A 56,716-nucleotide genomic window follows, 5' to 3' on the forward strand; every position below is an offset into this window, starting at 1 on the left:
TCGCGTGGTGTCTCATCGGCGTCGACCCGGGGCCGAAGCGCTGGCCGCCGTCGCTGCGGCTCGTGCTGCTCTTCCTTGCGATGAGCGTGCACGCCTTCTTCGGTCTCGCGCTCGTGCAGAGCAAGACGCTGCTCGCCGAGCCGTTCTTCGGCGCGCTGCGGCTGCCGTACGTGCCCGACCTCCTCGCCGACCAGGTCAGGGGCGGGCTGTTCACGTGGGGCATCGGCGAACTGCCCATGCTCGGCCTCGCCATGGCCGTGGCCCTCGTGTGGATGCGCGCCGACGAGGCGGAGGCCCGCCGGGGCGACCGGCGCGCCGACCGGGACGACGACGCCGAGCTCGCCGCCTACAACGCCGAGCTCGCCCGTCGGGCCGAGGCGACGCGGCGCGCCGAGGGTCGCTGAGCCGGCTCAGGCGCCGCCGGCCGCGTGCCGGGCGAACGTCTCGCGCGCTCGCGCCCACACCGGGCCGTCCGGCAGCGTGAGCAGGACGGGCAGGAGCTGGGCCGAGTACGACGCGCTCGCCTCGGCCGGCAGCATCGTCGGGAGGTTGTCGATGGCGATGAGCGACACCGCGCCCGCGCCGCTGCGCAGGGAGGTGACCGGCCGCTCCCACGTGGTCACGGCGTCGTAGACGGGCAGCACGTTGAGGTCGGAGGTGACGTCGCAGGTGACGTCGCTGATCATCGTGAGTCGGCGGCCCGCGCGGTCGAGGTCGGCGTCCGTGAGGAACGGCGGCACCGGGCGGTCGACCATCACCGTGTTGACGAGGATGTCGTGGGCCAGCAGGGCGTCCATGTCGAGCGTCGCGGTCTCGGCCGCGTCCCATCGCGTGGGTTCGATGCCGGCGGCCGCGAACGCGTCGCACGCCCCCGTCCCCGAGCGGCCCAGGGCGCCGATGACGAGCGCGCGGGTGTCCGGGCCGGCCCCGGCACCGGCGGCGAGCGCCGCGTCGAGGGTCGCGCGGTCGGTGGGGACCAGGGGTCGGGGGAGCTCGTCGCGGAAGGCGAGCACCGCGAGCGCGGCGCCGACGTACCCCGCCCAGTAGCCGAACGCGGCGACCCGCCGCCCGTCGTCACCCACGAGGTACTCGAGGTCGAGCAACGTCCCGCCGCCGGCCGCGAACCGTCGCAGCAGCCCTTGCGCGCCGTCCTGGCCCTTGTAGGCGTGCCCGAAGTAGATGTGGTCGCGCAGCGGGGTGTCGGCCTCCGGCAGCTCCTTGAGACCGATGACGATCGCGCCCTCCGGCGCGTCGGCCCACGTGCCTCCGGGCGCGGTGCGCGCCCCCGCCTCGACGTACGCCTCGATGGGGAAGCAGCGCGCGTGCGACTGCTCGACGACGACGTCGAAGCCGTGCTCGACCAGCGTGCGGGCGTCGGCGGGGGAGATGGGGGCGCGGCCCTCGCCCGGGCGGGACTCGTGTCGCATCCACAGCAGGGGGCGGTCGGTCATGCCGGGCTCCGTTCGCGCGTGAGGGGTCCCGGGGCGATCGACCGCGCCCGGGAGAACGGAGGGGCGGGTGAGCCACGTCACGTTCGCGCCCGAGCATGCCACGCCGGCCGCGGGCCCGCGCCCCGCGTGGTCACCGGGCCCGGACGCCCCCACCGTGGTGGGCGGGGCGCGCGGCGGCTCAGGCGGCCGAGGCGGCGCCGGTCAGGCCCCAGGCCTGGGCGAACAGCTCGTACGAGCGCGCCCGCATCGCCGGGTCCCACGTGTAGGTCGTCGTGATGACCTCGTCGAGCTCGTAGGTGTCGACGAACCGCTGCACGGCGTCGGCGGTCTCGTCGGGGGTGCCGACGGCCCGCACGGCCTGCATCGAGTCGGTGACGGCGATGACGCGGGGGTCGAGCCCGGTGACGATGTCGTTCGACGGCGGAACGAGCGGGCCGGTCCGGCCGGAGCGGATCGACGCGCCCATGGCGATCGCCGACGTGCGCAGGAACTCGGCCTCGTCCCGCGTGGGGGCGGTGAGGACGTTGATGCCGGCCATGACGTACGGGCGGTCGATCTGGGCGGTGGGCGCCGAGGGGTCGAAGTGGGCCCGGTAGTACTCGAGCGCCTGGCTCAGCTGGTCGGGCGCGAAGTGGGACGCGAAGACGAACGGCAGGCCGAGCGCGGCGGCGACGCTCGCGCCGCCGAGCGAGGAACCGAGCATCCACAGCGGCACGTTCGTGCCCTCGCCGGGCAGGGCGCGGATCCGCGGACCCGAGCCGTCCTCCGGCCGGGGAGCGAGCCATTCCTGCAGGTCGGCGACGTCGCGCGCGAACGAGTCGAGCTGTCCGGTGCCGCGGCGCAGCGCGGCGGCCGTCATCGGGTCCGTGCCGGGTGCGCGCCCGAGACCCAGGTCGACGCGGTCGCCGTACAGGGTCGCGAGGGTGCCGTACTGCTCGGCCACCATGAGCGGCGCGTGGTTGGGGAGCATGACCCCGCCGGACCCGACGCGGATGTGGTCGGTGTGCGCGGCGATGTGCGCGAGCAGCACCGAGGTCGCCGAGCTGGCGAACGTCTCGCTGCCGTGGTGCTCGGCCATCCACCACCGGTGGTAGCCCCAGGCCTCCGCGTCCTGGGCGAGCTTCGTCGAGTCGCGCAGGGCCTGCGCGGCGTCGGAGCCCGCCGAGACGGGGGCGAGGTCGAGGATCGAGACGGGGACGCGGTCGGAGGTGGGCATGTCGCGGACAACGCCGACCGCCCCCGATCCATTTCGCCGGGCGCGTCGAAGGGGTGCCGCGTCGGGCCGGGCACCTCCGGTCCCGAGCCCCGGGCCCTCCTCGGCTCGCGTCGCTCGGTCCGGCCTCGGGGCGGCCCCTCTCCGGCGGGTCCGGTGGTCGCGGCCCGGGGGGTGGGAGCGGAACTCGTCGGGCCGAATCGCCTCAGGTCCCAGGGCGACCGGCCGATCGGGACACGACGTCCGCAACAGGAGGCAACAGTGTCGATCGGTCTGGGTATCTTCCTCATCGCCCTCGGGGCGGTCCTGAGCTTCGCCGTCCGGGACAGCCTGGCCGGCGTCGATCTCGTCACGGTCGGCTTCATCATGATGGCCGCCGGCCTGGCCTGCGTCCTCCTCTCGTTCATCCTCGACAGCCAGCGCCGACGCCGCGCCACGGTCGTCGAGCGCCACGTCGAGCGGCCCCTGCCGCCGACCGACCCGTACGGGCGCTGACCTCCGCACCCCGCCGACACCCGATCCACCCGCAGGGCCCGGCCCCGGCGGGTGGATCGCGTTGTGCGCGCGGCGTTGTGACAGCATTCGGTCGTGCGACGTGACGGGGCGGACGTGTACCTCGTCGGGCTGCGGCTGACGGGGCGGGCGGTCGTGGTCGTCGGCGGGGGACGGGTGCTCGCCCGCCGGCTCGAGACGCTCCTGCGCTCCGGGGCCGACGTCGTCGTCGTCGCCCCCGCGCTGCATCCCGTCGTCGCCCGGGCGGCGCAGGAGGGGCGCATCCGCTGGGAGCCCCGCGCCTACGCGCCGGGGGACCTCGCCGAGGCCTGGTACGCGATGGCGTCGACCGACTCCCCGGAGGTGAACGCGGCCGTCGTCGCCGAGGCCGAGACCCGCCGCATCTTCTGCGTGCGCGCCGACGACGGGTCGGCCGGCCAGGCCGTGACCCCCGCGACCGGTCGGCGGGGCGAGGTCCAGGTCGGGGTGCTCACGGGCGGCGACTACCGCGCCTCCCGCCGCCTGCGCGACGAGTTCGTGAAGCAGCTGACGCGGGACGGGTACTCCTAGTCCGGCCGAGCACGAGAGCGGCGCCTCGCGGTCGCCGTCCGCGGTCGGGCCCCCGTCCCGACAAATAAGACCGGAATATGAGCAACACAACGTCGCGTTATGGTTGGCGGCGGCGCGAACCCCACCCCGATCCCGTGCAGGAGCCATCCCGGCGCGGGGGCCCGTGAGGTCTCGCGACTCCCGTCAGCCCGTGTCAGCTCCGTCGTGAGGACCCATCGCGCATGTCAACGATCACCTCCGCCGAGCGGTCGAATCGCTCCGGTCGCAAGGCTCGCCCGGAGGGCCAGTGGGCCCTCGGCCAGCGTGAACCCCTCAACCACAACGAGGAGTTCAAGCGCGAGGACAACCCCCTCAACGTGCGCGATCGCATCGTCGACACGTACGCCAAGGAGGGGTTCGACTCCATCCCCAGCGACGACCTGCGCGGTCGGTTCCGCTGGATGGGTCTGTACACCCAGCGCAAGCCCGGCATCGACGGCGGCCGCACGGCCCAGCTCGAGCCGCACGAGCTCGACGACACGCACTTCATGATGCGCGTCCGGCTCGACGGCGGTCGCATGTCCGTCGCCCAGCTCGAGGCGATCGCCGACATCTCGACGACGTACGCCCGCGACACCGCCGACATCACCGACCGGCAGAACATCCAGCTGCACTGGGTGCGCATCGAGGACGTCCCGGCGATCTGGGACCGGCTCGCCGCGGTGGGCCTCGACACGACCGAGGCGTGCGGCGACTGCCCCCGCGTCATCCTCGGCTCCCCCGTCGCGGGCGTCTCGCGCGACGAGGTCATCGACCCGACGTCGGCCATCGACGAGATCAAGGCCCGCTGGATCGGCGACCCCACGCTGTCCAACCTGCCGCGCAAGTACAAGACGAGCGTGAGCTGGCAGTGGGACTGCGTGCCGGAGATCAACGACATCTCGTTCGTCGGGGTCGTGCACCCCGAGCACGGGCCGGGCTTCGACGTCCTCGTCGGCGGCGGGCTGTCGACGAGCGCGCACCTCGCGCAGCGCCTGGGCGCGTGGGTGTCGCTCGAGGACGTCCCCGAGATGTGGGAGGCCATGACCGGGTTCTTCCGCGACTACGGGTACCGCCGGCTGCGCAACAAGGCCCGCCTGAAGTACCTCGTCGCCGACCTGGGGGCGCAGCGGGTGCGCGAGATCCTCGAGACCGAGTACCTGAAGCGCCCGCTCATCGACGGTCCCGCCGCCCAGGCCCCCGTCGCGCCGATCGACCACGTCGGCGTCCACGAGCAGAACGACGGGCTGCGCTACGTCGGTTTCTCGGCCGTCGCCGGCCGCGTCAGCGGCTCGGTGCTGACCCAGGTCGCGCAGGCGGCCCGCGCCGCCGGGTCCGACCGCGTGCGGCTCACGCCCCTGCAGAAGCTCGTCGTGCTCGACGTCCCGGAGGACAAGGTCGAGCCGCTCATCGAGGCGCTCGATCCGGTCGGGCTGCAGGCCCGTCCGTCGATCTGGCGCCGCAGCGTGCTCGCCTGCACCGGGCTCGAGTTCTGCAAGCTCGCCATCGTCGAGACGAAGGCCCGCGCGGCGACCCTCGTCGAGCAGCTCGAGGAGCGTCTCGGCGCGATCGGCCTCGACGAGCCCGTCACCGTCGGCCTGAACGGCTGCCCCAACAGCTGCGCCCGCATCCAGACGGCCGACATCGGCCTCAAGGGGCAGATCGTCACCGACGACGACGGCAACCAGGTCGAGGGCTTCCAGGTCCACCTCGGCGGCGGGCTCGACGCCGACCCCGCGTGGGGCCGCAAGGTCCGCGGGCACAAGGTCACCTCCGCCGAGCTGGGCGACTACATCGAGCGGGTCGTGCGCAACTACGTCGAGCAGCGCGCCGACGGCGAGCGGTTCACGCAGTGGGCGCGCCGGGCCGACGAGGAGGCGCTGGTATGAGCGGCGACGAAGCGGCGAGCTTGCGAGTCCGAGGAGCGCGACAGGACGGTATGACGGACCAGACGACCACCACCCCCACGCGCCGGTCGGAGGAGGAGCTGCGGGCGCTCGTCGAGAGCGGCCGCGCGGAGCTCGGGATCACGGCCGACCACGACGCCGACGCCCGCGACGTCATCGCGTGGGCGGCCCGGACGTTCGGCGCCCGGTTCGCGATCACGGCCTCGATGCAGGACACGGTGCTCGCGCACCTCGTCAGCGAGGTGGCCCCGGGCACGGACGCGCTCTTCCTCGAGACCGAGTACCACTTCCCCGAGACGCTGGCGACGCGCGACGCGGTCCGTGAGCGGTACCGCATCAACGCGCGCGACCTGCGCGCCGACCAGAGCCCGGCGGAGCAGGACGAGACGTACGGCAAGGACCTGTTCTCCTCCAACCCCGACCTGTGCTGCCTCCTGCGCAAGGAGACGCCGCTCGACGAGGCGATGGAGGACTACGAGGCGTGGGCCACGGGCGTGCGTCGCGCCGAGGCCGTGACGCGCCGCGCGACGCGGCAGATCGCGTTCGACGAGCGCCGCGCCCGCGTCCGGATCGCGCCGCTCGCGGCGTGGACCGACGAGGAGGTCGAGGCGTACGCGGTCGAGCACGACGTCATCCGCAATCCGCTGCTCGACCAGGGCTACCCGTCGATCGGGTGCGCCCCGTGCACGCGCAAGGTCCTCCCCGGCGAGGACGCCCGGGCCGGCCGCTGGTCGGGAACCGAGAAGATCGAATGCGGGATCAACGTATGAACGAGACGCTGACGCACGAGTCGGACACGGCGGCCGCGCAGCCGGTCGCCGCCGGCGGCACCCTGTGGCTCACGGGCCTCTCGGGGTCGGGCAAGTCGACGATCGCGACGGCGCTGGCGCGCCTGCTCTCGACGCGCGGCCGCGCGGTCGAGGTCCTCGACGGCGACGACCTGCGCGAGAACCTCTCGCCGAACCTCGGGTTCTCGCGGGAGGACCGCGACGCCCACGTCACGCGGGTGGGCTACCTCGCCCGCACGTTGTCCCGGCACGGGGTGTTGTCGATCGTGCCGGTCATCGCGCCGTACCGCGACACCCGCGCCGCCGTGCGGGCGGCCCACGAGGCCGCCGGCCTGCCCTACGTGGAGGTGCACGTGTCGACGCCGGTCGCCGAGTGCGCCCGCCGCGACGTCAAGGGCCTGTACGCCGGTCACGCCGCCGGCACGGTGAGCCACCTCACCGGGGTCGACGACCCGTACGAGGCCCCCACCGACCCCGATCTGCGCATCGACACGTCCGGCACGCAGTTGGCCGACGACGTCGAGGCCGTGCTCACCCTCCTCGACGCGAAAGGACTGTTGTGACTCTCACCGTTGACACCGACCGCGGCGCCACCGCCGGCGCGGCGGGCCGCGCCCCCCGACCGGCCATGGACGCGAGCCTGCGGGCCCTCGAGGCCGAGGCCATCCAGGTCATCCGCGAAGTGGTCGCCGAGTTCGACCGTCCCGCGCTGCTGTTCAGCGGTGGCAAGGACTCCGCCGTGCTCCTGCACGTGGCCCGCAAGGCCACGGCGCCGGCGCCGCTGCCGATCGCGCTGCTGCACGTCGACACCGGGCACAACCTGCCCGAGGTCCTCGAGTTCCGCGACCACGTCGTCGCGCAGGGCAACCACGAGCTCGTCGTGGCCGCGGTCGAGGAGTGGATCGCCGACGGCCGGGTCACCGAGCGTCCCGACGGCGTCCGGAACCCCCTGCAGACGGTCCCGCTGCTCGACACCATCAACGAGCGCCGGTTCGACGCCGTCCTCGGCGGCGCCCGTCGCGACGAGGACCGGGCCCGCGCCAAGGAGCGGATCTTCTCGATCCGCGACGCCTTCGGCGGCTGGGACCCCCGCACCCAGCGCCCCGAGCTGTGGAACCTGTACAACGGCCGCCACGCCCCCGGCGAGCACACCCGCGTGTTCCCGCTGAGCAACTGGACCGAGCTCGACATCTGGCGCTACATCGCGGCCGAGAACGTCGAGCTCCCGAGCATCTACTACGCCCACGAGCGCCCGGTCTGGCGCCGCGACGGCATGTGGATGACCCCGGGGCCCTGGGGCGAGCCCGGCGAGGGCGAGACGCTGGAGACCCGGCTCGTCCGGTACCGCACGGTGGGCGACGGCTCGTCCACCGGCGCGGTCGACTCGACCGCTACGACGGTGGCCGACGTCATCGCCGAGATCTCGGTGTCCCGGCTCACCGAGCGCGGCGCCACCCGCGCCGACGACCGCCTCTCCGAGGCCGCCATGGAGGACCGCAAGCGAGAGGGCTACTTCTGATGACGACGACCACCGGGACGGGCGTGGACGAGACGACCGAGGCGGAACGCGAGGCCGCGGCCGAGGTGCTCGCCGCGGCCCGCAGCGAGCTGCGGCTCGTCGTGGCCGGGAGCGTCGACGACGGCAAGTCGACGCTCGTCGGGCGCCTCCTGTTCGACACCAAGTCGATCCTCGCCGACACGTACGAGTCGATCACCGACGCCAGCCGCCGCCGCGGGTCCGAGGACGTCGACCTCGCGCTCCTCACCGACGGCCTGCGCGCCGAGCGTGAGCAGGGCATCACCATCGACGTCGCGTACCGGTACTTCTCGACGCCGCGGCGGTCCTTCGTGCTCGCCGACACTCCCGGGCACACGCAGTACACCCGCAACACCGTCACGGGTGCGTCCACGGCGCAGGCCGCGGTCGTCCTCGTCGACGTGCGCCACGGCGTGTCCGTGCAGACCCGGCGTCACCTCGCGGTGATGGCGCTGCTGCGCGTGCCGTCGGTCATCGTGGCCGTCAACAAGATGGACGCGCAGGCGTGGTCCCGGGCCCGCTTCGACGAGGTCGCCGCCGACGTCCGCGCGGTGGCCCGCAACGTGGGTCTGCCCGAGATCGATGTTGTCCCCGTCAGCGCGCTGACCGGCCAGAACGTCGTCGACGGCGGCGGTGAGCGGCACGACGCCGCGGGGGACTGGTACTCGGGCGCGACGCTCCTCGAGCTCCTCGAGGGCATCGACGTCACCTCCCGGGCGGCGCACGAGCCGTTCCGGATGCCGGTGCAGCTCGTCATCCGGCCGCGCACCCCCGAGCACCCGGACTACCGGGGGCTGGCCGGACGCATCGCCGCCGGCACGCTGCGGGTGGGCGACGTCGTCCGGGCGCTCCCCGGCGGCACGACGTCGACGGTGACGGGTCTCGACACCCCCGCCGGTCCCGCGCAGGAGGCGGCGGCGGGCGAGTCGGTGACCGTGCTGCTGTCCGACGAGGTCGACGTGGGGCGCGGTCAGGTGCTCGTCCACGCCGACGGCGAGCGTCAGCCCCGCGTCCTCGACTCCCTCGACGGCGTCGTGTGCTGGCTGTCCGAGAAGCCGTCGACCCCGAACCAGCGGGTGCTCGTCAAGGCCGGCACGAAGGTCGTCCGCGCCATGCTCACGACGTCCGGTCAGGCCTGGGACGTCGACGCCCAGGACTGGGTGGCCAGTGACGAGCAGGCGCAGCTCAACGACATCGTGCGCGTCGGGGTGCGGCTCGCCGAGTCCGTCGCCGTCGACGAGTACACCGACGACCGGCACACCGGCGGGTTCCTCGTCATCGACGCCGCCGGCGGGGCCACCCTCGCCGCCGGCATGGTGGGCAACCCGCTGACGGGTCGTTTCGACCCCAGCATCTGATGGGCCCCACCCCGGCACCGGCCGACGCCGCGTCGGCCGGTCCGGCGGCCCCCGGCCTGCGGGGGGCATCGCTGCTGCTCGTCGGGCACGGCAGTCGCGACCCGCGTTCGCCCGCGGGCCTGCGCGTGCTCACGGACGCGGTCGCGGTGGCCGCGGCGGAGGTCGATTCGGCCGGGGCCGATGCCGCGATCGGCGTCGAGGGCAGGGCCGGCATCGACGCGGGTCTTGCCGTCGAGCTGGCGTTCCTCGAGTTGTCCGATCCCCTCCTCGAGGACGTCCTCGCCCGCCTGACGGGCGAGGTCGTCGTCGTCCCGCTGCTCCTCGCGTCGGCGTTCCACGCGCGTTCCGACCTCCCGGAGCGGCTGGGCGCGGTCGCCGATTCGCGCGACGACGTGACGTTTCGCAGGGCCGACGTCCTCGGTCCCGCCCCCGAGCTCGACGCGGCCGTCGCCCACCGCGGGCGCGGCCTGCTCGACGCGGGGTGCGACGCGCTCGTCCTCCTCGGCACGGGGTCGTCGCACGAGGCGGCCAACGCCGAGGTCGACGCCGTCGCCGAGCGCGTCGCGGCCGACCTCGGCGCCGACGTCCGGGCCGCGTTCGTCACCCGCGGCCGCGAGCTCGCCGTCGCCGTGGCCGAGCTGCGCGCCGGGGGCGCGGCGCGCGTCGGCCTCGTGCCGTGGTTCCTCGCCCCCGGGCTGCTCCTGGACTCCGGCCTCGCCACGGCCGCCGACCTCGGGGTGGACGACGTGGCCGACACCCTCGCCGGGGAGCCCTCCCTCGCGCGGCTCGTGCTCGCGCGGGCCGCCGCGGCTGCGATCACGCCGGCCTCCGGCCCCTGAGAGTCCGCCACCCGCAGGACGCCGAGCGCGCCCGCCGGCCGCCCGGCCTCTCGGCCGCTCGGCACCTCGGATCCCGCTGCTGCCGCCGCGCGCCGTCGGGCCGTCCACCGGGGGTCGGTCCGCCGTCCGCGGTCCGCGCCGGCGGGGTCGGGGCCTGTGCACGGCCCCGGTGTCGGCCGCGGGGCGCGAAGGCTGGCGGCATGACCTACGCACACCTGCCCACCGGCTGGGCCCAGCGGCCCGTCACCGACGCCGATCTCTTCGAGGACGTCGTGGATCTCGTCGTCCGGGAGGACTCCCGGATCCGGGGCTGCGTGTACCTCCTGCTGTGTCATTCGAGCGGCCGGGTGGCTCAACCGGTCGCCGTCGAGGACTGCCCCGTCCGCGAGGACCCGGATCGGGTGGTCGACGCGATGCGGGCCCTCTTCGCGCGCGCCGGCGACCGGTGGGGCGATCCGAGGGTCGTGCTCGTGGTCGGGCGCCCGGGCCCGGCCGCGCCCGACGCCGCCGACTTGCGCCTCCAGCGCGAGCTGCTGCGCGTGGCCCGGGACGCCGGGCTCGGCGTCATCGGCTTCGCCCTCGCCACTCCCGCCGGCGTCACCGCCCTGGCCGCGGCGAACGCGATGGCCGAGCGGGCCGAGCCGACCGCCGAGCGGCGCGTCAGGGGTGCGGGGCGGGGTCGCGCGGCGGCCCGTCGACGCGGTTGACCCAGGCGTCGATGCCGCCGGCGAGGTGGCGCACCCGGTCGTACCCCTGGCGGCGCAGATGCTCGAGGACGATCGCCGATCGGGAGCCGGCGGCGCAGTGGAGCACGACGTCGCGGTCGCGGGGGAGCTCCACCGCCCCGGTGAGGATGTCGTCCTTGCGCAGGTGCAGCGAGCCGTCGATGACCGACAGCTCCCGTTCGACGTCCTCCCGGACGTCGACGAGCAGGATCTCGCCCGCGGCGAGGAGGACGGCGAGCTCGTCGGCGTCGACGGCCCCGTCGTCGCCTCCGACGCCGGCGGGCACGGCGCACGCGACGGCGAGGTCCTGCAGCCGCGTCACCGGGACGCGGGCCGCGTCGGGCCGCAGGGCCAGCTCGCGCCACGTCGCCGCGAGCGCGTCGTGCACGAGCAGCCGCCCCACGAGGGGGCGCCCGATCCCGGCGATGAGCTTGATGGCCTCCGTGCCCATGGCCGCCCCGATCGCCGCGCACAGCACGCCGAAGACGCCGGCCTCGGCGCACGACGGCACGAGTGCGGGGTCGGGCGGCTCGGGGAAGATGTCGCGGTAGACGGGCCCGTGGCCGGGCCAGAACACGCTCACCTGGCCGTCGAACCGCAGGATCGACCCCCACACGCATGGCATCCGCAGGATCTCGGTCGCGTCGGCGACGAGGTAGCGCGTCGCGAAGTTGTCGGCGCCGTCGAGCACGAGGTCGTAGTCGCCGAGGATGTCGAGGGCGTTCTGGGCCGTGAGGCGGCACCGGTGGATGCGGACCTCGATGTCGGGGTCGAGGGCGGCGATCGTGTCGCGCGCGGACTCGACCTTGGGCCGCCCGACGTCGCTCACGCCGTGGACGACCTGCCGCTGCAGGTTGGAGACGTCGACGACGTCGTCGTCGACGACCCCGATCGTCCCGACCCCGGCCGCCGCGAGGTAGAGCAGGGCGGGGGAGCCGAGGCCCCCGGCGCCGATGACGAGCACCCGGGCGGCGAGCAGCCGCCGCTGCCCCTCGACGCCGATGCCGGGCAGGAGGGCGTGCCGCGCGTACCGGCGCGCCTGCTCCGGCGTGAGCGGGGGGCCGGGTTCGACGAGCGGGGGCAACGCGCCGGTCACAGGTCGGCCCGCCCCTGCATCGGCGAGGACGCGAGGGCGTGACGGCGCTTGGGGATCCGCCCCGCCCGGCGCGCGTGGAAGCCCGCCTGGACGGCGTGCCGGAACGCGAGGCCCATCCGCGCCGGGTCGTGGGCGCGCGTGACCGCGGTCGCGAGCAGCACCGCGTCGCACCCCAGCTCCATCGCGAGGGCGGCGTCGGAGGCGGTGCCGATCCCGGCGTCGAGCACGACGGGCACCCCGGCGCGCGACACGATGAGCTCGATGTTGTGCGGGTTGAGGATGCCGAGGCCGGTGCCGATCGGCGCCCCCAGCGGCATGACCGCGGCGGCCCCCATCTCCTCCAGGCGCAGCGCGGCGACGGGGTCGTCGTTCGTGTAGGCGAAGACGGAGAAGCCGCGGGCCACGAGTTGCTCGGTCGCGTCGAGCAGCTCGGTGGCGTCGGGCAGGAGGGTCGTGTCGTCGGCGATGACCTCGAGCTTGACCCAGTCGGTCTCGAGCGCCTCGCGGGCGAGCTCGGCGGTGAGGACCGCCTCCCGGGCCGTGAAGCACCCGGCGGTGTTCGGCAGGATCCGGATGCCGCGCGCCCGCAGCAGCCCGAACAGCGAGCCCGCCTGGCCCGGCGAGTACCGCCGCATCGCGACGGTCGTCAACGTCGTCCCCGACGCGTCGAGCGCCGCTCCCAGCGCCTCGAGGCTGGGGATGCCGCCGGTGCCCATGACGAGGCGGCTGCCGACGCGTTCGCCCGCGACGACGAACGCGTCGTCCAGGCGGTCGCCGTGGTCGCCGGCGGCCTCGGACACGTCGGGCGTGTCCGAGGTGCGGGTGGGGCGGGTTCCCGTGTCGGTCATCTCAACCTCCCTGGACGGCGGTGACGAACTCGAGCCGCGCGCCGTCGGTGAGCGGCGTGAGCGCCCACGCGCCGCGCGGCACGACCTCGCCGTCGACGGCGAGGGCAGAGCCGAGGCCCGGACCCTCCAGCGGCCGGCCGTCGTCGCCGATCGCGCGGCCGGTGAGATCGGCGACGAGGTCTCGGCAGGTCGTGCCGGTCGCCACGGTGCGCGGCTCGTCGTTGACGTGCACGCGGACGGCGCCGACGGGGTCGGCGTCGACCGGTGCCTCGTCGGGTGCGGCGTGGAGGTGGTGGTCGTGGGCGGGATCAGGCACGGCGAGCCCCTTCCGGGTCGGTGGAGGCGGTGGAACGGACGTGGGCGAACCGGGCTGGGTCGAAGGCGGCCAGCCGCGGCGCGAAGTCGGGTTCGGGGGCGAGTCCGAGGCCGTGGGCCACGGCCTCGGCGACGACGGGGGCGAGGACGACCCCGTGGCGGTACAGGCCGGTCGCGGCGAACAGCCCGGGCGCGCCGAGGGGGCCGAGCAGCGGCGCGTTGTCTGGCGTGCCGGGGCGGGCCCGGGCGAGGGACTCGGTCAGGGCGAACTCGGCGACCGCCGGGACGAGCCGGATCGCGTCGCGCAGCAGGTCGTGGACGCCGCCGGCGCTCACGGCCGGGTTGCCGTCCTCGCGGCTCGTGGCCCCGAGGACGACGCTGCCGTCGGCCCGCGGCACGAGGTAGACGGTCCGCCCGCCGACGGCGGCGCGGATCACGCCGGAGAGCAGGCCCCGCAGGTGGGGCGGCGGGTCCAGGCGGATCACGTCGCCGTACACGGGCCGCAGCAGGCCGGCCAGGTCGACGCCCAGCCCCGCGAGCTCGGCGGCGCCGACCCCGTTCGCGACGACGACGGCGTCGGCGTCGACGTGGCGGCCGTCGGCGAGGTCGACCCCGGAGACGGGGCTGCTCGGCTCCTCGCCGGTGTGCGTCACCCCGACCGCGGGCACGCGTTCGACCTCCCCGCGCGCCTGCAGGTCGGCGAGGAGCGCCGCGGCCAGCGCGCGCGGGTCCACCTGGTGGTCGTGGGGCGCGAGGAAGGCGCACGACAGCCCGGGCCCGAGCAGGACCTCGCGGGCGCGGGCCTCCCGTGTCGTCAGCCGTTGCGTGGCCAGGCCGAGCACGAGCGACAGGTCGTGCAGCGCGGTCAGGGTGTCGCGGTCGGCGGCGTCGGCCCCGACGATGAGGGTCGGGGTGTCGCGGAACCCGGTGGGTCCGGCGTCGCCGCGGCCCACGCGGGCCGCGAATTCGGGGAAGCGGCGCGCCGACTCGAGCAGGAGCAGCGTGAGGTCGTCCTCGCGGTGGGAGGTCTCGCCGACCGGCGCGAGCATCCCCGCGGCCGCCCGGGTGGCCCCGCCCGCGGGGTCGGGGTCGATCACCGTCACGCTCGCGCCGGCCTCCGCGGCCCGCCACGCGACGGACAGGCCGACGACGCCCCCGCCGATGACGTTCACCCGCACGGTGTCCTCCCTTCGTCGGCATGATCCGCATCAGGTCCTGGCGGTCGGTGGCCCGGCCCGTCCGGCCCGGCGCGCACCCTCTCAGCCTCTCGGCTCCCGCGACCCCCCTAGCGTAGGTGGCTGTGACGACCCCGCCCACGCCCGCCCGGTCCGCGACGCTCGCCCGCCTCGCCGACGCCCGGCTCTACCTGTGCACCGGCCTGCGCCCGGCGCCCGCGCGCGCGAGGCGACCCGACCCGGTCACCGAGCCGCGGGAACAGGCGAGCGCCGACCTGACGTCGCTCGCGGAGTTCGCGCGGTCGGCCGTGGCGGGAGGCGTCGACCTGGTGCAGGTCCGCGAGAAGCACGTCGAGGCCGGCGCCGAACTGGCGGCGCTCGCCGCCGTCGCCGGCCCGGTCCGCGCGGGCGGCGCCCTTCTCGCCGTCAACGACCGCGCCGACGTCGCCCTCCTCGCGGGGGCGGACGTCCTCCACGTGGGGCAGGGGGACCTCACGCCCGCGCAGGCGCACCGGCTCGCGCCCGACGTCGCCGTCGGGCTCTCGACGCACGACCCCGACCAGCTCGCGGCGGCCCTCGAGGACCCCGACGTCGACTACGTCTGCGTCGGGCCGGTGTGGGCGACGCCGACCAAGCCGGGCCGCCCGGCCGCCGGCCTCGATCTCGTCCGCGCCGCCGCCGAGTCCGGGACGAGCAAGCCATGGTTCGCGATCGGCGGGATCGACGCCGACACCGTGCGGGAGGTCGTCGCGGCCGGTGCCTCTCGGATCGTCGTCGTCCGCGCGGTCGCCCACGCCGACGACCCGGCCGCCGCCGCTGCCGCCCTCCGCGCCGCCCTGGCCGGCTGAACCCGCCGACCGGCCGGGTCGACGCGGGGCCGTGACGGTGCCGTGACGGGGCCCCGGCACGACCGCGCCCGGCCACCTCGGGCGAGGCGACCGGGCGCGGTCGATGCGGCGGGGCGGCTCAGAAGGCCGCCTCGGGGATGTCCATGAGGGCGTTGTCGGTGTGCACGGCGATGGAGCGCTCGCCGGCGATCTTCGGCAGCACGTTGCGCGCGAAGAAGCGGGCGGCGGCCACCTTGCCGGTGTAGAAGTTCGTGTCCGCCTCGCTCACGCCGCCCCGCTCGAGGGCGGCGAGCGCGACCTCCGCCTGGCGCAGCAGCAGCCAGCCGACGACGACGTCGCCCGCGCACAGCAGGAGGCGGGAGGTGTTCTGGCCGACCTTGTAGAGGTTCCTCGGGTCGTTGTCCTCGCCCGTGCGGGGGTCGGACTTCATCAGGTCGCCGACCATGTGACCGAGGATGGCCTGGGTGTCCTCGCCGGCCTTGCCGAGCAGGCGCCGCTCGACGGAGAGCGCCTCGGGCCCGTTCGTCACGAACTCCTGGATCTGCCCGGCCATGTGCCCGAGGGCGCCGCCCTTGTCGCGGATGATCTTGCGGAAGAAGAAGTCCTGGCCCTGGATCGCGGTCGTGCCCTCGTAGAGGGTGTCGATCTTCGCGTCGCGCACGTACTGCTCGATCGGGTAGTCGTCGAGGAAGCCCGAACCTCCGAGGGTCTGCAGCGACTCGGTGCCGAGCAGGACCCAGGCGCGCTCGGAGCCCACGCCCTTGACGAGCGGGAGCAGCAGGTCGTTGACGCGCGCGGCCATGCCGATCTCGGAGTCGGGCTCGACCTCGCCGCCGCCGCCGAGCTCGTGGCGGTCGACGACGTCCTGCAGCGAGGCGGTGTAGAGCACGAGGGCGCGCAGGCCCTCGGCGTACGACTTCTGCAGCATGAGGCTGCGGCGCACGTCGGGGTGGTGCGTGATGGGCACGCGCGGGGCGGACTTGTCGGCCATCTGCGTGAGGTCGGCGCCCTGGAGGCGGCTCTTCGCGTACTCGAGGGCGTTGAGGTAACCGGTCGAGAGCGTGGCGATCGCCTTGGTGCCGACCATCATCCGGGCGTACTCGATGATGACGAACATCTGCGCGATGCCGTCGGTGGAGTCGCCCACGAGGGTGCCGACGGCGGGCTCGAACTCGCCGAAACGCAGCTCGCACGTCGTGCTGACCTTGAGGCCCATCTTGTGCTCGACGTTGGTCACGTACGCGCCGTTGCGCTCGCCGAGCTCGCCGGTCTCGAGGTCGACGTGGTACTTCGGCACGGCGAAGAGGGAAAGGCCCTTCGTGCCGGGGCCGGCCCCCTCGGGGCGGGCGAGGACGAGGTGGACGATGTTGTCCGACAGGTCGTGCTCGGCCGAGGTGATGAAGCGCTTGACGCCCGTGATGTTCCACGTGCCGTCGTCGTTCTTCGTCGCCCGCGTGCGGCCGGCGCCGACGTCGGAGCCGGCCTCGGGCTCGGTGAGCACCATCGTCGAGCCCCACTGCTTCTCGACCATGTGGGCGGCGAGCTTCTTCTGGTCCTCGGTGCCGAGGTCGTAGAGCACCTTCGCGAAGCCGAAGCCGGCCGAGTACATGTGCACGGCCGGGTTGGCGCCGAGCACCAGCTCGGAGACCGCCCAGCGCAGCGACGGCGGGACGACCGTGCCGCCGAGCTCGGCCGGCGCGGTGAGCATGCCCCAACCGCCGTCGACGTAGCTCTTGTACGAGCGCTTGAACGCCTCGGGCAGCGTCACCGAGTGGGTCTGCGGGTCGAAGATCGGGGGGTTGCGGTCGGAGTCGATGAGGCTGTCCGCGAGCTCGTTCTCGGCGAGGCGGGCCACCTCCGCGAGGATCTCGCGTGCGACGTCCGCGTCGACCTCCTCGTACGGGCCGGAGCCCAGGATCTCGTCGCGCTGCAGGACCTCGAACAACATGAACTCGAGATCGCGGACGTTGCTCTTGTAGTGGCCCACGCTGGACACCCCCGGTGGTCGGCGTTCGTGGGGCCTGCGCGACCCCTACTTGTCAGTAACTTGAGTGTGACTGCGTGCAGCTGCAAGCGCAAGCCGGTGGGGTCGCAGCCGGCGCGCCGGTAGGATGGGAGGCTTCCGACACGCGGCCGTGTCGGTGTCACAGGTCGACCGACGAGGGGTCCTCATGAGCGAATCCGTGGAGACAGAGCGCACCTTCGAGGTCCCCAGGCGCTGGTCGATGCCGCGGCTCGCGGGGGTCGGGCGTGTGACCGAGGTCTCGCCGGCCAGGCGCATGACGCAGACCGCGACCTACCTCGACACCCTCGGCCTCGACCTCCTCGAGGCGAAGCACACGCTCCGCCGCCGCACGGGTGGGACGGACGCCGGCTGGCACCTGAAGAAGCCGCGGGGCGGGGACTCCCGCCTCGAGGTCGCGGCCCCGCTCGGCCGGGGCGCCGTGCGGATCCCGGCGGAACTCGTCGAGCAGGTCGCGGACCTCGCGGCCACGCGCCCGCTCGTGCCCGTGTGCCGGCTGCGCACGCGCCGGGTCCGGCGCCGGTTGCTCGACGAGTCCGGCGCCACGATCGCGCTCGTCGAAGACGACACCGTCGAGGCCACCGTGCTCGTCGACGGCGAGCGGGTGCACCGGTGGCGCGAGGTCGAGGTGGAGCTGGTGGACGGCGGCGACGACGACCTCGAGGCCGTGACGAGGGCGCTGCTCGACTCCGGCCTGTCGGTGTCCGACGCCCCGAGCAAGCTCGCCCGGGCCCTGTCCGAGGTCCGGGGCCGACGGGTGCCCTCGAAGAAGGGCGACCCGGCGGGTGAGGTGGTGCTCGTGTACGTCGGCAAGCAGGTCGCGGTCCTCCAGCAGCTCGACCGGGCCGTGCGGGCGGACGCCGCGGACGCGGTCCACAAGTCCCGCGTGGCCACCCGCCGTCTGCGCAGCGCGCTCAAGGCGTTCGCGCCGCTGTTCGACACGTCCGTCACGGAGCCGCTGCGCGCCGAGATCGCCTGGCTCACGGGAGCGCTCGGCGGGCCACGCGACGCCGAGGTCATGCGCGAGCGCCTCGTCGGGTTGCTCGAGTCGACCGACCCCGCCCTCGTGCGGGGCCCCGCCGCCTCCCGGCTGCGGGGGTTCCTCGACACCCGTCACCAGCGGGCGCACGCCGATCTGGTCAAGGCCCTCGACTCGCCGCGGTACGAGCGGCTCATGGCCGCCCTCACCGAGCTCGTCGTCGATCCGCCGTTGACGGACGCGGGTCGCGAGGCCGCGAAGACGGCGCTGCCTCCGCTGATCCACCAGGCATCGACCAAGGTCGAGAAGGCGGCACGGGTCGCCCGGTCGAGCGAGGACGCCGCCGCGCGCGAGGAGGCGATCCACGACGTCCGCAAGCGCGCCAAGGCCGCGCGGTACACGGCCGAGGCCGGCGGCGGGGCCGTCAAGGGCGACCCCGGGGCGGTCGCCAAGGCGTGGACCGGACTGCAGGAGGCGCTCGGCGAGCACCAGGACAGCGTCGTCGCCCGCGGCGTCCTCGAGGAGGTCTGCGCGCAGGCGCGGAAGGCCGGCGAGGACACGTTCACCTACGGCGTCCTCATCGGCCGCGAGGCGCAACGGGCCGCCGACATCGAGGGCGAGTACGAGACGCTCCTGTCCGACGCCCGCGACGCCGCGCGGTCGCTGACGAGCTGATCGCGCCGGCGCGGATCCGCGGCGGGTGAGACGTCTGCGCCCGTCGGCGGGCACGGGTGAACCGGACCGCAGGGCGGTCCCCGGCAGGAGGTGATCGGCCGCGTCCGTGTCGGGTAGACTCTGGCGAGTTGCCGCCCACGGCCACCGCGGACACGCGGATCAAACTTCGATCGCATGATCGAATCAAAGATCGTGAGCAGCAGTTACGCGAGTGTAGTTCAATGGTAGAACATCAGCTTCCCAAGCTGAATACGCGGGTTCGATTCCCGTCACTCGCTCCACGTGGTACCCGCTCGTCGTGGTGCCGGACGCGACAGGCCCCGCCCGAGGACTCTTCGGGCGGGGCCTGTCGCATGTGCGCTCGAGGGCCCGGCCGCCTACCGGCGGCAGCCCACGGTCACCGCGGCGAGGGCGTCGACGGCGTTGCGGGCCGCGACGGTCTCGCGCCGGCCGTTCTCGAGGAACGCGAAGATCCGGTCCCGTCCGTCGACCCCGCGCGCGACGCCGGCGAGCGCGACGACGTCGTTGAGCGTGCCCGTCTTGGCGATGACCCGGCCCGCGGCGCAGCGGGTCGCGGCGATCCGGTAGCGGGTGCGCAGGGTCCCGGTCTGGCCGGCGCGGGGCATGGCGCCCGGCGCGAAGACGACCGCGCGGTCGCTCGGATCGGCGTGGAGCTTGCCGATCACCGACGTCAGCGTGCGCACGGGCATCCGGTTCGAGCGCGATAACCCCGAGCCGTCGTAGACGCGATAGCCCCCCGTCGGGACGCCGGCCTTCGCGAGCACCGAGCGCTGATGGGCGAGGGCCGCCGACCACGTCGGGAAGCGCCCGTCCTGCAGGGCCGCGTAGCGCAGCAGGTACTCGGCCTGGTCGTTGTCGCTGACCCGCAGCATCGTCCCGACGATGCTGCCGATCCGCGGCGAGCGGGTCACGCCCACCTCGGTGCGGCCGGCGGGTGCGGCGCCGCGGGCGAGGGTCCGCACCGCGATGCCGTTGGCCTTGAGGTGGGCCCGGAACGCCGAGCCCGCCGCCATCGTGCCGTCGGCGCCGCGGTAGCCGGCCAGGGTGAGGCCGCGGACCCACTGCACCTCGCGGCCGCTGATGTAGCTGCGCTTCCACCCGGTCGCGAGGCTCGGGCGGGGGAAGGCCGTGTCGTCGACGTAGAGGGCGACGTTCGTCCGCCCCTGCCCCTTGAGCCGCGCGGCGACCGAGCGGGCGAGGACGCCGAGGCGGGACGAGGTGAGGGTGGGGTCGCCGCCCCCGCGCAGGTAGAGGTTCCCCGGGTTGGCGCGACTGCTCAGGGCGCGGGTCTCGATGCGGTCGGATCCGGGCACGGTCTGCAGCACGGTGAACGCGGTGAGGACCTTCTGCGTCGAGGCGGGCATCCGGGTCCGCGCGGCGCGGTGCGACCACAGGACGCTCCCGCTCGCGCGGTCGACGACCATGCCGCTGAGGTAGGGACCGAGGTAGGCGCTGCGCGCGGCGGACGACAGGGACGTGGAGATCGTCACCGGCGAGAGCGTCGTCACGGCCGCCGCGAGGCGGAGACCGGCGAACGAGCCGGCCGAGCCGGGTACGACGGGTGCGGCGGGTGCAGCCGCGGGTCGGGACACGACGGAGACCGCGGGTGTCGGCGCGGTGGCCGCGGCGGCGGGTGCGCCGCCGGTGACGGTGGACATGGAAGCGACGGCGACCACCGTGAGACCGGCGGCAGCGAGTGAGCGGGACGACATGTGGGCGAGACCCTTTCGGACGGACGGCACGGGTGTGCACCCCCCCGAGGCGATCCGCGCGGAATCGAGCCCAAGGCGACCGGCGCCCCCTCCGACGCCGGCCGCCATGAGCGGGCACGACCGAGCAGCTGCGCTCGCGACCTCCCTGTCGGCCGGGAGCAGCCCGGCCTGAGGTGGATCTCCGTCATATTCCGACGAATTCGCGAACCGGTCGCGTCAGGGCGCGCGGGCACGCGGCGCCCGAGGGGCGGAAGCGGGCGCGGGAGCGGGCGCGGTTCGCATAGCCTGTGGCGGTGCTTCTCTCCGACCGCGATATCCGTGCCGAGCTGTCGCAAGGGCGCGTGCGGCTGGACCCCTCGGATCCGTCGATGATCCAGCCGTCGAGCATCGACGTGCGCCTGGACCGGTACTTCCGCCTGTTCGACAACCACAAGTACGCGGTCATCGACCCGTCGGAGGAACAACCGGACCTGACCCGTCTCGTCGAGGTCGAGACCGACGACTCGTTCATCCTGCATCCGGGCGAGTTCGTGCTCGGGTCGACCTTCGAGAACGTCACGCTGCCCGACGACGTCGCCGCCCGGGTCGAGGGCAAGTCGTCCCTCGGTCGCCTCGGCCTGCTCACGCACGCGACCGCGGGGTTCGTCGACCCGGGGTTCGACGGGCACGTGACGTTGGAGCTGAGCAACGTGGCGACCCTGCCGATCCGCCTGTGGCCGGGCATGAAGATCGGCCAGCTCTGCTTCTTCCGGCTCACCTCTGCCGCCGAGCACCCGTACGGCAGCGCCGAGCGCGGCTCGCACTACCAGGGTCAGCGCGGCCCGACCGCCTCCCGCTCGCACCAGAACTTCCACCGCACGCGCGTCTGATCCCCCGGGGACGCGCCGGATCTCGCCGCGGCACACGGGATCCGTCGCGTCCCACGGCGCCGCCCGACCCGGCCGGCGGAATGCAGTGGCGACCCTGTCGGTGGCCTGGTCCACAATCGAAGACGGCCCTACCTCGCGGCGGGACCGTCACCGTCCCCCGGAGGCCCCCTGGAGGTCCCGTGCTCCTTCGGCTCCTGCGCACCTACCTGCGGCCGTACGCCGGCATGCTCGCCGTCGTCCTCGTCCTGCAGCTCGTCTCGACCGTCGCGTCGCTCTTCCTGCCCACCCTGTCGGCCGACATCATCGACGACGGCGTCGCCCAGGGCGACCAGGGCGAGATCTGGCGGCTGTCCGTCGTCATGCTCGTCGCCAGCCTCGTGCAGGTCGTCGCGTCCATCGGGGCGGTGTGGGCCGGGGCGCGGGTCGCGATGGGGATGGGCCGCGACGTCCGGGCCGCCCTGTTCTCGCGGGTGCTCGGCTTCTCCTCGCGGGAGGTCGCCACGTTCGGGGCGCCCTCGCTCATCACCCGGAACACCAACGACGTGCAGCAGGTGCAGCAGCTCGTCGTCATGAGCTGTCTCATCCTCGCGTCGTCGCCGATCATGATGATCGGCGGGATCGTCATGGCGCTGCGCCAGGACGTCGGGCTGTCGTGGCTCGTCGCGGTGGCCGTGCCCGTCCTCGCGACCGCGATCCTGCTCATCATCGTGCGGATGGTGCCGCTGTTCCGGCAGATGCAGGTGCGCATCGACGCCGTCAACCGCGTCATGCGCGAACAGATCACCGGGATCCGCGTCGTCCGCGCGTTCGTGCGCGAGGAGTGGGAGCGGGAGCGTTTCGCCCGCGCCAACGACGACCTCACCGAGACCGGGCTCGGGGTCGGCCGGCTCATGGTCGCGATGTTCCCCATCGTCATGCTCGTCATGAACGTCTCCACGGTGGCCGTCATCTGGTTCGGCGGCATCCGCGTCGCGAACGGCGACATCGCCATCGGCACCCTCTTCGCCTACACGAGCTACCTCATCCAGATCCTCATGAGCGTGATGATGGCGACGATGGTCGCCACGATGGTGCCGCGGGCCGCCGTCTCCGCGGAGCGCATCGGCGAGGTGCTCGGCACCGACTCGACGGTCGTCGCACCGAGCGACCCCGTGGCCATCGACGCGACCGCCGGCCGGATCCACGGGGTGCTCGACCTCGACGGGGTCGGGTTCACCTACCCGGGGGCCGAGGCCCCCGTGCTGTGCGACGTGACGTTCACCGCCCGCCCGGGCACGGTCACGGCGGTCATCGGCGGCACCGGGTCCGGCAAGACGACGCTGGTCAACCTCTTGCCCCGGCTCGTCGACGCCACGGAGGGCACCGTCGCCATCGACGGCATCGACATCCGGCGCGTCGACCCCGACACGCTCTGGCAGCGGGTGGGGCTCGTGCCGCAGCGCCCTTACCTGTTCAGCGGCACCGTCGCCTCCAACCTGCGCTACGGCAACCCCGACGCGAGCGACGACGAGCTGTGGGAGGCCCTCGAGGTGGCCCAGGCCCGCGGGTTCGTGGAGCAGCTCGAGGGCGGCCTGGACGCCCCCGTCGCCCAGGGCGGCACCAACGTCTCGGGCGGCCAGCGCCAGCGCCTGTGCATCGCGCGGGCCCTCGTGTCGCGCCCGCAGGTGTACGTCTTCGACGACTCGTTCTCGGCGCTCGACCTCGCGACCGACGCGCGCCTGCGCGCCGCGCTGCGACCCCGCACCCTCGACGCGACGGTCGTCATCGTCGCCCAGCGCGTGTCGACGATCGTCGACGCCGACCAGATCGTCGTCCTCGACGCCGGCCGCGTCGTCGGGCTCGGGACGCACGACGAGCTCGTCGACTCGTGCCCCACGTACCAGGAGATCGTCACGTCCCAGCTCTCGGCGGAGGTGGTGGCATGAGCACCTCGTCGTCGGCCCGGAGCGCGCCCGCGGGCCCGGCCGGCCGGCCGCAGCGGGGCCCGGGAGGCCCCCCGGGCATGGCGTTGCCCGCCCAGAAGTCGCTCGACTTCACCGGGTCGGGGCGCCGGGTCATCGGTCTCCTGCGTCCGTTCCGTCTCGCCGTCGTCGCCGGTCTCACCCTCACCGTCCTCTCCGTCGTCCTGGCCACGACGGGGCCGAAGATCATCGGGGCCGCCACCGACCGCATCTTCGCGGGGTTCGTCGGCGGGCACCTGCCCGCCGGCGCCTCGAAGGAACAGGTCGTCGCCGGGCTGCGCGCCGAGGGCCGGACCACGATGGCCGACATGCTCGCGTCGATGGACGTCGTGCCGGGGCGCGGGGTCCAGCTCGACGAGGTGGGGCGTCTCCTGCTCATCGCCCTCGGCCTGTACGTCGTCGCCGCGATCCTCATGTGGATCTCGGGTCGGCTCTTCAACCACATCGCGATGCGCACGATGCAGCGGCTGCGCGCCCAGCTCGAGGACAAGCTCCACCGCCTTCCGCTGAGCTACTTCGACTCGCGCCCCCGCGGTGAGCTGCTGTCGCGCGTGACCAACGACATCGACAACCTCGGGCAGACCCTGCAGCAGACGTTCGGGCAGTTGACCAACGCGCTCGTCACGGTCGTCGCGATCCTTGTGTTCATGCTGTTCACCTCGCCCCTGCTCACGCTGGTGGCGCTCGTGAGCATCCCGCTGTCGGTGGCGGCCACGGCCGCGATCGCCAAGCGGAGCCAGCGGTTGTTCGTCCGGCAGTGGGAGCGGACCGGGGCCTTCAACGGCCAGATCGAGGAGGCGTTCACGGGGCACGAGCTCGTGACGGTCTTCGGTCGCCGCCGCGAGGTCCTCGCCGAGGCGTCGCGGACGAACGACGAGCTGTACGAAGCGACCTTCGGCGCCCAGTTCGTCAGCGGGATGATCATGCCGGTGATGATGTTCGTCGGGAACGTCTCGTACGTCCTCGTCGCCGTCGTCGGCGGCCTGCGGGTCACGACGGGGTCGATGTCGATCGGCGACGTGCAGGCGTTCATCCAGTACTCGCGCCAGTTCACGCAACCGCTCACGCAGGTCGCGTCGATGGCGAACCTGCTCCAGTCGGGCGTCGCGTCGGCCGAGCGGGTCTTCGACCTCCTCGACGCCCCCGAGGAGTCGCCCGAGCCGGAGGCCTCCCCGGTCGTCGACGGCTCCCGCGGGCGCATCGAGTTCGAGGACGTGTCGTTCTCCTACCGCCCCGACCGCCCCCTCATCGAGCACCTGTCGCTCGTGGCCGAGCCCGGCCAGACCGTGGCGATCGTCGGCCCCACCGGCGCGGGCAAGACGACGCTCGTCAACCTCGTCATGCGGTTCTACGAGCTCGACGGCGGCCGCATCACCCTCGACGGCGTCGACATCACCGACCTGTCGCGGCAGGAGCTCCGCGACGAGATCGGCATGGTGCTGCAGGACGCGTGGCTCTTCGAGGGCACGATCCGTGACAACATCGCCTACGGCCGGCCGGAGGCGAGCGAGGAGGAGATCCTCGACGCCGCTCGCGCGACGTACGTCGACCGGTTCGTCGCGCACCTGCCCGACGGGTACGACACGGTGCTCGACGACGCCGGGTCGAACGTGTCGGCGGGGGAGAAGCAGCTCATCACCATCGCGCGGGCGTTCCTCGCCCGGCCGAGCCTGCTCATCCTCGACGAGGCGACGAGCTCCGTCGACACGCGGACCGAGCTGCTGCTGCAGCACGCCATGGCGGCCCTGCGCACCGACCGCACGAGCTTCGTCATCGCCCACCGGCTCTCGACGATCCGCGACGCCGACCTCATCCTCGTGATGGAGGCGGGCCGGATCGTCGAACAGGGCACCCACGCCGGTCTGCTGGCCGAGGGCGGCGCCTACGCCCGGCTGTACAACGCGCAGTTCCGGGGCGCGGCCGTCGAGGTGGACGGCCCGGAGGCGGAGCCGGACGTGGCCCCCGACCCGGCCGAGCGCGACCCCCAGCCCCCGGTCACGCCGCCGGCCGTGGGCGAGCGCACCCCCGCCCCCGAGGTGGGCCGCGGCGCCTGAGCTCCGTCGCCCTGGACTTGGACCTGGACCAAAACCAGGGCTGCGCGGCTGCCCGCGGCCGGCGGGGGTCGGCGGGTGCGGGCGCCGCCGTCGGCGAGCAGCGTGACCGCGGCGGCGTCGAGGCGGTGGCCGAGCCGGGCGGCCCAGGGGCGCCCTGCCCCGACGGACGACGAGCCCCCGCACACGCAGTGCGGGGGTTCGTCGTCCGCGTCGGGGGCCTCAGCCGCCCTGCTGCAGGCGCCGGAGGGCCTCCGTGGCCGTGGGAAGACGACCGCCGGTCGCGGCCGGCGCGGGTCCGCTGGGGCCGGAGGAGGTCCCGCCGGTGGTGTCGGCGTCACCGGTGTCGGCGTGCCCGGCCGCCTCGACCGGAGCCGGCGGGGTCGTCGCCGGGGGCGCGTCCGTGGGCGGCTCGACGAGGTCGACCGGTCCGGTGCCCGCTCGGGCCGCGTCCTGCTCGGCGGCGTCCGTGCGGCTCGGTCCCGACTCGCTCGTGCTCGTGCCCGGGGCCGGGGCCGGGGCCTCCGACGCGGCCGGCGCGTCGGGGGCTGCCGGGGCGGCGCCGCCCAGGAGGGCGACGAGAGCGTCGGTCGCGCTCATCCGGCCGGTCGGCATGGTCCGGGCCGGGGCCGTCGGCGGTGTGGCCGCCGCCCGTCGGGGAGGCGCCGGTGCCGTGTCCTGGGCCTCGGCGGGCGCCCGCGTCGGGGTGGCCGGGGTCGGCGCATCGGGCGCCCCGGGGCGGCCCCTTTCGTCGGAGGGGCCGGCCGCGTGCGCTGACGCGGTGTCCTCGGCCGCAGTCTCGGACGGCGTCTCCGCCGTGGTCGGGGCCGCGGACGGCGGGTCCGCCACCGGCGTCGGTGCGGGCGCGGACGTCGCGGCCGCGTCGTCGGCGGGGGACGGCTCCGGACGGACCGGCTCGGACGCAGGCCCCGGAGAGGCCGGCTTCTCGGGTGCGCCGGCGGGTGCGGCCGCGCCGCCCATCATCGCGGCGAGCGCCTCGGAGGCCGACATGCGGCGGGACAGCGTCGGCGCCGCACCGGCCAAACCCGCGGAGGCCGGCCGGTCCTGCGCCGGTGCGGGGTCTGCGTCGCGCGTCGCCGGGGGCGCCACCGGGGTCGACGCGCTCGATCCCGCCGCCGGTGCGTCGCTCGGAGCGGGGGGTTGCGCCGCCGGGGCCGGACCGGAGGTCGGCTCCGACGCCGGCTGGGGCGTGGACGCGGCCGGCGACTCGGTGGTGCGCTCGGTGGTGGCCCCGGCACCGCCCATCATCGCGGCGAGCGCCTCGGACGCGCTGATGCGTCCGGTCGGGGTGGCGGGGCGATCCGCCGACGGGGCGGCCGGTGCGGCCGGTGCGGGGGCGGCATCGGTCCGGTCCGTGCCCTCGGCGGTGTCGGCCGCGGCGGGTGCGGTCGGCGCCTCCTCCTGGCTGCCGGCCGTCGCGCCCCGCATGGCCGCGAGGGCGTCGGAGGCGCTCATCCTGCCGGTGGGGGTGGCGGGCCGGTCGGTGGCCGACGTGGCCGGCGCGTCGGGTGCCGGTGCGGCCGGTGCCGGCGCGGGCGGTGTCTGCGCGTCGGATGCCTCGTCCGTCGTCGCGTCCTGGATGGGTGCCGTGGCGGCGCCGCCCATCATGGCGGCGAGGGCGTCGGAGGCGCTCATCTTGCCGGTCGGGGTGGCGGGCCGGTCGTCGGCCGGTGCGGCCGCGGCGGGGGCGTCGTCGGTTGTCGCGTCCTGGGTGGGTGCCGGGGCGGAGCCGCCCGTCATGGCGGCGAGGGCGTCGGAGGCGCTCATCTTGCCGGTCGGGGTGGCGGGCCGGTCGTCGGCCGGTGCGGCCGCGGCGGGGGCCTCGTCGGTCGTCGCGTCCTGGGTGGGTGCCGGGGCGGAGCCGCCCATCATGGCGGCGAGGGCGTCGGACGCGCTCATCTTGCCCGTCGGTGCCGCGGGCCGGTCCGTGGCCTGCGTGCCGTTCTCGTCCGGCGGGGCCGTGGCGGAAGGCGTCGCCGACGGTGTGTCGGATGCCTCGACCGGCGCGGTCTTCTCCTGCGCGGGGGCGGCAGCGGCGCCGCCCATCATCGCGGCGAGGGCGTCGGAGGCGCTCATGGTGCCGCCGGATGCCGCGGGCGCGGGGGGCGCGGCGGCCGCGGCGGGGGCCGGAGCCGACGCTGCGGCGGCGGGAGCGGAGTCCTCGGCCGATCCGCCGCGAGCGGCCTGGCTGTCCTGCGCGGGCGGGCCGGACGGGGCCTGCGTGTCCCCGGTCGCGCGAGCGGCCGCGACCTCGGCCGGCGACTCGCCCGCGGACGGGGGAGCGGCGGCCTCGGTGAGGTCGTTCGCGGGGCTCTCGCCCTGACGCACAGCGGCGAGGAGCATCTGCGCGATGTCGACGACCTCGACGTCGTCGCGCGCCTCGCCCTGCGCCTGCTGCGCGCCGAGCCCGTCGCTGAGCATGACGCGGCAGAACGGGCACCCGACGGCGATGCGGTCGGCGCCGGTGGCGACGGCCTCCGCCGTGCGGTTCATGTTGATGCGGGTCCCGAGCTTCTCCTCGGCCCACATGCGGGCGCCGCCGGCGCCGCAGCAGAACGACTTCTCGCCGTGGCGGGGCATCTCGGTGAGCGTCACGCCCGGCAGCGAACCGATGAGCTCGCGCGGCGGCGCGTAGACGTGGTTGTGCCGCCCGAGGTAGCAGGGGTCGTGGTACGTGACGGTCGCGGCGGTCGAGGCCGCGTCCTTCGCGGTCGACAGGCCGGGCCGCTGGTCGGGGCGGGCCACGGGGGTGAGGCGCTTCTCCCGCACGAGGCGGTTGAGCAGCTGGGTGTGGTGCAGGACCTCGTACTGACCGCCCACCTGGGGGTACTCGTTCTTCAGGGCGTTGAAGCAGTGGGCGCACGTGACGACGATCTTCGTGGCGCCGGCCTCGTTCAGCACCTCGACGTTCTGCGCGGCGAGCATCTGGAACAGGATCTCGTTACCGGCGCGGCGGGCGGAGTCGCCGGTGCAGGACTCGCCCTCGCCGAGCACCGCGAAGCTCACGCCGGCCATGTTCAACAGCTCGGCGACCGCGCGCGTGGTCTTCTTCGCGCGGTCCTCGAGGGCGCCCGCGCAGCCCACCCAGAACAGGTAGTCGACGTCGGAGAGGTCCTCCACGGCGGCGCTGCCCGCGCCGCCGACGACCGGGACCTCGAAGTCGAGGCCCTTCGCCCAGTCGAGGCGCAGCTTGGGCGCCATGCCCCACGGGTTGCCCTTGTTCTCCATGTTCTTGAAGAGGCCGCCGAACTCGGTCGGGAAGGCCGACTCGATGAGGACCTGGTGCCGGCGCATGTCGAGGATCTCGTCGACGTGCTCGATGTCGACCGGGCACTGCTCCACGCAGGCGCCGCACGTCGTGCAGGACCACAGGACGTCGGAGTCGATGACCGCGTCGGAGCCGTGGGGGTCGTATGCGGCGAGCGGCGACCCGTCGTAGCCGGTGGACCCGATGAGCGGCAGCGTGACGACGCCGCCGGCCACCTCGGCGCGGCCCGTGCCGTCCGTGACCTCGGCGTCCCCGGCGCCGGACGTGCCGGCGCCCTGGGCCGCGAGCACGAACGGGGCCTTGGCGTGCGCGTGGTCGCGCAGGGCCATGACGAGCAGCTTGGGGGAGAGTGGCTTGTCGGTGTTCCACGCGGGGCACTGGCTCTGGCAGCGGCCGCACTCGGTGCACGTGGAGAAGTCGAGCAGGTTCTTCCACGTGAAGTCCTCGACGACGCCCGCGCCCATCCGGAGGTCGCCGGACTCGTCGTCCATGACCTCCTCGAGCGTCTCGGCCGTGACCGTGACGCCGTTGACCTGCATGGGCTTGAGGGCGCCGAGCGCGGTGCGGCCGTCGGCGTTGCGCTTGAACCAGATGTTGGGGAACGCGAGGAAGCGGTGCCAGGCCACGCCCATCGTCATCGTCAGCGAGATGGTGATCATCCAGGCGAACGAGATGAGGATCTTGATCGTCGCGACGAGGACGATGAGCCCGCCGAGGGTGCCCTCCGACAGGCCCGTCAGGCCGGCGCCCATCCACGCGGTGAGCGGGAAGTGCAGGAGGGAGCCGGTCGACTCGCCGGTCCGCACCGCGAGCGCGTACTCGAGGGCCCGCAGGGCGAGCACGCAGACCACGACGCCGAGGATCGTCGCCTCGACGTAGTACGCCTGCCACCAGGTGGAGCCGAAGAACCGGCTGCGACGGCCGCTCTCGCCGGCCGCACCGCGCGGGTGGGCCTTCTGGCGGACCCCGATGAGGTAGAGGATGCCGATCAGGCCGGCCCAGGCGAAGAGCTCGGTGAGCCACTCGTACGGCGGGAAGTGACCGATGAGCGGCAGCGCCGCCGACGGGTCGAAGAGCTGCAGGAACGCGTTGACCAGCGTGAAGAACAGCAGGAAGAACGACAGCGCGGTGAACCAGTGCGCCACCGCGACGCCCGGGATCCGGGCCATTCGCGTGTGGGCGAAGAATTCGCGCAGCAGCGTGCGGGTGCGCTCGGCGGGTCGATCCGTGCGCGACGCGTCGGCCGCGCCCATCCGGAACACCTTGACGAAGCGGTAGACGGACCGGAAGAGGAGGAGCCAGCCGACGGTGGAGACGGCCAGGCACACGACGATAGCCGTGATCTGCAACGCTGACATTGCCCCAGCTTACGTACGCGTCCGTGGTATCGGCCCGACGCGAAGCCCGCAGGGTCCGTGAGGGTCGTCACGGGTGTCTCAGGATGCGGTGTGGGCAGGGCGAGGACCGATCCGAAGCATAAGGTCGTCTTGGAATATCCATAACCATCGGATCGTTGTCAGCGGGGAAGGGGCGCTCACGCGCTCCCGGAGGGACGCGTCCGCCACCGCGGCGGAGGAGGCTCCTCCCGCCCCAGCCCGACTCGTTCCCGCACCACAACGGAAGGTGATCTCGTGCCCATCTACGACGACGTGACCGCTCTCGTCGGTCGCACCCCGCTCGTCCGGATCAACCGGATCATCGAGTCGGACGCCACCGTCGCCGCCAAGCTGGAGTTCTACAACCCGGCCAACTCGGTGAAGGACCGCATCGGGGTCGCCATCGTCGACGCGGCCGAGGCCTCCGGCGAACTCAAGCCGGGCGGCACTATCGTCGAGGCGACCAGCGGCAACACCGGGATCGCCCTCGCCATGGTGGGCGCGGCCCGCGGCTACAGGGTCGTCCTGACGATGCCGGAGACGATGAGCAAGGAGCGCCGCGCGCTCCTGCGCGCCTACGGCGCCGAGCTCGTGCTCACCCCCGGGTCCGGCGGCATGAAGGGCGCCGTCGAGAAGGCGGAGGAGATCGTCGGCGACGGCAACTCCATCCTCGCCCGCCAGTTCGCCAACGCCGCCAACCCCGAGATCCACCGCCGCACCACGGCCGAGGAGATCTGGCACGACACCGACGGCCAGGTCGACATCGTCGTGGCCGGCATCGGCACCGGCGGCACGATCACCGGCGTCGGCCAGGTGCTCAAGGAGCGCAAGCCCGGCGTGCAGCTCGTCGCCGTCGAGCCGGCCGAGTCGCCGATCCTCAACGGTGGCCAGCCCGGCCCGCACAAGATCCAGGGCATCGGCGCGAACTTCGTGCCCGAGGTGCTCGACCGCGCGTCCTACGACGAGGTCATCGACATCGACATCGACGCCTCGGTCCAGTGGGCCCGCAAGGCCGCCACTCAGGAGGGTCTGCTCGTCGGCCTCTCCTCCGGCGCGGCCCTCGCCGCCGCCGACCAGGTCGCCCGGCGCCCCGAGAATGCGGGCAAGACGATCGTCGTCATCATCCCGTCGTTCGGCGAGCGCTACCTGTCCACGGTCCTCTTCGAGGGCCTCGTCGACTGAACGAGCCCCCGCCCGCCCGCACCGCCACCCGAGAGGCAGGAACGATGAGCCAGTCGATCCACGTGTCCGACGTCCGCGACGAGCGATCGGAGGGCTCCGCCCCCGCGCTGGAGCGAGGCGGGGTGGCGCCGGTGCTGCGGCTCGTCCGCACCCTGCGTTCCTCGGGTGAGGTACGGGCCGACGGCCCCGCGCCGCGAGAGGTGTCCGCGGCCGCCGGATCGGCCGCGCCGCCCCGGCGGGGCCTGCTCGGCACGCTGCGCCGGGTCCGCGACGCCGTCGTCGAGGACCTCGACGCCGCCGTGGCCCGCGACCCCGCGGCCACGTCGCGGGCGCAGATGGCGATCGTGTCGCCCGGGCTGCACGCCATCTGGACCCATCGGGTCGCCCACCGCATGTGGGCGCAGGAGGAGCTCCGGCTCCCGGCGCGCGTGCTCTCCAACGTCGCGCGCGCCGCGACGGGGGTCGAGATCCACCCCGGGGCGCAGATCGGGCGCCGGTTCTTCATCGATCACGGGATGGGCGTCGTCATCGGCGAGACCGCCGAGATCGGCGACGACGTCATGCTCTACAACGGCATCAACCTCGGCGGCCGCACCCTCGCGAAGGGCAAGCGGCACCCCACCCTGGGCAACGGTGTGACCGTCGGGACGGGGGCGAAGATCCTCGGCCCGGTCGTCGTCGGTGACGGCGCCCAGGTCGGCGCGAACTCCGTCGTCGTCAAGGACGTGCCCGCCGGCCACGTCGCGACCGGCATCCCGGCGCGGCACCGGCCGGGCAGGGCGGACGCCGACCTGTACGACGTGCTCGTCGCCGAACCCGCCCTCTGGATCTGAGGGTCCGGGCTTCGGGCGAACACGGCACCGGGCGAACACGAAGGGGCGGACCCACGCGGGTCCGCCCCTTCGTCGTGCCGGGAACCGGTCTCAGCCGGCCGAGTTGAACTTCGTCTCGGCGGGCGTGTAATTGCTGCCCGGCTCCTGCCCGATGAGGTTGTCGTCGCTCTTGTCGCGGGAGAGCTTGGCCTTGGCCGCGCCGGTGGCCTGGCTCGTCGCGCCGGCGACCTTGGCCTTCGCGGCGTCCGACGCGTGGCTCGCGGCGTCGGCGACCTTGGCCTGCACCTCGGGGGCCCTGTCCTTGACGGTCTGGCCCGCCTGGTTGACCTTCTCCTGGACGCGGGGGTCGTTCCACAGCGAGTCGGCCTGCGACTTGATCTGCTCGTAGCGGCCGCGGCCGTCGCGGGCACCGAGGACGTAGCCGACGGCGGCGCCGGCCAGGAAGAGGATTCTGCGCTGCATGAGGTGTCCTTCCGACCCTGGGGTCTCGAGTCTCGTTGGGTGATCCGGTCTGTGCTGGTGCACAGGCGAGCTGGTTGCGGGCTGCGGTCCGGTGAGGACGTCGCCCGACTCTATCCAAGACTGCCCGGTCGGGTCCGCGGTCATGCGCGCTCGGCGGGTCGGATCTGTACGCTGGATCCGCCCCGCCCGCGCGGGGTCCGGGAGGGCTCGCATAGTGGCCGAGTGCGGCGGTCTTGAAAACCGCTATGGGTTCACACCCATCGTGGGTTCGAATCCCACGCCCTCCGCTCTGTGCTCGGCCGCGGCCGCACCCCCGCCCCGATAAAGTTGGACGGGTGACCGACTTCGCCCCTCCCTCGAGGTTCCCCTCCGACCGAGCCGCCGACCAGGTGGTGATCGACGCGGCGACCCTCGAGCGGCTCGCGGCGCCCGGGACCGTGTGGTCGGTGCGGATCGACGAGCTCGCTCCGCCCCGGCGGGCCCTCGGGGGGATCGGCACGGCCGCCACCCGGACGCTCCTCGCCCACGACGCGGACCGGATCATGTCCACGGCGAGCATCGGCAAGATCCTCCTGCTCGTCGCGGTGGCCGCCGACATCGAACGGGGCCGGCTCGACCCGGACGCGCCCGTCGACATCACCCCCGCGGACGCGGTGGCGGACTCCGGGCTCCTGCGCTTCCTCTGTGGCCGCCACACGGTCGCCGACCTCGCCGTCCTCGTCGGCGCGGTCAGCGACAACCTCGCCACCAACGTCCTCCTGCGCCTCGTGGGCCTCGACCGCGTCGCGCGCCTCGCCGCCGCGTCCGGCGTGACCTGTGCCCACCTGCACGATCGCGTGCGCGACGAGCGCACCTCCGAGCACCCGTCGGCCCTCTCGACCGCGAGCGCCGACGGCCTCGTCGAGCTGCTCGTCGCCCTCTACCGCGGCACCCTCGTCTCGCCGGCGGTGTCCCGCCACGTCGTCGACTGGCTCTGCCTCGACACCGACACCTCGATGGTCGCGGGCGCCCTCGGGCTCGACCCCCTGTGTCACAGCGAGATCGACCGGGGACTCATCCTCTGGCACAAGACGGGGACGCAGACCGGGCTCCGCGCCGACACCGGGGTCGTCGTCGGCGGCCGGTGCGCCGTCGCCTACGCCGCCGTCGCCCGCTGGGAGGCGGACGACGCCGGCGACCCGCGCCGCGACGAGGTCCTCGCGACCATGCGGGCGCTGGGCGAGGTCGTCCGGGACGCGGCGTCCGGCGCGCGCTGATCCGCGGGGCGCCGATCGTGGCTGCAGTGCCCGACGACGGGTCCGCCGACGGGTCCCCGGGAGTCCGAGGCGCGGAACGGTTGGCGTCCGGGGCCGTCCTTGCGCAAAATGGGCCGCATGCCCGACGCCACCATGACCCAGGTCGCGAAGGTCGCCGGTGTCTCGGTGAGCACGGTCTCGCACGTCCTCAACGGCACCCGACCCGTCGCACCGCAGACCCGCGAACTCGTGATGGCCGCCATCGAGGAGCTCGGGTTCACGCACAAGCCCGTGTCCCGATCGCTGGCCGCGGGGTCCACCGTGACCATCGGCGTCTCGATGTCCCTGGCCTCCAGCCTCTACGGACAGGAGCTCATCGCGGGCATCGAGGCCGAGTCCCTGCGGCAGGGCATGCAACTGCTCATGTCCGACACCCGGGACGACCCGGTTCGGGAGGAGCGCGTCGTCGCGAACCTGCTCGCCCACCACGTGCGCGGCCTGATCCTGTCGCCCACCGAGGGCTGGGAGCGCGGCGCGCTCCGCCTGCTCAGCGAGCACTCGGTGCCGTTCGTCGTCGTCGACCGGGTGCAGGACCTGCGCATCGACCAGGTCGGCGTCGAGAACGAGTCGGGGGCCGCCTCGGTGGTCGAGCACCTGCTCGCCACCGGCCACGAGCGCGTGGGCATCATCGCCGGCCGCCCGGGGCTGTCGACGACGACCGAGCGCGTCGCCGGGTACCGCCTCGCGCACCGCCGGCGGGGCCTCGACGTCGACGAGCGCTACATCGTCGACGGCGACTCGACCGAGAACGGAGGGCGGCAGGCCATGTCGACGCTCCTCCAGCTCGACCCACGCCCGACGGGCGTGTTCATCGGCAACGACACGATGACCATCGGCGCCCTGCGGGCCCTCCGGCAGGCGGGCCTGTCCATTCCGGGTGAGATGGCCCTCGTCTGCTTCGACGACTTCCCCTGGGCCGATGTCTTCGAGCCGCGGCTCACCACGGTGGCGCAGCCGTCGTTCGCGATCGGGGCCCGAGCCGTGCAACTCCTGACCCGGCGATTGCAGGACCCGAAGGCGCCCGCCCAGACGTTGCGATTGGGCGGCGAGATCACCCATCGCGACTCGTGCGGGTGCCGTCGTCGCCGGCGCGAGTCGCTCGCCACCCCGCAGTAGGCCCGCAGGAGGCCCGCAGGAGGACGGCGGCACCCGTCAGGCGGGTCCGAGAGCCCTTCGGCCGGCGCCTCGTGGCCCTCGCCGTTCGCGGGTTCGTCACCTCCGTCTCACCGGTCCGTCGCGTGCCGTTCGTCCTGGTGGGCGGCCGATCGGCGGGGCGTGGCCACCCGAGCCGGACGCCGTGAGATGGTTGGGGATTTCCCCTCTGGCGAGCCGTGGGTGCGTGCTACGGTGAGCACGGTTGCATGTGCAGTTCCTCGCAGGTCGAAGAAGCGACTCAAGACGCAGTTTTTCGCATGACGGGCATGTCCCGCTCGTTGTGGGGTGAGTGCGGCAGCCGGGGCGTCGTAAATCGTGCGGCGTTCATGCCGATCTGATAGAGAGTGTTTTTCCCCATGGCACAGGGCACCGTTAAGTGGTTCAACGCCGAAAAGGGCTTCGGCTTCATTGCTCAGGACGGCGGCGGCCCCGACGTCTTCGTGCACTACTCGGCCATCCAGTCGAGCGGTTACCGGTCCCTCGACGAGGCGCAGCGCGTCGAGTTCGAGGTCACGCAGGGCCCCAAGGGCCCGCAGGCCGACGCCGTCCGCCCGCTCTGATCGCGGCACGCCCATCGGCGTGATCCCGCCGAGAAGCCCCCGAAGCGCTCTTCGGGGGCTTCTCGCTGTCGGCGGCGCCCGCCAGGCGGACCCGCCCCCGGCGTCGCGGCGCGCCCGGCTCTGGTGCGGGATCGCCCTGGCCGTGGTGACCGCCTACGGCGTGGTCTCGCTGCCGGCTCGGCCGCTCCTGCTCGGCCTGTCGCCCGACCTGCTCGCGGTCGTCACCGGGTCCCGCATGGCCGTCGTCGCGATGGGCGTCCTCGCCCGCGCCGAGGGCGGGTGGTACCTGTGGCCGCTCCTCGCCTCGATGGTGTCCATCGCCAAGTTCCACTGGGTGTTCTGGTGGGCGGGGAGGATCTGGGGCCACGACGTCCTCGTCCGCCTGGCGGGGGACGGGCCCGCCGCGCGACGCCGCATCGCCCGGGCCGAGGCCCTGGTCCGCCGCTTCTCGGTGTGGGCCCTCGTCCTCGCCTACGTGCCGCTGCCCCTCCCGCGCGAGATCCTGCACGCCGCCCTGGGCATCGCCGGGGTGCGCCTGCGGACGTTCCTGCTCGTCGACCTCGCCGCGGCCGTGGTGTCCCAGGCGCTGTTCTTCCTCGCCGGCTATCTGGTCGGGGAGCCGGTGGTGCCGCTGTTGCGCGAGTACGCGCGGTGGGCCGGGCTCGTGTCGCTCGCCGTGCTCGCCCTCATGGGGCTGCGCTGGTGGCGCGGCCGGGCCGCCGCCCGGTCGGCGTCCGAACGGGTCAGCAGGCCTCCGACACCTTGACGGCCCCCTCCGTCGGGGCCGAGGACGGCGTGCCCGATCCCGACGGCTCCGACGGCGCGGTGGTCTTGTCGCCCGACCCCGTCTCGTCGTCGCCCGACCCGGTCCGGCTCGGCGTCGAGGTGGGCTCGGACGGCGTGGACCCGGAGGACGGTGTGGCCGCACCGGCCGGCGCCGGCGTGAGCGCCTCCTGCACCATGGCCCGGATCTTGTCGAAGTCGGGGTTGCCGACGTGCACGTTCTTGTTGCTGAACGGCAGGCTGCGGATGGTGCCGCTCTTCATGCGCGTGACGAGCTGGGCGAACGCCCCGAGGTCCTTCTGCGGGATGTTCGTGTACAGGTTGTCCTGCGCGACCGCGGCGAGCGCCGGGTAGCGCTGGATCATCGTCGTCGGGTTGACCTGCTTGACGAGCGCACCCACCATGCAGCGCTGCCGCCGCATCCGGTCGAAGTCGTCGGTCGTCACGCGGCCGCGGGCGTACCACATGGCGTGGTAGCCGTCGAGGCGCTGACGGCCGGGCTCGATCCAGCCCTTGATGCTGCCGGGGACGATGCGGCGGTTCGCGTCGAGCTTGCCGCCGATCGGCACCCGCGCCTTGACGTCGATCTCGACGCCGCCCATCGCGTTGACCAGCGCGGAGAAGCTCTGCATGTTGACGACGGCCGCGTAGTCCGGGGCGAGGCCGGTGACCTCGGTGATCGCCTCCGACAGGGCGGTCAGGCCCGGCTGCGGGTCGCCCGGGTAGAGCGCGGCGTGCGTGACCCCCTGCTGCCACACGTCGTTGAGCAGGCAGTCCCGTTGGCACCGGAATCCCTCGGGCCAGATCTTCGCGAGGGGGCTCGTGGAGGGGAACGGCACGTTCTCGAGGTTGCGGGGGAGGCCGAAGAGGACCGTGTCCCCGGTCTGGGTGTCGATGCTCGCGAGCATCATCGAGTCGGTCCGGACGCCCTCGCGGTCGGCCTCGGAGTCGGCGCCGACGAGGAGGATGTTGACGCGCGGGTACAGGGCCCAGGCGTCCTCGCCGCCCGAGCCGGGGTCCATCCCGGTGGGCGACTTGTCGTTGACGAAGACCTTGGCGATCGTCTCGCGCTGGATGAGCGCGTACCGGGCCGCCAGGGCGGAGGGGGCGACGAGCAGAGCCGTGAGGGCCGCGGCGACCACGGCGGCCGCGACGCGACGACCCGTCTGGGGGCGGGACGGCCACGTGAGGCGCGCGGTCCACAGCACCGACCACAACCACACGAGCCCGAGCGAGACGCCGACGATGCAGCCGACGAGCAGCACCGTGGGGTCCGAGGCCGCCGAGAGGGCCCGGACCATCGCCGCGTCGAGCGTCCCGTGCCAGGCGAAGTACGTGGTCAGGCCGACGACGAGGGCGACGAATCCGCCGAGGACGATCCCTCCGGCCCACCGACGCCCCAGCAGGAGGAGGCCCGACCCCGGCAGCACCGTCCCGAGCAACGTGTGACCGAGGAACGACCGCAGGCTGTGGCGGTGGGAGTCGTCGGCCTGGGCGCCGCCCGTGTCGCCGCGGGAGGACGCCGCGTACCGCTCGTCGGGCAGGTAGCTCATGCGTCCCCTCTCCTTCGGTCGTGGCCGGGTCGTCCGGGCGTTCTCGCTGCGCGCCCGGCTCGCCGACCGGCGGGGCGCCGGGTGTCCTATCGTCACGGCGGCCGGGATTCCGAGCTGCCGGAACGACATTGACGCCCTGGCGGGGCTGCCGAGGGCGCCGGTCCCCGTGGCTCGGGCGACGCTCCGGTGAGCGCGGGGTCCCGACGAGCCGCACCGGGCACGGGACCGCGGCTGACGTGCGCCGCGACCGGGCCCCGGACGCGACGAACGGGACGCTCCAGTATGGCGTCCGGGCCTGGGGGCCGCCTGACAAACGTGGGTACGCGAGCGCCCTCCCTCCGGCGACGACGCCGGTCATCCGCCCCGCGGGAGGCCGGGGCCCGGCGACGCGGAACCCGGCCCCGACGCGTCCCCCGGTGCACGGCCGGTGACCGAGCCCCGCGGGAGGCAGCCCCCCGCCGACCCGGCGATCGTTTTGTGATCCCGGGCGCCCGCCGGGTAGCCTGATCCGAGCCGTTCCGCGCCCCGCGACGCGAGCAGCCCTGGCGGGCGCTCGAGTCGCAGACGGGTGGGCGTGCGGTCTGGCAATGGAGGCGTCGCCTAGTCCGGTCTATGGCGCCCGCCTGCTAAGCGGGTTTGGGGGTTAAACCCCATCGAGGGTTCAAATCCCTCCGCCTCCGCCACCCGACGGCGACGTCGGAGCGTCCACGTGACGGCTCCGGCGTCGCCGCTCTCGTTCTCACGCCCCGCCCGTCCGGGGCCCACCGGCCGCCCCGCCGCCAGCGGTCGGACGTCCCAGGAGGTCGCGTTCGTGCTCGACATCGTCGACGGATGGGACCGCGCCCTGCTCGACGCGATCGTCGCGCACCGGGTCCCGTGGCTCGACGGGTTCACGTACTCCGTGGGGCGGGCGGGCATCTCGCCCACCGCCGCCGTCGTGGGGCTGGCCCTCGCCGTCGCGTTCGTCGTGCTCACCCGGGCGTGGCGGCCGGCTCTCGCCGTCGTCGGCGCGGTCGTCGTCGCGGAGGTCGGCGTCGGCGTCCTCAAGGAGGTCATCGCCCGGCCGCGCCCCGACGCCGCGTTGCAGCTGCTCGAGGGATCGGGCTACGCGTTCCCCTCGACGCACGCCGCCTTCACCTCGGCCGCGTCCGCGGCCCTCGTCGTCGTCCTCGCCGGGCGGTCGCGGCGCCTCGCGCGGTGGACGGCCGTCGTCCTGGCCCTCGCCTGCGTGACGGTCGCGGCGATGATGGTCTACCTCGGCTCCCACTGGGCCTCCGACGCGCTCGCCGGGTGGCTGATCGGGGTACCGATCGGGGTCGTCGCCGGGCGCCTGGGACGCCGCGGCGCCCGCCCGTCCGACCCCGTCGGGGCGGGCGGCGAGCCCCACGCGCACGGGCCCGGTGGGGACGAGCGCGCCCAGGTGACTGGTCCCGAGGGGGAGGACCCCTGCGGCCACGCCGGTCACCACGTCGATCCGGCCGCGGATCCCGTCGACTTCTGGGACGGCCTCTACGGCGCGGGCGAGCAGGTCTGGAGCGGCCGGGTCAACCCGATCCTCGCGACGGTCGCGGCGGGCCTGCCCCCGGGGCGCGCCCTCGACGTCGGGGCCGGTGAGGGTGCCGACTCGGTGTGGCTGGCCGGCCGCGGGTGGGACGTGACCGCCGTCGACATCTCGGCCACGGCGCTGGCACGGGCGGACCGCGCAGCGGCGGCCGCGGGGGTGGCGGATCGCGTCCACACCCGGCGCGTCGACCTCGCCCGCGAGCTGCCGAGGGGCCCGTTCGACCTCGTCAGCGCCCAGTTCTTCCAGTCGCCTCTCGACCTCCCGCGCGACCGGGTCCTGCGCGACCTCGCCGGCGAGCTCGCCCCGGGCGGCCGGCTGCTCGTCGTCGACCACGGCACGGTGCCGCCGTGGGGGCAGGGGCACCACGACCTGCCGACGGTCGAGCAGACCGTGGCCACCGTCGGCCTCGACCCCGACGCCTTCGACGTCGAACGTGCCGACACACGCGCCCGGCTCGTCACCGGTCCCGACGGGCAGGAGGCCGAGATCCTCGACAACGTCGTGCTCGCGCGCCGGCACGTCGCCGGGTCGTCCGGGCCACAGGCCTGAGGCCGTCTGGGATCCTGGACCCTCAGCCGGTGACCGTGACCCGGGACCATGTCATCGGAACCGCACCGTCGAAGGAGCGAGCGAGCATGGAGTGCAATCACACGTTCGAGGTGGCGGCGTCGCCGGTCGCCGTCTGGGAGCTCGTCGGCGACCCGACCCGCTGGCCCGAGTGGATGGAGAGCGTCAACTCGGTCACACCCAAGGGCGACACCACCGGGCCCGAGCACGGGGCGTTGTACAAGCTGCGCCGAGCCTGGGACTTCGCCGGCGACTGCCGCATCACGCTGTGGCGCCCCACGCAGGAGATCGCCTACGTCCTCTCGGGGTCGAGCGTCCCGGCGTCCGGGCGGTTCGTCCTGAGCAGCGACGCCGACGGCCGGTGCACGGTCGCGTCGTCCATCTCCCTCGACGCCGTCACCGGCGTGTGGATGGGGCTGTTCGGGGGCGGTGAGCAGAAGGTGACCGACCAGCTCGTCGCCGACGCCGTGGCCTTGCGCCGACTCGTCGAACCGGCCTGAGCGCGTCCGGCGCGCCTGGTGGGACCGGGTGCGTCGGCCCCGCCCCGGGCGGGGTCAGGACGCGTCGAGCGCCTCGGGGGTCCCGGCCGACGCTCCCGACGGCAGGCGCAGCCGGAACACCGTGCGGCCGGGCCGGCTCTCGACGTCGACGTGACCGCCGTGCGCGGCCGCGACGGCCGCGACGATGGACAGTCCCAGGCCCGTCGACCCGCCGCCGCGGTGGCGGGCGCTGTCGCCCCGGGTGAACCGCGCGAAGATGCGGGGCCGCAGCTCCGGGTCGATCCCGGGGCCGTCGTCCTCGACCTCGATCGTCGCGCCCTGCGCGTCGGCGGCGACCCGACCGGTGACCGTCGTCCCGGCGGGCGTGTGGACACGGGCGTTGGCGAGGAGGTTGACGATCACCTGCGTGAGCCGGGCGGCGTCGCCGCGCACCTCGACCGCCGTCTCGGGAAGGTCGAGCCGCCACCGGTGGTCCGGGCCGGCCACCTGCGCGTCGCTCATCGCGTCGACGAGCAGCATCGTCAGGTCCACCGGTTCGCGGGCCAGCGGTCGGCCCGCGTCGAGGCGCGCGAGCAACAGCAGGTCCTCGACGAGGGCGCCCATCCGGTTCGCCTCCGACTCGATGCGCGTCAGCGCGTGCCGCACCCCGTTCGGGACGGGTTCGCGCTCGCGGCGGCTCAGTTCGGCGTAGCCGCGGATCGAGGCCAGCGGCGTGCGCAGCTCGTGGCTCGCGTCGGCGACGAACTGCCGCAGCCGCGTCTCGCTCTCGTGCCGGGCCGACAGGGAGACGTCGACGTGGTCGAGCAGCTCGTTGAGGGCGGCGCCGACCTGGCCGACCTCCGTGCGGGTGTCGGTGTCGCGCCATGGCACCCGCTCCGCGAGGCTCACCTCGCCGCTGCTCAGCGGCAGGGTGGCGACGCGGGTGGCCGTCTGCGCCACGCGCTCGAGCGGGCGCAGGCTCGACCGGACGAGCCACGTCGTCCCGAGTCCGAGCAGGACGAGACCACCGAGCCCGACCGCGAGCGTGAGTTGCCGCAGGCGGCGGATGCTCGCCTCGAGCGGCGCCATCGGCAGGCCGGTGACGACCACCGCGCTGCCCCGGCGCACCGCGACGAGCCGGTAGCGGCCGAGGCCGTCGCCGAGGTCGACCGTCGCGGGCCGATCCCCCAGCGAGGCGCTCGCCAGGGCGGCCACCTGCTGGGTGGACAGGGCCGTCTCCGCGCCGGCCTGCGTGAACACGACGTTCGCGGTCACGGCCGCGTCGTCGGTGGCGAGGAGGAGGAAGTCGCCGCCGAGGCCCTGTCGGCGCCCCGGCCCGTCCACCGGCGAGTCCGGCCCCGGTCGCAGCGCCCGGACGGCGGTGTTGACGACGCGCGCATCGAGGTCCTCCTCGAGGGAACGCTCGAGCAGCAGGGCCGTCGCCGCGCTCGTGACGAGCGTGATGACGACGAAGAGCGCGAGGATGGACGCGACGAGCTTGCGGCGCAGCGTCCACCCGGTCAGGGGGCCGCCGCGCCGGCCGATCGCGTCGTCCCGGCGGCCGTCGACGACGGCGCCCGACACCGCCGTCCTCTCTCCTCGGGGCGGGAGCGGCGGCACGGGAGGTGCCCCGCCGGGCGGCACCGCGGTGCTCACGACGCGGGCTTGAGGACGTACCCGGCGCCGCGCAAGGTGTGGATCATGGGCTCGCGGCCGTGGTCGATCTTCTTGCGCAGGTAGGAAATGTACAGCTCGACGACGTTGGCCTGCCCGCCGAAGTCGTAGTTCCAGACGCGGTCGAGGATCTGGGCCTTGCTCAGCACGCGCTTCGGGTTGCGCATGAGGTAGCGCAGCAGCTCGAACTCGGTGGCGGTCAGCGAGATCTCGTCGCCGCCCCGGGTGACCTCGTGGCTGTCCTCGTCGAGGGTGAGATCGCCGACGACGAGGCGGGCGTCGCCCTCACCGGCCACGACCGCGGTGCGCCGCATCAGGGCCCGCACCCGGGCGACGATCTCCTCGAGGCTGAACGGCTTGGTCACGTAGTCGTCGCCCCCGGCGGTCAGGCCCGCCACCCGGTCCTCGACGGCGTCCTTTGCGGTGAGGAACAGCACGGGGATGTTCGGGTCCTGGGCGCGCATCCGACGCAGCACCTCGAGGCCGTCGAAGTCCGGGAGCATCCAGTCGAGGACGACCGCGTCGGGCCGGAACTCCGTCGCGGTGCGCACCGCGGCGAGCCCGGAGGCCGCGGACTTCACGTCCCAGCCCTCGTACCGCATGGCCATGCACAGCAGCTCCGTGAGGTTGGCCTCGTCGTCGACGACGAGGACGCGCACCGGGGAGCCGTCGGGGCGCTGCAGGACCGGGACGGACGTGGGTGAGGTCGGGGCCATGACCTCAGTGAACACCAGCCGCGCCCGGGCGCCGCTGTGCCGTTCCTGTGTGTCGCCTGTGACCGCCCGCCGCGCCGGCGCCCCTGGAGCCGCGCCGCCCGGCGCCCGGGCCGGCCCCACCGACCTCCGGCCGGACGGCCACCGCGGGGGCTACCCGCTGACGAACCCCTCCTGGCGCAGCCAGTCCCAGGCGACGTCGACCGGCTCCTCGCCGTCGACGTCGACCCGCGCGTTGAGGTCGATGAGGGTCTGGTCGTCGAGCTTCGCCGCCACCGGCGCGATGAGCTGCGCCACCTGCGGCACCTCGTCGAGCTTCTCCTGGCGGACGACGACCGACGCGTTGTACTTGGGGAAGAAGTTCTTGTCGTCCTCGAGGACGGCGAGATCGAGGGCCTTGATGCGGCCGTCGGTGGTGAAGACCTCGCCGAACGTGCACTGGCCGGAGTCGACGGCGCCGTAGATGGCGCCCTCGGCCAGCCGCTTGACCGACGACGCCGGGACGTCCTGGCCGTACGTGAGCCCGTACGTCTTGAGCATCGGCTGGAACCCGTCGCTGCGGGCGGCGAACTCGGAGTCGACGCAGAAGGTCCGCTGCGCCGGCGCGACCTTGCTCAGGTCCGAGAGGGTCTTCACCCCGAGCTTCGCGGCCGTGTCCTGCCGCGTCGCGAAGGCGTAGGTGTTGTTCATCGGCGCCGGCGGCAGCCACACGAGCCGGTTCCGCTGCAGGTCGAAGTCGCGGACCGCGTCGTACTGCTGCTTCTCGTCCGGGATCGGCTTCGTCTGCCCGAGGTAGGAGATCCAGCCCGTGCCCGTGTACTCCCAGGCCGCGTCGAGCTGCCCCTCGATCATCGCCTGGCGCGAGCTCGCGCTGCCGGGGATGTTCGTCAGGTCGTCGACGTCGGCGCCGGCCGACTGCAGGAGGATGACGAGCATCTTGCCGAGCACGATCTGCTCGGTGAAGTTCTTCGAGCCGACGGCGATGGGCGTGCCGTCGAGGGTCTTCACCCCGGCGAGCGGGCCGGCGAGGGTTCCGGTCGGCGAGAAGCCGCCGGCCGTCCCCAGCCCGCACGAGGTGGTGCCGGCCAGCAGCGCCGCGGCCAGGCCGGCGACGGTCACGGCCCGCGAACGGCGGCGGTTCGGGCGTCGGATCATCACAGTCCCTTCGGTCGCACGACCGCCTCGAGCACGCGCCCGACCCAGTCGATGAGCAGCGCCAGGAGCGCGACGAGCAGGGCGCCGCTGATGAGGATGGAGTAGCGGAAGAGCTTGATGCCCGTGTCGATGAGCTCGCCGAGCCCGCCCGCGTCGATGAAGGTCGCGAACGTCGCGGTCCCGACGAGCAGGATGAGCGCGGTGCGCACGCCGCTCATGATGACGGGGACGGCGAGCGGCAACTCGACGCGCAGGAGGATGTTGCCCTTCGACATCCCCATCCCGCGGGCCGCCTCGAGCAGCCCCCGGTCGACGCCGAGCAGGCCCGTGATCGTGTTCTGCAGAACCGGGAGGACGGCGTACACGGTGAGCGCGACGACCATCGTCCGGAAGCCGAACCCGAGCCACATGGCGAGAAGGACGACGAGGCCGATCGAGGGCGCCGCCTGCCCGATGTTCGCGACGCCGACGACGGGACCGGTCAGGCGGCGCACCCCGGGGCGGGTGAGCAGGACGCCGAGCGGCACGGCGACGAGCACGACGAGCAGCGCGGAGACGACGGTGAGCACGATGTGCTCCCAGGTCAGCTCGCGCACGGTCGCCCAGTCGAGGGCGCGGGTCTCGATCTCGTCGAGGCCGGCGGTCTGCCGCCAGATCGCCCACCCGGCGAGGGTCGCGAGCACGAACAGCGGCAGCCCGACGAGCAGACCCCAGTCGCGCTTCGGGCGCACGCGCGCCGGCGTGGCCGTGCGGTCCACCCCCTCCTCGGGTGCCGGGCCGCCGGTCTCGCCCGCCCGGTCCGCCGACACGCTCACGACCCACCGTCCCGGGCGGCGGCCTCGGCCTGCGCCACCCCGGGCTCGCGGCCCGTGGCGTCGCGGGCGGTCGAGCGGATGTGCTCGGTCACGGCCTCGAACGTGACGACCCCGCGGAAGCGGTCGCGGCTGCCGGTGACGATCGCGCCGCCGTAGGCGGAGGCGAGCATCGTGTCGAGGGCGTCGTTGAGGGTGGCCTGCCGGTCGACGCGGAGCAGTTCGGCGCCGCGCGGCGCAGTGATGGGCCCGTCGGGCAGCGAGCGCCGGAACACCCAGCCGACGGGCCGCCGCCGGTCGTCGAGGAGCACGACGGCCGTCTCGCCCGCCGCGTCGAGGCGCGCCCGGACGTCCGCCCCCGACTCGCCGAGCACCGCGGTCACCGGCTGCCGCAGCTCGATGTCGTCGACCCGGGCCAGGTTGAGCTGCTTGAGGGCCGAGCCGGCCCCGACGAAGTCCTCGACGAACGCGTCGGCCGGGGCCGCGAGGATCGTCTCGGGGGTGTCGTACTGGGCGATCTGCGCGCCCTCGCGGAGGATGAGGATGCGGTCCCCGAGCTTGATCGCCTCGTCGATGTCGTGCGTGACGCAGATGATCGTCTTGCCGAGGCGCCGCTGGATGCTCAGCAGCTCGTCCTGCAGCCGCTGCCGCGTGATGGGGTCGACCGCGCCGAACGGCTCGTCCATGAGGACGACCGGCGGGTCGGCCGCGAGGCCCCGGGCCACGCCGACGCGTTGCTGCTGGCCGCCGGACAGCTCGCGGGGGAAGCGGTCGCGGTAGCGCGCCGGGTCGAGGCCGACGAGGTCGAGCAGCTCGTCGGCCCGCTCCGAGATGCGCTTCTTGTCCCACTTGAGCAGCCCGGGGACGAGCCCGATGTTGTCGGCGACGCTCATGTGCGGGAACAGGCTGCCGCCCTGGATGACGTAGCCGATCTTGCGCCGCAGCTCGTTGACGTCGTGGTTCTTGATGTCGTCACCGTCGATGGTGATGGTGCCCGACGTCGGCTCGATGAGCCGGTTGATCATCTTCAGCGACGTCGTCTTGCCGCAGCCGGACGGGCCGACGAACATGACGATCTCGCCCGCGGGGATGTCGAGGCTGAGCCGGTCGACGGCCGGGCGCTTCTGCGCCGCGTACGTCTTCGTCACGTCGGTGAGGGTGAGCGCGGCCCCGGAGACGACCCGCTGCAGGCCGGTGTCGGTGTCGTCGGGGCGGCGGTCGCCGGGGCGGCGGTCGGTGGACTCAGGCACGGATCCCCCTGGAGGTCGTGAGGCGGGCGAGGACGACGAGCAGGCCGTCGAGCACGAGGGCCAGGAGCACGACCCCCACGGTGCCGACGAGGGCGTAGTTGAGGGCGTTCGCCCCGCCGATCTGGCTGAGGCCGGTGTAGATGTAGCCGCCGAGGCCGGGGCCCAGGGCGTAGGCGGCGATGGCGGCCACGCCCATCGACATCTGCGTCGAGACGCGCAGTCCGGTGACGATGACCGGCCACGCGAGCGGGAGCCGGACCCGCAGGAGCGACGCGAGCGGGCTCATGCCCATGCCGCGGGCCGACTCGAGGAGGGCGTCGTCGACGCCGTCCAGCCCGACGACGGCGTTCCGCAGGATCGGCAGGGTCGCGTAGAAGGTGACGATGACGATCGACGGTGTGGTGCCGATCCCGACGAGGGGGATGACGAGCCCGAGCAGCGCGAACGAGGGGATCGTCAGGCCGATCGCGCTGACCGTGTTGGCGACCCCGCGCAGCCGCCCCACGCCGACGACGAGCACGGCGAGCAGCAGCGCGACGACGGTGGCCAGCGCCACCGACTGCACGACGAGGCTCGTGTGCTGGAACGCGCGGTAGGCGACGTCCGCCCATCGCTGCGTGAGGAACTCCCACACTCCGCGCCTCGCCTTCCGCGGCCGTGAAGGGCCGACCTCGTCGATTCCTCGGATGTCAACGGATTCCACGCAACCACGGATCGGCGCAGGTGGCGCCACGATCGGTGTCACGAACCGGTCACATCGAACCCGAGATCGACCCCACATCCACCCAGATCGCGAACCACGCCGACAGGGCGAGGCCCCCGACGCGCGCGCGTCGGGGGCCTCGCGTGGACGCGTCGCGTCAGGCGCCCAGGTCGGTGCGCAGCCGGTCGAGCTGGGCCCGTAGCTCCTGCGGGAGCCGCTCGCCGAAGGTGGCGAACCACTCTTCGATGAGGGGCAGCTCGGCCCGCCACTCCTGCGTGTCGACGCGGGTGGCCGCCTCGAGCTGTTCCGGGGTGACGTCGAGACCGTCGACGTCGAGGGCGCCCGGCGCGGGCACCGTCCCGATGGGGGTCCCGACGCCCTCGGCGGTGCCCTCGAGGCGCTCGACGACCCACTTGAGGACGCGGCTGTTCTCGCCGAACCCGGGCCAGGCGAAGCCGCCGTCCGCGTCGCGGCGGAACCAGTTGACGAGGAACACCGCGGGCATCGCGTCGCCGTGCCGCGCGCCGAGGTCGACCCAGTGCCGGAGGTAGTCGCCGGCGTTGTAGCCGATGAACGGGAGCATCGCCATCGGGTCCCGGCGCACGACGCCGACCGCGCCCTTGGCCGCCGCGGTCGTCTCGGACGAGACGGTGGCGCCGATGAAGGTCCCGTGGTTCCAGTCCCGCGCCTGCGTGACCAGGGGCACCGTCGTCTTGCGGCGCCCGCCGAAGAGGATCGCGTCGATCGGCACCCCGTTCGGGTCGTCGAACTCCGGCGCCGCGCACGGCGTCTGCCGGATCGGCGTGCAGAACCGGCTGTTGGGGTGCGCGGCCGGGGTCGACGAGTCCGGGGTCCAGTCGGCGCGGTGCCAGTCGGTCAGGTGCGCCGGCGGCTGCTCGGTCATGCCCTCCCACCACACGTCGCCGTCGTCGGTGAGGGCGACGTTCGTGAAGATCGAGTTGCCCGCCTCGACCGCCTTCATCGCGTTGAGGTTCGTGCCGTAGCCGGTGCCGGGCGCGACCCCGAACAGACCGTTCTCGGGGTTGACGGCGTAGAGGCGTCCGTTGCGGAACCGCATCCACGCGATGTCGTCGCCGACCATCTCGGCCTTCCAGCCGGGGATCGTCGGCTCGATCATCGCGAGGTTGGTCTTGCCGCAGGCGCTCGGGAACGCCGCCGCGACGTAGTGGACTCGGCCCGCGGGGCCGGTGAGCTTGAGGATGAGCATGTGCTCGGCGAGCCAGCCCTCGTCGTGGGCGATCGCCGAGGCGATCCGCAGCGCGTAGCACTTCTTGCCGAGTAGCGCGTTGCCGCCGTAGCCGGAGCCGTAGCTCCAGATCGTGCGCTCCTCCGGGAAGTGGACGATGTACTTCGTCTCGCTGCACGGCCACGGCACGTCGGCCTCACCCTCGGCGAGCGGGGCGCCCACCGAGTGCAGCCCCTTGACGTAGGCGGCGTCGCTCTCCTCCATCTTCTCGAGGACCGGAGCGCCGACGCGCGCCATGATGTGCATCGAGCACACGACGTAGGCCGAGTCGGTGATCTCGACGCCGAACATCGGCACCTGGGCGTCGAGATGACCCATGACGAACGGGATGACGTACATCGTGCGCCCCCGCATGCACCCCGCGTAGAGGTCGCGCATGAGGCCCTTCATCTCTTCCGGGGCCATCCAGTTGTTCGTCGGCCCCGCCCCCGACTCCTCGCGCGTGCAGATGTAGGTGCGGTCCTCGACGCGGGCGACGTCGTCGGGGTCGGAGGCCGCCCAGAAGGAGTTGGGCTTGGCGTCGAGGCGCACGAACGTGCCCGCGTCGACGAGTTCGGAGGTGAGGCGGTCCCACTCCTGCTGCGAGCCGTCGCACCACACGACCCGGTCGGGCGTGGTCAGGGCCGCCGTCTCGGCCACCCACGCGTCGAGCTCGGCGTGGCTCGTGCCACCCGACCCGCTCGCGGCGCGATCGCCGGGCGCCGCCGGCATCGACGGGTTCGTGGTCGTCTCGGTCGCAGTCATCGGAGATGTCCCTTCGCGTGCTCGACAGTGAGTGACGTCGGGGTGGGCGCCGGGTCGTCCCGGGCGCCGACGCGCTCCACGGGGGGTCTCCTGCCGGAGCCGCGACCGGCGCGGCCCGACGCACTACCACTGTTTCCCACCGTACCCGTGCTTTCGCGCAAAAGTTGGGGCCACAGGAAGCGAGCTTGTGATCGCGATCACAAGCGCCGGACACCTGTCCGGACGGCGGGTCAGGGCGCGGGGGTGGGGGCCGCGTCCGCCGCGAGCTCGAGCAGCGCACCGGCGAGCACCGCGGGCCACTGGAGCATGATCATGTGCCGGCCCCGGACGACCTGCACGGTCGGCGCGGGGCCGGGGCCCTCGGCCCAGGTACAGGCCTGGCGACGCTGGTCGCGCACCCACGACGAGACCGCCGCCGGGATCCACGGCAGCCGGGCGACGACGGCGCGGACGGGGATGGCGGGCAGGTCCGCGCGGGTCCGCGATCTCGGTGAGGTCGGGCGTGACCGTCGGTCCGTCCAGGGGCGACCCGTAGCCGGGACGGTCGACGACGAGCACCCGGACCCGGTCGCGCACCGAGAGCGCGACGGCCTCCCAGTCGAACCACGCGCCGCCGAGGCCCGAGACCACGAGGGCGACGGGCCGGTCGTCGGGCCCGTCGGGGCGCGAGCGCGGCACCTCCCACACCGTCAGCGCCCGCTCGCCGCGGCGCACGATGCGCGGCGCGCCCCAGACGGGGTCCTGGTGAGGCACGGCCGGCACCGCCGTCACGACGTCCCCCCGGCGGCGTCCGTGGTGGTGGCGGTGGTGGCGGGGCCGGCGCGGTCCGGCGCGGCGGCGCGCGGTGGCCGGGCGGCGGCGAGCAGCAGCGTCGTCGCCACGAGCAGCGTCTGCAGCCGCTGGGCCCAGCCCAGGGCGTCGAGTCCGACCCGCCCGAGGAGCGGGGTGCCGGACGGGCCGGGCGTGATCGCTGCGACCTCCACGAGCACCCACGCGGTCGTGGCGAGCGAGGCCGCGGCGAGCGCGACGTAGGCCCACGCCACCCCGCGGCGGGGGCGGCGCGTCAGCGTCAGGGCGGCCGCCGCGACGGTCGACGCGAGCGCGCCCGTGGAGGCGATGGACCTCGTCATCGCGTGGAGCGTGTGGTGCAGAGGAACCGCGCCCTGCGTCTCGGCGGCGCTGCACACGGGATCGTGGGTCGGGGTGCAGCTCAGCGGCGCGGCGGCGTCGCCGAGGGTGGCGGCGCCGAAGACGGCGAGGCCGAGCACGGCGACCAGGGTGAGGAGGGTGGGCCGGGTGAGGCGCGTGAGCCGGGCGAGCCCGGCCGGTCGGGCAGGGTCCCGCCGCCCACGGGGAACGGTGGGGCGCAGCCACCACGCGGCGGCCAGGGCCGCGAGCCCGGCCACCGCGTCCGCGGCCCGGAAGGCGACGGCCCACGGCTCGCCGAGCGCGTAGACCTCGCTCACGTACGACGTGCGCGGGTCGAGGCGCGAGCCGGTGAAACCGGCCAGCGTCCACGAGCTGTACGTCACGGCGGCGACGGCGAGGGCGACCCGCGCGGCCACCGGCACCCGCGTGCCCATGCCGGGTGCGACCGTGCTCATCGGGGGCTCATCGAGGGGATCACCGAGGGGCTCATCGGGAGGCTCATCGCGGCTTGACGAACGGGAAGGCGAGGGTGGCGCGGATGTTCTGGCCCGTGAACATCATGACGACCCGGTCGACGCCGATCCCCAGGCCGCCCGTGGGGGCCCCACTGCTCGGTGAGGCCGGGCACGCGCCGGTGGGGACGGGCCAGGGGCGAGACCTCGACGGGGAAGTCGCAGTAGAAGGTCGGCATGACGGTCTGCTTCTCGACGAGCGCCTCGTACAGCTCCTTGACCATGAGGCCGGCCGACGCGTCGAGCGGCACGGCGACGTCGTGCCGCGCACACAGGGCCGCGACCTCCGCCGCCGGCGTCTCCGGCGTGAGCGGTGCCCCGGTCGCCTCCGCGACGGCCTCGTGCAGGGTGCGCACCGGCCACTCGCCCGAGAGGTCCACCTCGGTGTAGCCGCCCTGGCCGTCGGGGCGCAGCGCGATCTCCCGACCGTGCACCGCGCGGGCCATCGCGAGGATGACGCGCCTGGTCAGCTTCCGCATCTCGACGTAGTCGGCGTGCGCGGCGTACGCCTCGACGGACGTGAACTCCGGGTTGTGGGTGGCGTCGGCGCCCTCGTTGCGGAAGTTGCGACCGACCTCGAAGATCCGGTCCATCCCGGCGACCATGAGCCGCTTGAGGAACAGTTCGGGGGCGATCCGCAGGTAGAGGCCCATGTCGTAGGCGTTGATGTGCGTCGTGAACGGGCGGGCCGACGCGCCGCCGTGCACGGACTGCAGCATCGGCGTCTCCACCTCGAGGTACCCCTCCGCGACGAACGCGTCGCGCAGCGCGCGCACGGCCAGGCCGCGGCCCCGCAGCAGGTACACCGCCTCGGGGTGGGTGAGCAGGTCGAGGGTGCGCTGGCGCGTGCGCGCCGACTCGGCGAGGGTCGCGTGCAGCGTCGGCAGCGGGTTGAGGCACGTGGCGGCCATGACCCAGCTCTGCACCGCGACGCTGGGCTCGCCGCTGCGCGACCGGAGCAGCGGACCCGTCACCGACACCTGGTCGCCGAGGTGGACGAAGCGGCGCCACGCGGCGCGCTCGTCGGCCGGCGTGCCGTCGGCCCTGACGAGGGCCTGGATGCGGGCGCCGCCCTCCTCGATCACCGCGAACGAGACGCCGCCGAGGTCGCGCACCGCGCGGACACGCCCGACGACCGAGACGACGTCCCCGACGGCCGGGGTGGACGAGCACCCCGTGCCCGACTGCGGGCCGCTTTCCGGACCGTTCTCCGTCCGGGCCGACGGCGAGGCGAACGCCGCGCGGGCGGCGGCGACGCTCGTGTCGCGGGGCACGGCCACGGGGTAGCCGGTCCGGCCGGTCGCCTCCAGGGCGCGCAGGGCCTCGTGGCGCACGCGCTGCTGTTCGTTGAGCCGGTGCACGGGCGAGGGCGGACGGCACAGCTCCCGCTCCTGCGCGACGACCCGATCGACGAAGTCCGACTCGTGGCGGGGCGGCTGGTTCGCGCCCGGCCGGTCGCCGGAGAGGATCCGCGGGGTGAGCGTCGGGACGAACCCCTCCGCGACCCCCATCGCGAGCCCGGCGCGCGCGATGGTCAGCCCCGGGTCGTAGCAGAGCATCCGGGGCGCCCAGTGCGGGTCGTACTTCGCGTTCGCCTGGTAGAGGCTGTCGAGCTGGTAGTACCGGGACGCGACCCCGAGGGCCCGGTCGAGGAGGCGGGTGACCGGGCCGGCGCCGACCTCGTCGGCCTGGCTGAACACGCGCCGGAAGACGGCGAATTCAGCGACACGCGCCGCAGGCCGAGGCCCTCGGCCGCGTCCATGAGGGCGGCGACCATGAACTCCGTGACGCCGTTCTCGGCGTCGGGGGAGCGGCGCATGACGTCGAGGGAGGCGCCGCGCCGCCCCCAGGGCACGAAGGTGAGCAGCCCGCGGATCGAGCCGTCCGGGGCGACGGCCGTGACGATGAGGCAGCGTCCGTCGGCCGGGTCGCCCAGCCGCCCGAGCGCCATCGAGAAGCCGCGCTCGGTGTCGTTGCCGCGCCACGCGTCGGCGAGGCGGACGACCTCGTCGACCTCCTGCGGCGCCAGGTCGGCGCACCGGCGGACCTGGGCGGTGTACCCGGCGCGGCGCACGCGGGTGACGGCCTGGCGGATCGGCTTCATGTCCCGGCCGGAGAGCGAGAACGAGTCGGCGTCGAGGATCGCCTCGTCGCCGAGGGCGAGGGCCCGCAGCCCGTGCGCGACGTACTCGGTCGACCCGGCGGCGGAGGCCGAGAGGACCGCCGGGTAGCGACCCCGGGTGCGCGCGTCCGCGATCCACGCGGCGACGGCGCCCGGCCACGACTCGCGGTCGCCGATGGGGTCGCCGCTCGCGACGGACACGCTGCCCTGCGTGCGATAGACGACGGCGGCGCGGCGGTCGGGGGAGAAGACGACGGCCCTGTCACGGCGGGTGGCGAAGTAGCCGAGGGAGTCGTCCTCGCCGTCGCGCAGCAGCAGCGCCCGCAGCTCCAGATCCTCGTCGGCGCTGAGGTGGGAGCTGTGGCGCTGGGCGCGCCAGAGGACCGCGAAGGCCCAGAGCAGGGCGGCGGCCGACATGAGGCCCGCGAGGGTGAAGATCCAGGCGTGCCCGAGGTGCCCGTTGAAACCGGAGTCGTCGTACCCCGCGAGGTCACCGAACGTCGCGAGCAGCGACCAGAGGGCCTTCTCCTGAAGACCAACGAGCGTGCGAGGGAACGCGAGCGCGAGCAGGAGGGTGATCACGTAGGAGGTGGCGAGCCCGCCCACGAGCACCGCGAGCGCCGCCGGATCGGCCCGGCGATGGCGAGCAGCAGGACCGCCGAGAAGAGGCTGGGCCCGACGGGCACGGCGAGCCCGTCGAAGACGATCGTCACGAGGCGCCCGAACGCCGTGTCGAACAGCCACAGCGAGAGCAGCGACCAGATCGCGCCCGCCACGAGGACGTGCGCGATCCACGTCACGGCGGCCTCGCGACGCCGATCCGGCGCCGGCTGCGGGGCTCCCCGACGCTGAGGGTCCGCCTCGGGGGAGGGCGGCCCGTCCTGCCGGCCGTCCTCGGACACCGACCCGTGGCGAGGGCCGCGGCCGGGAGCCCGGCCGGGCACGGTCGCGATGCTCGATCCCATTTCGTCCACGCTACTTCTGCTCGAGGCGGTCGGGGTGCGGGTCGGTGGCCGTGTCGTCGTCGGCGTCGGTGGCGCCGGTGGCGTGGTCGGGGACCGGGGCGAGGGGTGGGCCGGGGGGCTCGGCATCACGCTCGGTGATCGGGCTCGGAGCCGCTGCGGCGCGGCCATCCCGCTCGAGGTAGGCGTCGCGCACCTGCAGGCCGTGGACGACCTCGTCGAGCAGCGGGTCGACGAAGTTCTGCCGGTGGCTGCGATCGCTGCTCGCCGACGCGACGAAGTTCAGGCCCGAGAACCCCGCGAGGATCATCGCCACCTGCACGAGCGTCAGGCTCACCGGGAGCTGCCCCAGCACGCCGTCGAACCGGTTGAGCGGGGCCTGCGTCCATGCCTTGGCGGTCGCCTCCGGGATGGAGAGCGAGCCGAAGGCGACGAGGAAGGCGAACACGAGGACCATGAACAGGCCCATCTGCATGAGCGTGACGAGCACCGGCACGAGCAGCAGGTTGACGCGTTCGGCCCGGCGCAGCGGCGGCACGGTCTGCTCCGAGCCGTCGCGGTCGTGCTCGGCGAGCACGTCGGTCAGCTCGTCGCGGGTGGTCACGGTGACGAGCGCGGCGGCGAGGACGACGAACACGGCGACCGCCGCCCACGTGCGGCCGACGGACAGGGCGATGGCGATCTGCCAGATCTCGGCGTTGTAGAAGGTGAACAGCAGCGCGAGCATGACGACCGGCAACGCCCGGGAGGTCATGGGCGCCAGGGTCGACAGCTCCCGCAGCACCCGCCGCGACGACCACATCACGAGCGTGCCCACTCCGAGGTACGTCGCGCCGAGCAGACCCGCGACGACGAGCGGGCCACCGACGAGCGCGAGGCCACGCATCTCCGGCGCGGCGGCCGCGGCCGGCGCCACGAGCAGCCCGACGCCGAGGAGCACACCGATCCCCGTGCCGACCGGCCGGGGCAACCGCCGCACGACCGCGCCGACGAGCCACGCGGTGAGCGGCGCGAGCAGGGCGACGCCCAGCCAGACGAGGGCGGAGACGATGAGGGCCAGGTTCGTCTCGACCTGGTCGGAGCTCGTCTCGATCTGCTCGACCTGCCGGCTGAGGTGGTCGAAGGCAGCGAGGCCCACGGCCGCCTGGAGCGCTCCCGCCAACGGCGCGGCCGTGCGGCGCCAGAGGGACCGCCGGCGCACGCGCCTCGACCATGAGCGGCAACCCGAGGCCGCGGAGCCGGTCCTGGAAGGCGCGCGCGTCGTCGTGCGTCACACCGGCGTCCACGCGCACGGTCCTCCGTCCTGCCGTCCTGCCGTCCTGCCGTCCTCGGCCTGGTCTCGGTCTCGGTCGGGCCGGGTCTCGATCGGCCTTCCCCATCGGCACGATCGACCGGATTCCTCACGTCCTGTGCACAACAGGCGCTCCGATTGGTCACAGCGGCGGAGAGATCCGTGCCCGCCGGGCCCCCCGATCCGGGGGCCCGGACGGGAGGCGCCCACCGATTTCACCTTCGCCCCGGGGAGCTGTAAAGTGAGCATCCGTCGCCGACGTGCGACAAGCACCCGTAGCTCAACGGATAGAGCATCTGACTACGGATCAGAAGGTTTGGGGTTCGAATCCCTACGGGTGCGCTCGCGGTGAACGGCCGGTCCTCGGACCGGCCGTTTCGCATGTGCGCCTTGATCATCCGTCCGGGCTCGCGGCCGGGCAACCCCCACGATGATCTCGCCGATCGGGCCCGCCCGCAGCGGTCCGGGCCGGCGGGACGCAGACCTTACCCTGGGGGCATGGCGGAACTGAGCGGGTTGACGATCGCGATCAACGCCGGCGACAACACCGAGGTCCTCGACTTCTACACCCTCGTGTTCGACCGTGGCCCCGACACCGCACCCCTCGACGACTTCCTCGAGTGGGAGGTCTGCCGCGGCACCTGGCTCCAGATCTCGACGGGCCACGACCGGCCGGGGGCGAACAACGCCCGGGTGCGCTTCGAGTGCGACGACATCGACTCGGCCTCCGCGCGGCTGCACGAGGCCGGCGTCCCGCTGGGCGAGGTGGTCACCGTCCCCGATGTCGTCGCCTTCCTCAACTTCTCGGACAACTGGGGCAACGCGCTCGGCTTCTACCAGCTGCTCACGCCGCGCCGGACGCTCTCGGAGGAGGATCGCCGCGAGCAGGAGCGTGAGTTCGAGGCCCGCCGGCGCGAGGCCGAGGGGGAGCAGGCCGAGGCGGCCGGCCCCGAGGCCGCCGACGACGATCGCCTGCCGCCCGTCCCCGACGACGGCTCCGTGCCCGGGCAGACCGGCCCCACCGGGCCCGGCGGGTCGACGCCGTCGCACTGACCCCCGACGCCCCGCCCCACGGCGGGCGAGGCGGGGTCGGCCCTCAGGGGCGGTTCCACCACCCGGTCGTGTCGTCGCGGAAGTCGGTGACGGGGGAGTCGGCCGTGCCGTCGCCGGGCTCCCGCGGCGCCGGGGTCCCCCCGCGGTAGAGGCTCTCGCCGGGGTGGGCCGCGAACAGCGACGTGCCCTCGTCCTCGTGCTCCCGGTGCTCGTTCCGGTCGCGGTGATCGCGGTCCCGCCACTCGTGCTGCTCCCGGTCGCGGGGGTCGTGGTCGTGCGGGTCATCGTGGTCTCGACGGTCGTGTCGGCCGTGACGGTCGGGGTTCTCGTGCTCCTCCTCGGAGCGGCGGCGGGACTGCTCCGACACCTGCACGTCTCCCTCGTCGATCGCCTCGCCCGGCGCGAGACCCGTGAAGCGCATGAACCGTTGCCGCAGGCTCGCCCGGCGGGCGGGATCCGGCTCCTGCTCCACCTCGGCCTCGTACTCGGAGTACTCGGTGCCCTCGTCGACGTCGTCGTCGCCCTCGCGGTGGAAGATCTGCCCGATCATCGCCCGGTAGGTCTGGTCGGGGTGCGGGACGAACCCGATGCGCGAGAGGGCCTGGTCGGTGCCGGCGCTCTCGAGGACGAACGTGCCGTAACCGAGCAGGCGGCCGGGGATGCTGCGGTGATAGGTCATGTCGGTGACCTTGCCCAGGGGCATCATGTCGACCTTGCGCACGATGAACCCGTACACGAGC

48 protein-coding genes, 4 tRNA genes and 1 pseudogene (2 of these 53 only partly in view) are annotated in these 56,716 nt (G+C 74.0%); 28 read left to right on the forward strand and 25 right to left on the reverse strand.

Annotation, left to right across the window (positions count from 1 at the left end; genetic code table 11):
* Window positions 1–404 carry the end of a bifunctional copper resistance protein CopD/cytochrome c oxidase assembly protein gene (locus ICW24_RS11965; protein WP_226345950.1) on the forward strand. The gene continues 1,603 nt to the left of window position 1, outside the view, so 404 of the gene's 2,007 nt are visible here — the last part of the coding sequence; its start codon lies off the left edge, out of view; its stop codon occupies window positions 402–404.
* A 6-nt stretch (window positions 405–410) separates the two neighbouring features.
* Here the strand turns inward: ICW24_RS11965 and ICW24_RS11970 are convergent, their stop codons facing one another.
* Both ICW24_RS11970 and ICW24_RS11975 read right to left on the reverse strand, forming a co-directional pair.
* Entirely contained in the window at window positions 411–1,451 is a 1,041-nt protein-coding gene (locus tag ICW24_RS11970) for a saccharopine dehydrogenase (RefSeq protein ID WP_226345951.1), read from the reverse strand.
* Window positions 1,452–1,629: 178 nt separating this feature from the next.
* Window positions 1,630–2,667 (reverse strand): LLM class flavin-dependent oxidoreductase, encoded by a 1,038-nt coding sequence (locus tag ICW24_RS11975; protein ID WP_226345952.1) that lies wholly within the window; start codon window positions 2,665–2,667, stop codon window positions 1,630–1,632.
* Window positions 2,668–2,925: 258 nt separating this feature from the next.
* On the opposite strand from ICW24_RS11975, the gene ICW24_RS11980 reads away from it, so the two are divergent.
* The 9 genes from ICW24_RS11980 to ICW24_RS12020 all read left to right on the forward strand — a co-directional run bounded on the left by ICW24_RS11980 (window position 2,926) and on the right by ICW24_RS12020 (window position 10,880).
* Window positions 2,926–3,159 carry a DUF6458 family protein gene (locus tag ICW24_RS11980; RefSeq protein ID WP_226345953.1) on the forward strand — a complete coding sequence of 78 codons (234 nt, stop codon included), beginning with the start codon at window positions 2,926–2,928 and terminating at the stop codon, window positions 3,157–3,159.
* 93 nt (window positions 3,160–3,252) lie between these two features.
* The gene (locus ICW24_RS11985; RefSeq protein ID WP_226345954.1) at window positions 3,253–3,726 is read left to right on the forward strand and encodes a precorrin-2 dehydrogenase/sirohydrochlorin ferrochelatase family protein; all 474 of its coding nucleotides are present in this window, start codon (window positions 3,253–3,255) and stop codon (window positions 3,724–3,726) included.
* 221 nt (window positions 3,727–3,947) lie between these two features.
* Window positions 3,948–5,633, forward strand: coding sequence for a nitrite/sulfite reductase (locus tag ICW24_RS11990; protein ID WP_226345955.1), 1,686 nt, complete (start codon window positions 3,948–3,950; stop codon window positions 5,631–5,633).
* Window positions 5,634–5,683: 50 nt separating this feature from the next.
* Window positions 5,684–6,421 carry a phosphoadenylyl-sulfate reductase gene (locus tag ICW24_RS11995; RefSeq protein ID WP_226345956.1) on the forward strand — a complete coding sequence of 246 codons (738 nt, stop codon included), beginning with the start codon at window positions 5,684–5,686 and terminating at the stop codon, window positions 6,419–6,421.
* On the forward strand, window positions 6,403–7,002 hold the full coding sequence (gene cysC / locus ICW24_RS12000) for an adenylyl-sulfate kinase (protein ID WP_226345957.1): 600 nt from the start codon (window positions 6,403–6,405) through the stop codon (window positions 7,000–7,002). The genes ICW24_RS11995 and cysC overlap by 19 nt, the downstream gene beginning before the upstream one ends.
* 65 nt (window positions 7,003–7,067) lie before the next feature.
* Window positions 7,068–7,958, forward strand: coding sequence for a sulfate adenylyltransferase subunit CysD (cysD, locus tag ICW24_RS12005; protein WP_226346015.1), 891 nt, complete (start codon window positions 7,068–7,070; stop codon window positions 7,956–7,958).
* Entirely contained in the window at window positions 7,958–9,334 is a 1,377-nt protein-coding gene (locus ICW24_RS12010; RefSeq protein WP_226345958.1) for a sulfate adenylyltransferase subunit 1, read from the forward strand. The genes cysD and ICW24_RS12010 overlap by 1 nt, the downstream gene beginning before the upstream one ends.
* A complete protein-coding gene (locus ICW24_RS12015) occupies window positions 9,334–10,173 on the forward strand; it encodes a sirohydrochlorin chelatase (RefSeq protein WP_226345959.1) in 840 nt (279 codons plus the stop codon). Before ICW24_RS12010 ends, ICW24_RS12015 begins: the two co-directional genes overlap by 1 nt.
* A gap of 200 nt (window positions 10,174–10,373) precedes the next feature.
* Entirely contained in the window at window positions 10,374–10,880 is a 507-nt protein-coding gene (locus ICW24_RS12020) for a hypothetical protein (protein WP_226345960.1), read from the forward strand.
* Here the strand turns inward: ICW24_RS12020 and moeB are convergent.
* Genes moeB through thiO form a run of 4 tightly spaced genes read right to left on the reverse strand, consistent with a single transcriptional unit; the run spans window position 10,834 to window position 14,335 of the window.
* A complete protein-coding gene (moeB, locus tag ICW24_RS12025; RefSeq protein WP_226345961.1) occupies window positions 10,834–11,994 on the reverse strand; it encodes a molybdopterin-synthase adenylyltransferase MoeB in 1,161 nt (386 codons plus the stop codon). The two genes, ICW24_RS12020 and moeB, sit on opposite strands and share 47 nt — an antisense overlap.
* Entirely contained in the window at window positions 11,991–12,842 is an 852-nt protein-coding gene (locus tag ICW24_RS12030) for a thiazole synthase (RefSeq protein WP_307781333.1), read from the reverse strand. The genes moeB and ICW24_RS12030 overlap by 4 nt, the downstream gene beginning before the upstream one ends.
* A gap of 1 nt (window position 12,843) precedes the next feature.
* Window positions 12,844–13,158: a sulfur carrier protein ThiS gene (gene thiS / locus ICW24_RS12035; RefSeq protein ID WP_307781334.1), complete on the reverse strand. Its 315-nt coding sequence runs from the start codon at window positions 13,156–13,158 to the stop codon at window positions 12,844–12,846.
* Window positions 13,151–14,335 carry a glycine oxidase ThiO gene (gene thiO, locus ICW24_RS12040; protein WP_226345962.1) on the reverse strand — a complete coding sequence of 395 codons (1,185 nt, stop codon included), beginning with the start codon at window positions 14,333–14,335 and terminating at the stop codon, window positions 13,151–13,153. The genes thiS and thiO overlap by 8 nt, the downstream gene beginning before the upstream one ends.
* Window positions 14,336–14,457: 122 nt before the next feature.
* Here thiO and thiE point away from each other — a divergent pair, with 122 nt between their 5' ends.
* A complete protein-coding gene (gene thiE, locus ICW24_RS12045; protein WP_226345963.1) occupies window positions 14,458–15,180 on the forward strand; it encodes a thiamine phosphate synthase in 723 nt (240 codons plus the stop codon).
* A gap of 118 nt (window positions 15,181–15,298) precedes the next feature.
* Here thiE and ICW24_RS12050 read toward each other — a convergent pair whose 3' ends face one another.
* Complete coding sequence (locus ICW24_RS12050; RefSeq protein WP_226345964.1) at window positions 15,299–17,167, reverse strand: acyl-CoA dehydrogenase; 1,869 nt, start codon at window positions 17,165–17,167, stop codon at window positions 15,299–15,301.
* A 184-nt stretch (window positions 17,168–17,351) separates the two neighbouring features.
* Here ICW24_RS12050 and ICW24_RS12055 point away from each other — a divergent pair, with 184 nt between their 5' ends.
* Together ICW24_RS12055 and ICW24_RS12060 are read left to right on the forward strand one after the other, a co-directional pair.
* Complete coding sequence (locus tag ICW24_RS12055; RefSeq protein WP_226345965.1) at window positions 17,352–18,857, forward strand: CYTH and CHAD domain-containing protein; 1,506 nt, start codon at window positions 17,352–17,354, stop codon at window positions 18,855–18,857.
* A gap of 207 nt (window positions 18,858–19,064) precedes the next feature.
* Window positions 19,065–19,138 (forward strand) — tRNA-Gly (locus ICW24_RS12060).
* A 96-nt stretch (window positions 19,139–19,234) separates the two neighbouring features.
* Here ICW24_RS12060 and ICW24_RS12065 read toward each other — a convergent pair.
* Entirely contained in the window at window positions 19,235–20,536 is a 1,302-nt protein-coding gene (locus ICW24_RS12065) for a D-alanyl-D-alanine carboxypeptidase/D-alanyl-D-alanine-endopeptidase (protein WP_226345966.1), read from the reverse strand.
* 347 nt (window positions 20,537–20,883) lie between these two features.
* On the opposite strand from ICW24_RS12065, the gene dcd reads away from it, so the two are divergent.
* From dcd to ICW24_RS12080, 3 genes are all read left to right on the forward strand, one after another.
* Window positions 20,884–21,459 carry a dCTP deaminase gene (gene dcd, locus ICW24_RS12070; protein WP_226345967.1) on the forward strand — a complete coding sequence of 192 codons (576 nt, stop codon included), beginning with the start codon at window positions 20,884–20,886 and terminating at the stop codon, window positions 21,457–21,459.
* A gap of 179 nt (window positions 21,460–21,638) precedes the next feature.
* Window positions 21,639–23,384 (forward strand): ABC transporter ATP-binding protein, encoded by a 1,746-nt coding sequence (locus tag ICW24_RS12075; protein WP_226345968.1) that lies wholly within the window; start codon window positions 21,639–21,641, stop codon window positions 23,382–23,384.
* A complete protein-coding gene (locus ICW24_RS12080; protein ID WP_307781335.1) occupies window positions 23,381–25,474 on the forward strand; it encodes an ABC transporter ATP-binding protein in 2,094 nt (697 codons plus the stop codon). The genes ICW24_RS12075 and ICW24_RS12080 overlap by 4 nt, the downstream gene beginning before the upstream one ends.
* Window positions 25,475–25,693: 219 nt before the next feature.
* Here ICW24_RS12080 and ICW24_RS12085 read toward each other — a convergent pair whose 3' ends face one another.
* Window positions 25,694–30,118 (reverse strand): (Fe-S)-binding protein, encoded by a 4,425-nt coding sequence (locus ICW24_RS12085; protein ID WP_226345969.1) that lies wholly within the window; start codon window positions 30,116–30,118, stop codon window positions 25,694–25,696.
* A gap of 273 nt (window positions 30,119–30,391) precedes the next feature.
* Here ICW24_RS12085 and cysK point away from each other — a divergent pair, with 273 nt between their 5' ends.
* Both cysK and epsC read left to right on the forward strand, forming a co-directional pair.
* The gene (gene cysK / locus ICW24_RS12090) at window positions 30,392–31,318 is read left to right on the forward strand and encodes a cysteine synthase A (RefSeq protein ID WP_226345970.1); all 927 of its coding nucleotides are present in this window, start codon (window positions 30,392–30,394) and stop codon (window positions 31,316–31,318) included.
* Between the two features lie 44 nt (window positions 31,319–31,362).
* A complete protein-coding gene (gene epsC / locus ICW24_RS12095; protein WP_307781336.1) occupies window positions 31,363–32,151 on the forward strand; it encodes a serine O-acetyltransferase EpsC in 789 nt (262 codons plus the stop codon).
* Window positions 32,152–32,241: 90 nt separating this feature from the next.
* On the opposite strand, the gene ICW24_RS12100 is transcribed toward epsC, so the two are convergent.
* On the reverse strand, window positions 32,242–32,613 hold the full coding sequence (locus ICW24_RS12100) for a YtxH domain-containing protein (protein WP_226345971.1): 372 nt from the start codon (window positions 32,611–32,613) through the stop codon (window positions 32,242–32,244).
* 200 nt (window positions 32,614–32,813) lie between these two features.
* Between ICW24_RS12100 and ICW24_RS12105 the strand changes: the two genes are divergently transcribed.
* From ICW24_RS12105 to ICW24_RS12125, 5 genes are all read left to right on the forward strand, one after another.
* A tRNA-Ser gene (locus tag ICW24_RS12105) sits at window positions 32,814–32,900 on the forward strand.
* Between the two features lie 48 nt (window positions 32,901–32,948).
* A complete protein-coding gene (locus ICW24_RS12110) occupies window positions 32,949–33,869 on the forward strand; it encodes a serine hydrolase (protein ID WP_226345972.1) in 921 nt (306 codons plus the stop codon).
* Window positions 33,870–33,986: 117 nt separating this feature from the next.
* Window positions 33,987–35,024, forward strand: a complete 1,038-nt coding sequence (locus tag ICW24_RS12115) for a LacI family DNA-binding transcriptional regulator (protein ID WP_226345973.1) — start codon at window positions 33,987–33,989, stop codon at window positions 35,022–35,024.
* 395 nt (window positions 35,025–35,419) lie between these two features.
* Window positions 35,420–35,623, forward strand: coding sequence for a cold-shock protein (locus tag ICW24_RS12120; RefSeq protein WP_226345974.1), 204 nt, complete (start codon window positions 35,420–35,422; stop codon window positions 35,621–35,623).
* Window positions 35,624–35,765: 142 nt separating this feature from the next.
* Window positions 35,766–36,389, forward strand: coding sequence for a DedA family protein (locus tag ICW24_RS12125; protein ID WP_226345975.1), 624 nt, complete (start codon window positions 35,766–35,768; stop codon window positions 36,387–36,389).
* On the opposite strand, the gene ICW24_RS12130 is transcribed toward ICW24_RS12125, so the two are convergent.
* Entirely contained in the window at window positions 36,367–37,959 is a 1,593-nt protein-coding gene (locus tag ICW24_RS12130) for an LCP family glycopolymer transferase (RefSeq protein ID WP_226345976.1), read from the reverse strand. The two genes, ICW24_RS12125 and ICW24_RS12130, sit on opposite strands and share 23 nt — an antisense overlap.
* A gap of 589 nt (window positions 37,960–38,548) precedes the next feature.
* On the opposite strand from ICW24_RS12130, the gene ICW24_RS12135 reads away from it, so the two are divergent.
* The 3 genes from ICW24_RS12135 (at window position 38,549) to ICW24_RS12145 (ending at window position 40,590) form a co-directional block, all read left to right on the forward strand.
* Window positions 38,549–38,642, forward strand: a tRNA-Ser gene (locus ICW24_RS12135).
* 128 nt (window positions 38,643–38,770) lie between these two features.
* Window positions 38,771–40,072: a phosphatase PAP2 family protein gene (locus tag ICW24_RS12140; protein WP_226345977.1), complete on the forward strand. Its 1,302-nt coding sequence runs from the start codon at window positions 38,771–38,773 to the stop codon at window positions 40,070–40,072.
* Between the two features lie 86 nt (window positions 40,073–40,158).
* A complete protein-coding gene (locus tag ICW24_RS12145; protein WP_226345978.1) occupies window positions 40,159–40,590 on the forward strand; it encodes an SRPBCC family protein in 432 nt (143 codons plus the stop codon).
* A 54-nt stretch (window positions 40,591–40,644) separates the two neighbouring features.
* Here ICW24_RS12145 and ICW24_RS12150 read toward each other — a convergent pair whose 3' ends face one another.
* From ICW24_RS12150 to ICW24_RS12210, 13 genes and pseudogenes are all read right to left on the reverse strand, one after another.
* Window positions 40,645–42,153 (reverse strand): sensor histidine kinase, encoded by a 1,509-nt coding sequence (locus tag ICW24_RS12150; protein ID WP_226345979.1) that lies wholly within the window; start codon window positions 42,151–42,153, stop codon window positions 40,645–40,647.
* Window positions 42,154–42,221: 68 nt separating this feature from the next.
* Complete coding sequence (locus ICW24_RS12155; RefSeq protein WP_307781337.1) at window positions 42,222–42,959, reverse strand: response regulator transcription factor; 738 nt, start codon at window positions 42,957–42,959, stop codon at window positions 42,222–42,224.
* A gap of 150 nt (window positions 42,960–43,109) precedes the next feature.
* The gene (locus ICW24_RS12160) at window positions 43,110–44,111 is read right to left on the reverse strand and encodes a glycine betaine ABC transporter substrate-binding protein (protein ID WP_226345980.1); all 1,002 of its coding nucleotides are present in this window, start codon (window positions 44,109–44,111) and stop codon (window positions 43,110–43,112) included.
* Complete coding sequence (locus tag ICW24_RS12165; RefSeq protein ID WP_372360586.1) at window positions 44,111–44,842, reverse strand: ABC transporter permease; 732 nt, start codon at window positions 44,840–44,842, stop codon at window positions 44,111–44,113. Before ICW24_RS12165 ends, ICW24_RS12160 begins: the two co-directional genes overlap by 1 nt.
* A gap of 80 nt (window positions 44,843–44,922) precedes the next feature.
* Window positions 44,923–46,113: an ABC transporter ATP-binding protein gene (locus tag ICW24_RS12170; protein ID WP_226346022.1), complete on the reverse strand. Its 1,191-nt coding sequence runs from the start codon at window positions 46,111–46,113 to the stop codon at window positions 44,923–44,925.
* Window positions 46,114–46,165: 52 nt separating this feature from the next.
* Window positions 46,166–46,807: an ABC transporter permease gene (locus tag ICW24_RS12175; protein WP_226345981.1), complete on the reverse strand. Its 642-nt coding sequence runs from the start codon at window positions 46,805–46,807 to the stop codon at window positions 46,166–46,168.
* A gap of 226 nt (window positions 46,808–47,033) precedes the next feature.
* Entirely contained in the window at window positions 47,034–48,854 is a 1,821-nt protein-coding gene (locus ICW24_RS12180; RefSeq protein ID WP_226346023.1) for a phosphoenolpyruvate carboxykinase (GTP), read from the reverse strand.
* Between the two features lie 263 nt (window positions 48,855–49,117).
* Window positions 49,118–49,285, reverse strand: a complete 168-nt coding sequence (locus ICW24_RS12185; protein ID WP_226345982.1) for a hypothetical protein — start codon at window positions 49,283–49,285, stop codon at window positions 49,118–49,120.
* A 369-nt stretch (window positions 49,286–49,654) separates the two neighbouring features.
* Window positions 49,655–50,491, reverse strand: a complete 837-nt coding sequence (locus ICW24_RS12190; protein ID WP_226345983.1) for a DUF998 domain-containing protein — start codon at window positions 50,489–50,491, stop codon at window positions 49,655–49,657.
* Between the two features lie 43 nt (window positions 50,492–50,534).
* On the reverse strand, window positions 50,535–50,597 hold the full coding sequence (locus ICW24_RS19940) for a hypothetical protein (protein ID WP_372360589.1): 63 nt from the start codon (window positions 50,595–50,597) through the stop codon (window positions 50,535–50,537).
* A 127-nt stretch (window positions 50,598–50,724) separates the two neighbouring features.
* A pseudogene (lysX, locus tag ICW24_RS19950) lies at window positions 50,725–53,282 on the reverse strand (bifunctional lysylphosphatidylglycerol synthetase/lysine--tRNA ligase LysX); the annotation flags it as partial.
* A complete protein-coding gene (locus ICW24_RS19735) occupies window positions 53,249–53,635 on the reverse strand; it encodes a hypothetical protein (RefSeq protein ID WP_226345984.1) in 387 nt (128 codons plus the stop codon). The pseudogene lysX and the gene ICW24_RS19735, both read right to left, overlap by 34 nt.
* Window positions 53,636–53,645: 10 nt before the next feature.
* Window positions 53,646–54,833, reverse strand: a complete 1,188-nt coding sequence (locus ICW24_RS12210; protein WP_226345985.1) for a hypothetical protein — start codon at window positions 54,831–54,833, stop codon at window positions 53,646–53,648.
* A gap of 359 nt (window positions 54,834–55,192) precedes the next feature.
* On the opposite strand from ICW24_RS12210, the gene ICW24_RS12215 reads away from it, so the two are divergent.
* Together ICW24_RS12215 and ICW24_RS12220 are read left to right on the forward strand one after the other, a co-directional pair.
* Window positions 55,193–55,265, forward strand: a tRNA-Arg gene (locus ICW24_RS12215).
* Window positions 55,266–55,421: 156 nt separating this feature from the next.
* On the forward strand, window positions 55,422–55,976 hold the full coding sequence (locus ICW24_RS12220; RefSeq protein WP_226345986.1) for a VOC family protein: 555 nt from the start codon (window positions 55,422–55,424) through the stop codon (window positions 55,974–55,976).
* 43 nt (window positions 55,977–56,019) lie between these two features.
* On the opposite strand, the gene ICW24_RS12225 is transcribed toward ICW24_RS12220, so the two are convergent.
* Window positions 56,020–56,716 carry the 3' portion of a PH domain-containing protein gene (locus ICW24_RS12225; protein ID WP_226345987.1) on the reverse strand. 278 nt of this gene lie beyond the right edge of the window, so only the last 697 of its 975 coding nucleotides appear in the window; its start codon lies beyond the right edge, outside the window; its stop codon occupies window positions 56,020–56,022.

The organism is Agilicoccus flavus (assembly GCF_014857905.1).
Classification (GTDB): Bacteria; Actinomycetota; Actinomycetes; order Actinomycetales; family Dermatophilaceae; genus Agilicoccus; species Agilicoccus flavus.

Bases quoted from the DNA above. Each gene is read 5' to 3' on its own strand.
- ICW24_RS11970 (WP_226345951.1), bottom strand. From the start codon at position 1,451: ATGACCGACCGCCCCCTGCTGTGGATGCGACACGAGTCCCGCCCGGGC.
- ICW24_RS11975 (WP_226345952.1), bottom strand. From the start codon at position 2,667: ATGCCCACCTCCGACCGCGTCCCCGTCTCGATCCTCGACCTCGCCCCC.
- ICW24_RS11990 (WP_226345955.1), top strand. From the start codon at position 3,948: ATGTCAACGATCACCTCCGCCGAGCGGTCGAATCGCTCCGGTCGCAAG.
- ICW24_RS11995 (WP_226345956.1), top strand. From the start codon at position 5,684: ATGACGGACCAGACGACCACCACCCCCACGCGCCGGTCGGAGGAGGAG.
- cysC (WP_226345957.1), top strand. From the start codon at position 6,403: ATGCGGGATCAACGTATGAACGAGACGCTGACGCACGAGTCGGACACG.
- cysD (WP_226346015.1), top strand. From the start codon at position 7,068: ATGGACGCGAGCCTGCGGGCCCTCGAGGCCGAGGCCATCCAGGTCATC.
- ICW24_RS12010 (WP_226345958.1), top strand. From the start codon at position 7,958: ATGACGACGACCACCGGGACGGGCGTGGACGAGACGACCGAGGCGGAA.
- ICW24_RS12015 (WP_226345959.1), top strand. From the start codon at position 9,334: ATGGGCCCCACCCCGGCACCGGCCGACGCCGCGTCGGCCGGTCCGGCG.
- ICW24_RS12020 (WP_226345960.1), top strand. From the start codon at position 10,374: ATGACCTACGCACACCTGCCCACCGGCTGGGCCCAGCGGCCCGTCACC.
- ICW24_RS12030 (WP_307781333.1), bottom strand. From the start codon at position 12,842: ATGACCGACACGGGAACCCGCCCCACCCGCACCTCGGACACGCCCGAC.
- ICW24_RS12055 (WP_226345965.1), top strand. From the start codon at position 17,352: ATGAGCGAATCCGTGGAGACAGAGCGCACCTTCGAGGTCCCCAGGCGC.
- ICW24_RS12065 (WP_226345966.1), bottom strand. From the start codon at position 20,536: ATGTCCACCGTCACCGGCGGCGCACCCGCCGCCGCGGCCACCGCGCCG.
- ICW24_RS12080 (WP_307781335.1), top strand. From the start codon at position 23,381: ATGAGCACCTCGTCGTCGGCCCGGAGCGCGCCCGCGGGCCCGGCCGGC.
- ICW24_RS12085 (WP_226345969.1), bottom strand. From the start codon at position 30,118: ATGTCAGCGTTGCAGATCACGGCTATCGTCGTGTGCCTGGCCGTCTCC.
- epsC (WP_307781336.1), top strand. From the start codon at position 31,363: ATGAGCCAGTCGATCCACGTGTCCGACGTCCGCGACGAGCGATCGGAG.
- ICW24_RS12100 (WP_226345971.1), bottom strand. From the start codon at position 32,613: ATGCAGCGCAGAATCCTCTTCCTGGCCGGCGCCGCCGTCGGCTACGTC.
- ICW24_RS12115 (WP_226345973.1), top strand. From the start codon at position 33,987: ATGCCCGACGCCACCATGACCCAGGTCGCGAAGGTCGCCGGTGTCTCG.
- ICW24_RS12120 (WP_226345974.1), top strand. From the start codon at position 35,420: ATGGCACAGGGCACCGTTAAGTGGTTCAACGCCGAAAAGGGCTTCGGC.
- ICW24_RS12130 (WP_226345976.1), bottom strand. From the start codon at position 37,959: ATGAGCTACCTGCCCGACGAGCGGTACGCGGCGTCCTCCCGCGGCGAC.
- ICW24_RS12145 (WP_226345978.1), top strand. From the start codon at position 40,159: ATGGAGTGCAATCACACGTTCGAGGTGGCGGCGTCGCCGGTCGCCGTC.
- ICW24_RS12155 (WP_307781337.1), bottom strand. From the start codon at position 42,959: ATGGCCCCGACCTCACCCACGTCCGTCCCGGTCCTGCAGCGCCCCGAC.
- ICW24_RS12160 (WP_226345980.1), bottom strand. From the start codon at position 44,111: ATGATCCGACGCCCGAACCGCCGCCGTTCGCGGGCCGTGACCGTCGCC.
- ICW24_RS12180 (WP_226346023.1), bottom strand. From the start codon at position 48,854: ATGCCGGCGGCGCCCGGCGATCGCGCCGCGAGCGGGTCGGGTGGCACG.
- ICW24_RS12190 (WP_226345983.1), bottom strand. From the start codon at position 50,491: ATGAGCACGGTCGCACCCGGCATGGGCACGCGGGTGCCGGTGGCCGCG.
- ICW24_RS19735 (WP_226345984.1), bottom strand. From the start codon at position 53,635: ATGGGATCGAGCATCGCGACCGTGCCCGGCCGGGCTCCCGGCCGCGGC.
- ICW24_RS12220 (WP_226345986.1), top strand. From the start codon at position 55,422: ATGGCGGAACTGAGCGGGTTGACGATCGCGATCAACGCCGGCGACAAC.